The following is a 56024-nucleotide window of genomic DNA, read 5'->3' on the forward strand; positions in this document are numbered from 1 at the left end:
CGCCGAGGCGCTCCACAGGCCCACCACCACCATCGCGGCGAGGTGGTCGAGGCCGGTGAAGGGGTGCGCCAGGCCCTGCATGAAGCCGGCGTGGACGTGGGTGGCCGCGCCATCGGCGCCGACATGGGCCGACGCCGCCAGGGGCAGCAGGGCCAGCAAAGGCAGGGCGGTGGCCAGGGAAGAACGAATCCAGCGCATGAGAAGCTCCGCTCGAAAGGTGGAAAGGGACAGGGAGGAGGAAGGCAACGAAGGGGGAGGGGTGTGGCGGGATGCCGCGTCGGCCGTCGCGCCGCCTCAGACGATCGGCTGGTGCACGGTGACCAGCTTGGTGCCGTCGGGGAAGGTGGCCTCGACCTGGATGTCGGGAATCATCTCGGCGATGCCCTCCATGACATCGTCGCGCGTCAGGACCTCCCGGCCCTCGCTCATCAGGGCGGCGACGCTCTTGCCGTCGCGCGCGCCTTCCATGACCGCCGCCGAGATCAGGGCCACGGCCTCCGGGTAGTTGAGCTTCAGGCCACGGGCACGGCGGCGTTCGGCCAGCAGGGCCGCCGTGAAGATCAGCAGCTTGTCTTTTTCGCGGGGAGTGAGTTCCATGGGATCGGCAGCGGGTGGCTGAGGGAAGCAGCCATTATGGGCAGGCCCGCACCGATGCAACAGTCGTGCCGGGTTCGCCGGAAGGCGTATGCCGTCGACCGTCGTCCGCGCCTGCTCAGGCGTCGTAGGTGCTGCCGTCGCGGATGCGGTGGATCTCCTCGATGTCCACCACCCACACCAGGCCGTCGCCGATCTGCCCGGTGCTGCAGGCCTCGACGATGGCCCGTCGGATGGTCGGCACCATGGCGTCGTCGGCCAGCAGGCAGATCATCACCTTGCCGGAGAAGTCGGTCAGCTCCTCGCGCACCGTGCGCGTCTGGAGCGCCGCCGGGGCGGTGAAGCCCTCGGCCTTGAGCAGCGTCACGCCGGGGAAGTTGGGGATGGCGCGCAGCGCGGCACGCAATCGCTCGATGCGGCTGGGCCGCACGATGGCACGGATTTCCTTCATGAGATCTCCTGACGTTCAATCAAAAAAGAGGCGGCGCAGCCAGCCGATCCGCCGGGACACCGCGGAACCGGCTTCGCCGGCCCGCAGGTGTCGCCCCCTTGCAAAGGGGGTTGGCGAAGCGACACGAAGTGCGCGCAGCCTGGGGGATGTCCAAGCTTTATGCTTCGACCGGCTTCTCGTCGAACCAGCGATAGAGGGTCGGCAGCACCACCAGCGTCAGCAGCGTCGACGAGATCAGCCCGCCGATCACCACGATGGCCAGCGGCCGCTGCACCTCCGAGCCCGGTCCGGTCGCGAACAGGAACGGCACCAGGCCCAGCAGCGCCACGGTGGCGGTCATCATGACCGGCCGGAAACGCTGCACGCAGCCCTCGCGCACCGCCTCGGCCACGCCCAGGCCGTCCTCGCGCAGGCGCCGGATGGCGCTCACCAGCACCACGCCGTTGAGCACCGCGATGCCCCACAGCGCGATGAAGCCGACCGAGGCCGGCACGCTCAGGTACTCCCGCGTCACGAACAGCGCGACCAGCCCGCCGATCGAGGCGAAAGGCAGCACCAGGATGATCAGTCCGGCCAGGCGCACCGAGTTGAACAGCATGAACAGCAGGAAGAAGATGGCCGCGATGGTCAGGGGCACGATCACCGAGAGCGTGCTCATGGCGCGCTCCATGTTCTCGAACTGGCCGCCATAGACGAAGTAGTAGCCCTCGGGCACCTTGATCTCCTTGGCGATGCGGTCCTGCACCTCCTGCACGAAGCCGCCCAGGTCGCGGCCCTCGACGTTGGCGCCCACCACCACGCGGCGCTTGCCGGCCTCGCGGCTGATCTGCGCCGGGCCGTCGAGCAGCCGGATCTTGGCCACCGTCGACAGGGTCACCTGCGCGCCGCCGGCCGCCGTCAGCAGCGTGTTGCCGATCGCCTCGGGCGTGGCGCGCTCGTCCTCGGGGAAGCGCACCGCGACCGCGAAGCGCCGCTCGCCCTCGTAGAGCGTGGTCACCTGCTTGCCGCCGATGGCGGTCTCGATGATGTCCTGCACGTCCGACACGTTGATGCCGTAGCGCGCGATCACCGCACGATCGATCTCCACCATCAGCGCCTGCTGGCCGGAGAGCCGCTCGATGCGGATGTCGCGGCTGCCCTGCACGTCCTTGAGCACGCGCGCCACGCCCTCGGAGACCTCCTTGAGCTGGGTCAGGTCGTCGCCGAAGACCTTGATCGCGACCTGCGAGCGCACGCCCGTGACCATCTCGTCGACCCGCTCGGAGATCGGCTGCGACAGCACGATCTGCACGCCCGGGATGCTGGAGAGGCGCTGGCGGATCTCCTCGTCGATCTCGTCCTGCGAGCGGTCGCTCTTCGGATCGAGCAGCACGATCGGGTCGGACTCGTTGGGGCCGGCCGGGTCGGCCGGCGACTCGCCGCGCCCCAGCTTGGAGACCACCGAGCGCACGCCCTCGACCTCGGCGATGCTCTTCATGGCGGCCATCTCCATGCGGATCGACTCGTCCAGCGAGATGCTCGGCACGCGGTTGATCTGCGGCGTCAGGGCGCCCTCGCGCATGGTCGGCATGAAGGACTTGCCCAGCAGCGGGAACAGCGACATCGACAGCAGCAGCAGGCCCACGGCCGCCGCCAGCGTGACGCGGTTGCGACGCGTCGCGGCATCCAGCAGGCGCAGGTAGTGGCGCTTCATGAAGGCGATGACGCGGGTGTCCTCGCCCGAGCCGCCCTTGAGGAAGAACGAGCACAGCACCGGCGACAGCAGCAGCGACACCACCAGCGAGACGAACAGCGAGATGGCGATGGTCATCGCCAGCGGGCCGAACATCTTGCCTTCCTGGCCTTCGAGCGTCATCAGCGGCAGGAACACCAGGATGATGATCAGGATGCCGAAGATGGTGGGCGTGGCCACCTCGGTGGTGGCCTGCAGGATGGTGCGGATGCGCGATCCCTTGCCGGGCTCGGCATGGCCGAGCCGGTGGTAGACGTTCTCCACCACCACCACCGTGGCGTCCACCATCAGGCCGATGGCGATCGCCAGTCCTCCGAGCGACATCAGGTTGGCCGAGATGCCATAGCGGTTCATGACGATGAAGGTCGTCAGCGGCGTGATGATCAGCGTCGCGACCACGATCAGGCTGGAGCGCACGTCGCCCAGGAAGATGAACAGCACGATGACCACCAGCGCGATGCCCTCGAGCAGCACCTTGGCGACCGTCCACAGCGCGGCGTCGACCAGCTCGGTGCGGTCGTAGAAGGGCGTGATCTGCAGGCCGCCGGGCAGCATGCCCTGGGCGTTGATCTCGGCCACCCGGTCCTTGACGCGGCTGACCACCTCCTTGGCGTTGCCGCCGCGCATCATCAGCACGATGCCCGAGACCGACTCGGTGTAGCCGCCCTTGATGATGGCGCCCTGGCGCACCTCGCTGCCGATCTGCACCTCGGCGACGTCGCGCACGAACACCGGCACGCCGGCCTGTTCCTTGAGCACGATGTTGCCGATGTCCTCGAGCTTGCCGATCAGGCCCACGCCCTGGATCAGGTACTGCTCGGTGGCCAGGGGCAGCACGCCGCCGCTGGCGTTGGCGTTGTTCTGCGCGATCGACTGCACGACCTGCTGCACCGTCAGCCCGTAGTGGCGCAGCCGTCCGGGATCGACCAGCGCCTGGTACTGGCGCACATAGCCGCCCTGCGAGTTGATCTCGGCCACGCCGGGGATCGAGCGCAGCATCGGTCGCACCACCCAGTCCTGCACGGTGCGGCGTTCGGCCAGCTCCTCGGGCGTGAGGGCGCGCTGGCCGTCGTCGGGATGGTCGAGCGTGTACTGGTAGACCTCGCCCAGGCCGGTGGAGACCGGCCCCATCACGGGCACGATGCCCGCGGGCATGCGCGGCGTGACCTCGATCAGCCGCTCGGTCACCAGCTGCCGGGCGAAGTAGACATCGGTCGCGTCGGTGAAGACCAGCGTGATGATGGACAGCCCGCTCTTGTTGAGCGAGCGCATCTCCACCAGCCCCGGCAGGCCGGTGACGGCGATCTCCAGCGGCACGGTGACGAAGCGTTCGATCTCCTCGGGCGAGCGGCCCGGGGCCTCGGTGGCGATCTGCACCTGCACGTTGGTGACGTCCGGGAAGGCGTCCACCGACAGCTTGAGCGCGGCACGCACGCCGAAGCCGCACAGCACCAGCGCGAGCACGATCACCACGAGCCGCTGGGTCAGAGTGGCCCGGATCAGGGAAGCGATCATTCGCGCTTACTCCAGTTCGGCGCGCTTGCGCTCGTTGTTGAGGTGGAAGGCGCCGCCGGTCACGACCGGCTTGCCCTCCTCGATGCCCTTGAGCACCGGGCGCATGCCATCGCTCGGCGCGCCGAGCTCGACCGGCACCAGGCGGTAGACGTTGTCGGCGGTGCGGGTGTAGAGGTGGTCGCGGTCGTTGTCGCGCACCACGGCCGCCTCGGGCACCGCCAGCACGCGCTGGGTGCGGCCGGTGATGCGCATGGTCGCCAGCATCTGCGGCTTGAGCGCGCGATGCGGGTTGTCGACCTGGGTGCGGATGGCCACGGTGCGGGTGTCGGCGGCCACGGTGTCGCCGACGTGGACGATCTTGCCGGCGATGAGGTCGTTGCCCAGCGCGGGCACCTCGATCTCCACCGCCTGGCCGGCCTCCACCGTGCGCGCGGCCTGCTCGGGCAGGGCGCCCACGACCCAGACGTTGCGCAGGTCGGCGACCGTGAACAGCGCATCGCCGGGCTGGGCCACCTGGCCCTGGCTCAGCGTGCGTTCGAGCACCACGCCGCTCTGCGTGGCGACGATGGCGGCGGCCGACGCGATGGTGCCCTGGCGCTGCAGCTTCTGCAGCGCGTCGCCGGAGATGCCCATCAGGCGCAGCTGGTCGGTGGCGGCGCGCAGCTCGGCCTGGGCGATGGCCAGTTCGGCCTCGCGGCGTTGCACCTCGGCCGAGCCGATGACATCGGCCTGGATCAGCTGGCGCGCGCGCTCGACGGCGCTGGAGGCCAGCCGCAGGCTGGAATTGGCGCGCATCACGGCGAGCTGGGCGGTGGTCAGTTCGGGACTCGTCACATAGGCCAGCGTCTGGCCCTGGCGCACCGTGTCGCCGACCTCCACCAGCACCTCGGTCACGCGGCCGCTGACGGAGGCGCCGATGCGCGTCACCAGCCGCTCGTTGGCGGCCACGCGGCCGGGCACGCTCTGGGTCGTCGCGAGTTCGGCCATGGCCAGCGGGCGGACCTCGAAGTTGGAGGCCATCTCGGGCTTGATGGTGACCACCATCGGATCGGTCGGCGGCGCCGGCGCCGCCTCGGGCTCGGCGGACTTGCCGCAGCCCTGCAGGATCAGGAGGGACGCCAGGAGAACGGCGCTGGGAAGGAAATTGCGTGTGTGGGGCATGGGGTCCGCCTTCAGGGCTGCAGGGGGGCACCGGCGAAACGGCCGGCGAGGATGTCGATGTCGATGCGCGCGGCCTGCACCTGGAAGCGCGCGGCCAGCAGGTCGGAGCGCACGGTGCGCAGCACGCGCTGGGCGTCCAGCACGTCCAGGATGCCGCGTTCGCCATAGCGGTAGGCGGCCTCGGCCACGCGCACGGCGGCCTCGGCGTCGCGCACGGCGCCGGTGCTCAGCGCCTGCACCTTCAGGGCCGCGATGTCCTGCATCTGCACCGCCTGCAGGATCTGCTGGCGCAGCTCCAGCTGCAGGCCCTCGTAGCGGCCGCGCGCTCGCGTCAGCTCGGAGGAGGCCTCGGCGATCGGGCCGCTGCGCTGGTCGAACAGCGGGATCTGCACGCCCACGCTGACGCGGCCGGTGCGGACCTCGGGATCGCGACCCTGGTCGTAGCGCACCTCTAGCCCGGGCCAGCGGTTGGCGCGGGCGCCGGCGACCAGGGCCTGCGAGCGGTCGATCTCGGCGCGCAGCGCCAGCAGGTCGGGATTGCGCGCCAGGGCGTCCTCCACCAGCAGTTCGCGCGGCGGCAGCGGCGGCACGCCCGCCAGGGTCTCGGTGAGGGTCCAGCGCGCGGGCAGGTGGCCGGCGGCCAGCCGGTTGAGCGTGAAGAGCGACTGCTCGACCATCAGCGCCGAGGTGTCGCGCACCTGGCGGGCATTGATGATCTCGGCCTCGGCCTTGATGAGCTCGTAGCGCGGCGCCTCGCCGCTGGAGACGCGGGCGTTGACGCGCGTCTGCACCTGCTCCAGCAGCGCCAGCGAGTCGGCGGCGGCGGCGGCCTCGGCCTGGCGCAGCAGGTACTCGTAGGCGCGCAGCCGGATCTCCCCGACCAGCGCATTGCGCACCGCGGCGGCCGACTGTCCGGTGCCCTCGACGGCGAAGCGCGCCGCGTCGACGCGGGCGCGGCGCAGCGCCGGGTTCTCGATCAGCTGCGAGACGCCCCAGGTCTGGGTGCTGCCGCTGGCGGTCGTCGGCAGGATGGCGCGCTGGCGCCCGGTGCCGTATTCCAGCCGCGGATTGGGGATCGCGCCGGCCGAGATCACGGCGGCGGCGGCGGTCACCCGCGACTGCTCGGCCGAGAGCAGCGCGGGGTTGTAGGTCAGGATGGTCCGGACCAGTTCGTCCAGGGCGAAGGCCGGGGCCGGCAGGCCGCCGACCCGCGTCGGCGCGACCTCGCCGGTCGCCAGCGAGGGCGAGCGCGAGTCGCCGGTCGGTGCCGGCGCGCCCGCGCGTTCGCCGACCGGCGTCTGCGCCAGCGCGGGGCTGAGCGCCGCGCCGGTCGTGAGGAGGGCGGCCGCCAACGCGCGGCGCGCGGCCTTGTTCAGGGGAAAGTGCATGGTTGTCGCTGCCTTCTTGCGGACAGTGATCGGATGGGAGGGAACGGAGGGCACGCCGGCCGGCCACGGTCGGCGCGAAAAGGGACGGATCGATTCCGGCGCTGCCGGAGACGACCGCGCGCGCGGGGATCAGGCGCGGGTCGGGGGGCGCAGCAGGCGCTCGTGCCGCTCGGGCAGGGCGCCGCTGGCGGGCAGGATGGGGCGGGTGGGGCGCGGCAGGGGCGCGAGGGCGAGCGCGGAGACCGACGGCAGGGTCTCGCCGTGGTCGTCGAGCGAGAAGGCGGCGTCGATCATCGGACTGCAGAGCGGCGCGCTGGCGATGTCGTCCCAGAGCTCCTCGACCACGTCCACGACATCCACGACTTCCGCGAGATCCACGCCGTCGAAGGCCTCGACGCCGGTGACGTCCTGGAGCGCGATCGCCTGCGCCATGCGCTGCGAACCGACGGGCGGCGTGCACGACTTCGTGGCGACCAGACCCATCGTCAGGGACGTCACCAGAAGGAGGAGGAAGCACGCGAATGCGGAACGCATAGGCGAAAGATTGTGCACGACGGAAAAGGGTAAACCCTGGGACGACGACGTCACGTCCTTGTGGAAGGACGGGAAATTCGCTCCGCGCCACCTCGACGCGGACCCGGGCGGGCGAGGTGGAACGGCCGCTTGGCATGGATGCTGCACCCGGCGCAGCCGTGCCGCATCCACCTTCCTCCACGTCCACCGCCGAGGCGACCTCCGCCCACGACGCGCCGCAGCGCATCGTCAAGGTCCGGCGCGACTACAACAGCTGGGTGGCGCGCGAGACGCTGGAGGACTATGCGCTGCGCTACACGCCGCAGCGCTTTCGCCGCATGTCCGAGTGGCGCGTCGCCAGCACGGCCTTCGGCGGCGCGGCCTCGTTCCTGATCCTGGAGGCCGTGGGCGCCACCTTGCTGGTGCAGTACGGCTTCTCCAACGCCTTCTGGGCCATCCTGGCGACCGGGCTGATCATCTTCCTGACCGGGCTGCCGATCAGCATCTATGCCGCGCGTTTCGGCATCGACATGGACCTGCTGACGCGCGGCGCGGGCTTCGGCTACATCGGCTCGACCCTGACGTCGCTGATCTACGCCTCCTTCACCTTCATCTTCTTCGCGCTGGAGGCGGCGGTGATGGCCTATGCGCTGGAACTCGCATTGGGCGTGCCGCCGGCCTGGGGCTACCTGGTGTGCGCGCTGGTGGTGATCCCGCTGGTCACGCACGGGGTCTCGGCCATCAGCCGGCTGCAGGTCTGGACGCAGCCGATCTGGCTGGTGATGCTGGTGGTGCCGTTCGGCTATGTGCTGGCGCGCAATCCCGGTGCGTTTTCCGGCATCACGCACTATGGTGGGGTGAAGGGGGCCACGGCCGGCTTCGACATGCACCTCTTCGGTGCCGCGTTGACGGTCGGCATCGCGCTCATCACGCAGATGGGCGAGCAGGCCGACTACCTGCGCTTCATGCCGGCGCGCACGCCGCGCAATCGCGTTCGCTGGTGGGCCGGCGTGCTGGCCGGCGGCCCGGGCTGGGTGCTGCTGGGCGTGCTGAAGATGCTGGGCGGCGCGGCGCTGGCCTATCTGGCGATCACGCACATGGTGCCGCCCGAGCGCGCGGTCGATCCCAACCAGATGTACCTCGCGGCCTACGAATATGTCTTCGACGACTATGGCTGGGCGGTGGCGGCCACGGCGCTGTTCGTGGTGATCTCGCAGCTGAAGATCAATGTCACCAACGCCTATGCCGGCTCGCTGGCCTGGAGCAACTTCTTCTCGCGCGTCACCCACAGCCATCCCGGGCGCGTGGTGTGGGTGGCCTTCAACGCGCTGATCGCCTTCATGCTGATGGAGATGAACGTCTTCGAGGCGCTGGGCGACGTGCTGGGCGTCTACGCCAACATCGCCATCGCCTGGATGACGGCGGTGGTGGCCGACCTGGTGATCAACAAGCCGCTCGGGCTGTCGCCGCCGGGCATCGAATTCAAGCGCGCGCACCTGTGGGACGTGAATCCGGTCGGCGTCGGCGCGATGGCGCTGGCTTCGGCGCTGTCGATCACGGCGCACCTGGGTGCCTTCGGGCCGCTGGCGCAGGCCTTCTCGGCCCTGATCGCCCTGGGCGCGGCACTCGTGACGGCACCCCTGATCGCCTGGGCCACGGGCGGGCGCTACTACCTCGCGCGCGGACCGGAGCACGCCGCGCGCGCCGCCGGCACGGCGGGGCGGGCGGTGCGCTGGGCCCGCGTGCAGCGCGATCCGGTCGCGGCGCAGCGGCTGGCGCTGCAGCGCCTGCAGGTGCAGCGCTGCGTCATCTGCGAGCGCGACTACGAGGCGCCCGACATGGCCCATTGCCCGGCCTACCAGGGCGCGATCTGCTCGCTGTGCTGCACCCTCGACGCCCGCTGCGGCGACCTGTGCAAGCCGCAGGCGAGCCTGTCGCGGCAGTGGTCGGGGGTGCTGCGCTGGCTGCTGCCGCGGCGCGTCTGGCCCTATCTCGACACCGGCCTCGGCCACTTCCTGCTCATCACCGGGGTCGTGGTGCCATTGCTGGCGGCGGTCTTCGGCGTGCTCTACCAGCAGGAGCTGCGCGCGCTGCAGGACGGCGCGCTGGGCGTCATGCCCTCCGGCGAGGTGGCCGGCGCGGTGATGCGGGCGCAGGTCGCGTCGCTGCGCTCGGGCTTCCTGAAGTCGTACATGGCGCTGTTGCTGATCGCCGGCATCGTCGCCTGGTGGCTGGTGCTGGCGCACCAGAGCCGCAAGGTGGCGCAGGAGGAGTCGAACCGCCAGACCCGCCTGCTGCAGCGCGAGATCGAGCTGCACCGCGAGACCGACCTGGCGCTGCAGGCCGCCAAGCAGCATGCCGACGAGGCCCGCCACGTCGCCGAGCAGGCCAAGCACGCCGCCGACGAGGCCCGGCGCGCGGCCGATCACGCCAACCAGGCCAAGAGCCGCTACATCAGCGCTATCAGCCACGAGCTGCGCACGCCGCTCAACAGCATCCTGGGCTACGCGCAGCTGATGGGCGACGACGCCGCCGTGCCGCCGCACCGCCGGCAGGCCGTGGCCGTGATCCAGCGCGGCGGCGAGCACCTGCTCTCCCTGATCGAGGGCACGCTCGACATCGCCCACATCGAGGCCGGCAAGCTCACGCTGCAGGCACGGCCGATGCGCTTCGCCGAGACGATGCGCGAACTGGCCGACATGTTCGAGCTGGAGGCGGCCGAGAAGGGCCTGGCCTTCAGCTACCAGCCCGCCGGCGAATTGCCGGAGGCGGTGCGCGCCGACGAGAAGCGCGTGCGCCAGATCCTGATCAACCTGCTGGGCAACGCCATCAAGTTCACGGCCGCCGGCCGCGTCGTGCTGCGACTGCGCTATGCGCGCGAGTTCGCGGTGCTGGAGATCGAGGACACCGGACCGGGCATGTCGGCGCGCGAGATCGAGCGCATCTTCGAGCCCTTCGCGCGCGGCGACGCGACCGGCGGCGGTGGTGGCGGCCCGCGCGCGCCGGGCGCCGGCCTGGGCCTGACCATCGCCAAGATGCTGACCGACCTGATGGGTGGCGAGATGTCGGTGCGCAGCACGCCGGGCGCGGGCTCGGTGTTCCGGGTCCGGCTGTTCCTGCCGCGCATCCACGCCGAGGCCACGTCCGCCACGCCGGTGGCGGCGCCGGCCGCCGCGCGCCGGCCCCGGCGCGGCTATGCCGGAGCGCGCCGCCGCGTGCTGGTGGTCGACAACGAGGAGGCCGACCGCGAATTGCTGGTGCGGGTGCTGGAGCCGCTCGGCTTCGAGTTGCGCACGGCCGCCAGCGGGCACGATGCGCTCGATCTGCTCGCCGCCGGCTTCCGGCCCGACGCCATGTTCGTCGACCTGGCCATGCCCGGCATCGACGGCTGGGAGACGCTGCGCCGGGCGCATCGCTTCGCGCCCGGCCTGGCGCCGGCGCATGTCGCGGTGGTCTCGGCCAACGCCTTCGACAAGCGGCTGGACAACGACGTCGGCATCGCGCCGGAGGACTTCTTCGTCAAGCCGGTGCGCCACAGCGAACTGGTCGACTGGCTGGGCCGCCGGCTCGCCCTGCAATGGAGCGAGACCCCGGTGGAGGCGGCGGATGCCACCGTCCCGGCGCCGGTGGCGGCGCGACTCGTGCGGCCGGCGCCGGCGCAGCTCGCCGCGTTGCGCGAGGCCGTTGGACTGGGTTACTTTCGAGGCGTGATGAACCAGCTCGACGCCATCGACCTCGCCATGCCCGAATGCGCCGCCTGGACGGCCACCCAGCGCGTGCTCGCGCGCCAGTTCCGCTTCGAGGCGATGGACACGTGAACGACGCCCCGCCCCTGCCGGTCCCGCCAGCTCCCGCCCGCGCGCTCGCCGCCCAGGGCGACCTGGTGCTGATCGTCGACGACGTGCCCGACAACCTCGCGGTGCTGCACGACGCGCTGGACGAATCCGGCTACACCGTGCTGATCGCCACCAGCGGCGCGGCGGCGCTGGCGCGCGCGGCGCAGGCGCGGCCGGACATCGTGCTGCTCGACGCGCTGATGCCCGGCATGGATGGCTTCGAGGTCGCGCGCCGCCTGAAGGCCGATGCCGCCACCGCGCACATCCCCATCGTCTTCATGACCGGGCTGACCGAGACCGAGCACCTGGTCGCGGCTCTGGAGGCGGGCGGCGTCGACTACGTCACCAAGCCGATCAAGCCCAAGGAGGTGCTGGCGCGCATGAACGTGCACCTGCAGGGCGCGCGGCGCGCGCGGCAGGAGGCGCAGCAGGCCGGTCAGGCGCGCAACGCGCTCGATGCCTTCGGCTATGCCAGCGCCACGGTGCGCCTGCCCGAAGGCCGGATCATCTGGCAGACCGTGCTGGCGCGCGACCTGCTGCTGCGCTATTGCGGCACCCACGCGCCGCAGGCGCCGGCCGTGCTGCTGGACTGGCTGCGGCGCCACCTGCCGGCGGCGCAGGAACGCGGCATCGAACCGCCGGCGCTCGACATCGCGCTCGGCGCGCGCACCCTGACCCTGCGCCTGCACCAGCAGACCGGGCACGACGACGCGGGCGACGACTGGCTGGTCATCATGCGGGAGACCTCGGACACCGGTGTCATCGAGGCCATGAGCCTGAGCCTGAAGCTGACCGCGCGCGAGGCCGAGGTGCTCTACTGGGTCGTCAAGGGCAAGACCAACCGCGACATCGGCGAGATCGTCGGCAGCAGCCCGGCGACCGTGAAGAAGCACCTGGAGCGCGTCTACGTGAAGCTGGGCGTGGAGACACGCACGGCCGCCGCGGGCGTGGCGATGCAGCGCATCCGCGCCCTGCAGACGCGCTGAAGTCCGCGGCGGACCGGAGTCCGCGCGGGCGGGTGAATCCTCGACGGCGCCTCGCGGCGCCGATCGATCAGGACGTCACGGGCGAGGCGGCGACCAGGTGCTCGGTCAGGAACCAGACCTGCAGCTCGTTGGTGCGCAGCACGTTGCTCACGAACACGTCGTTGCTGCCCGGATCACCCACCTCGTCGACCTTGTCGGCGGCTTCGCGGGCCTGCTTGATGATCAGCTCGTGCGCTTCGGCCAGACGGCGGATCTGCACGGCGGCCGGTTCGCGACCGCGCGGGGGGCGCGGGATGCGGGTGGTCTCGGCGATGTCGGCGGCCATGGCCAGCGCGATGCCGCCCAGCAGCTGGATGCGCTCGGCCAGGATGTCGACCAGCAGCACCTGTCCTTCGAAGTGCTGGTCGTACATCAGGTGCAGCTGGTTGAACGTCGGGCCGACGACCTGCCAGTGGTGCTTCTTGTACATGTCGCGCAGCGTGATGGTGTCGGCCAGGCACTGGTTGAGCAACGCCACGCTGGTCTTGCAGGCCTGCTCGGACAGGCCGTTGGGCAGCTTGACGATCTCGCCGTACTTTTGCGTCTCGTGGCTGGGCTGGTCCAGATCGGGCTTGACCGCATTGGGGTCGCCGGCGGTGAGACCTTCGGTCGTCTTCTTGGTGTCTTTGTTCGAACCTGGGGTAGCCATGGGAAAAACTCCGTAGTTGGGATGGATGGAAGACTTTGTAGGCCCACTCCCGGGAGTCGCGCGTAGTCCATTCGGCTGACCCGGCGCCCTCAGTTCCGAACCCCCCGCCTGTCGGTGTCCGTCCGACGACCTGTCAGTCGGATTGCATGCCTTCGATCAGGAAACGCACCCGCCGCACGCCCTGCCACTCGTCGGCATCGAGCCGGAAGGCCAGCGTCGCGCGTGGCGGCAATGGCTCGGTGTGGCCGAACCAGATGCCGTCGACCGGCCGGCCGCGATGGCGCAACTTGACCGCCAGGTGCTTCTCGCCCACCAGCCGCTGCGACAGCACCTCGACCTCGTCGCTGAAGGTCGGTGGCGCGAAGCCCTGGCCCCAGACCTCGCGATGCAAGGTGTCGACCAGGTCGACCCGCATGTATTCCGGCGCGATCGGGCCGTCGGTGTCGAGCTGGCGCGTCAGGGTCGCGGCATCGAGCCATTCGCGCGCGACCTGCGCCAATGCGCGCTCGAAGGTCCCGAAGTGCTCGCGCGCGACCGTGCAGCCGGCCGCCATGGCATGGCCGCCGAAGCGCAGCAGCACGCCCGGGTGGCGCTTGGCCACCAGGTCGAGCGCGTCGCGCAGGTGGAAGCCCGGGATCGAGCGGCCCGAGCCCTTGATCTCGTGCGACTTGCCCGGCGCCGCGCTGGCCGCGAAGACGAAGGTCGGACGGTGGAAGCGCTCCTTGATGCGCGAGGCGACGATGCCCACCACGCCCTCGTGGAAGGCCGGATCGAAGACGCTGATCGCCGCCGGGGTGCCCCCGTGCGGATCGGGCCCGGCGCCGCTCGCCCGCGGTTCGGCGACCGGGTCCGTGGCCGCGCCGTCGCCGTCGCCGTCGCCCGCCACCGCCGGGGCGAACAGCGATTCCGCCAGCAGCAGCGCCTGCTCGCGCATGCCGCCCTCGATGCTGCGGCGCTCGCGGTTGATGCCGTCGAGCAGGCGGGCGAGTTCGTCGGCGCGCGCCGGATCGTCGGTCAGCAGGCACTCGATGCCCAACGTCATGTCGGCCAGCCGGCCGGCGGCATTGATGCGCGGGCCGAGCGCGAAGCCGAAGTCGAAGGTGGTGGCGCTGGCCGCCTGGCGCCCGGCGACGCGGAACAGCGCCGACAGCCCGACCGGCAGGGCGCCGGCGCGGATGCGGCGCAGGCCCTGCGCCACCAGGCGGCGGTTGTTGGCATCGAGCTTCACCACGTCGGCCACCGTGCCCAGCGCCACCAGCGGCAGCAGCGCGTCGAGCCGGGGCTGGCTGGCGGTGTCGAAGACGCCGCGCGCGCGCAGCTCGGAGCGCAGCGCCAGCAGCACGTAGAACATGACGCCGACGCCGGCGATGCTCTTGCTCGGGAAATCGCAGTCCGGCTGGTTCGGGTTCACCAGCACGTCGGCCTCGGGCAGCACCGGGCCGGGCAGGTGGTGGTCGGTCACCAGCACCTGCAGGCCGCGCGCGCGCGCCGTCGCCACGCCCTCGACGCTGGCGATGCCGTTGTCCACCGTGACCAGCATGTCGGCGCCGCCATCGGCCACGCGCTCGGAGATCGGCGGCGTCAGGCCATAGCCGTCGACCACGCGGTCGGGCACCAGGTAGGTGACGTGCTTCGCGCCCAGCAGCCGCAGGCCGCGCACGGCGACGGCGCAGGCGGTGGCGCCGTCGCAGTCGTAGTCGGCCACCACGCACAGTCGCCGGTCGGCGGCGATGGCATCGGCCAGCAGCATGGCGGCGGCGCCGGTGCCGCGCAGCGCGGCGGGCGGCAGCAGCAAGGCCAGGCCGTCGTCGAGCTCGTCCTTGCCCAGGACGCCGCGCGCCGCGTACAGGCGCGCCAGCAGGGGATGCACGCCGGCCTGTTCGAGCGCCCACACGCTGCGCGGCGGGGCGTCGCGTTCGACGATCCTCATGTCACAGGTCCTGCAGCACGACGGCGGCCTGGGGCCGGCGCAGCAGCCCGCGCAGGAAGGTGCCGGCGCCGCGCCGCTGCGGCACGAAGCGCCGCGCCGCGCGATCGCCGCACAGGGTCAGGGCGACCGCCGCGCCGCGCGCGTCCTCGGCGCGCAGGGCGGCGATCGGGCCGGCGTCCAGCGCCTGCCAGCTGGCGGCCCAGCCGGCGGCATCGTCGGCCAGCGCGGGCGCGCGCAGGGTGTCGATCACGGTCGGCGCCGGCAGCTCGGTCACCAGGGCCGACTTGGGCAGGGCGCCGGTGCCGCTGAGCCAGAAGGCATTGATCGAGCGCGCGCCGCGCAGGGCGCGCTCGTCGTTCACGCGCTGGGTGTAGAGCAGCATCTGCATCTCGTTCTGCAGCTTGCGCACCGGGCGCAACGCGTCCGACAGCGGCGCCCACTCGGAGATGGCCTGCCCGGCGACGCGGTCGAGCGAGGCGGTCGGCAGGGCGCGGAAGAGCTCGCTGCGGGCCAGCCAGCGCCCCGGCACGGCCGAGCCACGCAAGGCGATGCCCTCGCTCTGGAACAGCGGCCGCGCCGCCTCGAGCAGGGCCTGCGACTCGCCCTCGTCGATCTCGATGCCGGCCGGATCCTCCAGCAGCACCTCGTCGATCGCCACTTCCCAGTGGCACAGCGTGAGCAGGCCCCAGGGCTCGGCGGCGCCGGCGCGGGTCAGGCCGTTCTTCTGCGCCTCGCTGGCGGCCCAGGGGATCAGGCCGTCGTGGGCCTCGATGCCCAGCGAGCGGGCCAGGGCGCGCTCGTGCGGTGGCGACAGCGTGGTCGCGGCCTGCGTGTCGTCGTAGGCCAGCGACAGGCGGGCCAGCAGGGCGTCCAGGTTGGGCAGCCGCAGTCCGGAGAGCGCGGCGAGGCAGGCCGGCGAGGAGCGGCCGGCGAAGGGGATCAGGAGATGTCGGGAGGGGGTGGGTTCGGCCATCGGGGCATTGTCGTTGCGCGGCGAGGGGCAGCGGGGGCGATGCCACAATTCGGACCCTATGCCCCTTCCCTACGAACTGCAGCTCGGCTGGCGCTACACGCGGGCCGGCCGGGCCACGCGGCGCAACGGTTTCATCTCCTTCATCTCTGGCGTCTCGATGCTCGGCATCGGGCTCGGCGTGGCCGCGCTCATCATCGTCCTGAGCGTCATGAACGGCTTCCAGAAGGAAGTGCGCGACCGCATGCTGGGCGTGGTCTCGCACATCGAGATCTTCTCGCGCGACGGCCAGTCGCTGGCCGATCTCGACGCCATCATGGCCGGCGCGCGTCGCAACCCGGAGGTGACCGGCGTGGCGCCCTTCATCGCCACCCAGGCCCTGATCGCGCGCGGCGAGGACATGAAGGGCACGCTGGTGCGCGGCATCGACCCGGTGCTGGAGCCGCAGGTGACCGACTTCGCCAGCACCGCGCAGCAGGGCGTGCTGGCCAAGCTGGTGCCGGGCGAGTTCGGCATCGTGCTGGGCGGGGAACTGGCGCGCTCGCTGTTCGTGCGCGCCGGCGACCAGGTCACGCTGGTGGCGCCGGGCGGGCAGGTGACGCCGGCCGGCGTGGTGCCGCGCCTGAAGCAGTTCACGGTGGTGGGCACCTTCGATTCGGGCCACTACGAGTACGACTCGGCGCTGGCGATGGTGCATGTGGAGGATGCCGCGCGCGTCTTCCGGCTCGACGGGCCGAGCGGCATCCGCATCAAGCTCAAGGACCTCAACCGCGCCCGCGAGGTCGCCGACGAACTGGCCACCACGCTGCCGGGCTCCTTCCTCATCCGCGACTGGACGCGCCAGAACAAGACCTGGTTCGCGGCCGTGCAGGTCGAGAAACGCATGATGTTCATCATCCTGACCCTGATCGTGGCGGTGGCCGCCTTCAACCTGGTCTCGACCCTGGTGATGACCGTGACCGACAAGCGCGCCGACATCGCCATCCTGCGCACGCTCGGCGCCAGCCCGAAGAGCATCATGGGCATCTTCGTGGTCCAGGGCGCGATGGTGGGCGTCATCGGCACCCTGGGCGGGCTGCTGCTGGGCCTGGGCATCGCCTACAACATCGACGTCATCGTGCCGGCGCTGGAGCGCCTGTTCCACGCCAACTTCCTGCCCAAGGACATCTACCTCATCAGCCGCATGCCGAGCGATCCGCAGCGCTCCGACATCATGCCCATCACCCTGATCTCGCTCGCGCTGGCCTTCGCCGCCACGCTGTATCCGAGCTGGCGCGCCAGCCGCGTCAATCCGGCGGAGGCGCTGCGCTATGAGTGACGTGGCCCCCGCATCCGGCGCCGCTGGCGTTGCCCCCGAGGTCGTGCTGCGCGTGCGCGGCCTGACCAAGCGCTTCAGCGAGGGCCGCATCGACCTCACGGTGCTGCATGGCGTCGACCTCGACGTGCGCGCGGGCGAGACGCTGGCCATCGTCGGCTCGTCGGGCTCGGGCAAGAGCACGCTGCTGCACCTGATGGGTGGCCTGGACGCGCCGAGCGCCGGCAGCGTCGAGCTGCACGGGCGCAACATCGCGCATGCCGATGCCGCCGAGCAGGGCCGGCTGCGCAACCGGCACCTGGGTTTCGTCTACCAGTTCCACCACCTGCTGCCCGAATTCAGCGCGCTCGACAACGTCGCCATGCCATTGAAGATCCGGCGCGCGCCGCCGGCCGAGGCCGTTGACACCGCCACCCGCATGCTGACGGCGGTCGGCCTGGGCGAGCGCCTGCACCACCGGCCGGCCGAGCTGTCGGGCGGCGAGCGCCAGCGCGTGGCCATCGCGCGCGCGCTGGTCACCCAGCCCGACTGCGTGCTGGCCGACGAGCCCACCGGCAACCTCGACCGCAAGACCGCCGATGGCGTCTTCGCGCTGATGATCGACCTGGCCCGCCGCCACGGCACCGCCTTCGTCATGGTCACGCACGACGAGATGCTGGCCCGGCGCTGCGACCGGGTGCTGCGGCTGGTGACGGGGCGGTTGGCGGACGAGGGCGCGACTCCGGCGTCCTGAGGCGGCGCGGTGTGGCGCGGCGAGGGGCCGCGCCGGCCATGAGCCTCATACGGTTTCGCGCATCGGCCCTGGCACGCCTTGCGCTAGGCTCTCCGCACGATGAAAAAAGCCTACCGCGCCTCCCTCCTGCGCTTCGACGGCGACGGCCGTGCCCTGTTCGACGAGGACGGCCTGCTGGTCGTCGCGCCCGATCCCGAGGGCCGCTGGCGCGTCGTCGACGCCGGTGACCACGCCAGCCTCGCGCCGCGCCATGCCGATGCCCATGTCACGCACTGGCCGGGCCGCATCCTGGCGCCCGGCTTCATCGACATGCACATCCATTTCCCACAGACCGACATCATCGGCGCGCCCTCCGAGGGCCTGCTGCCCTGGCTGGAGAACTACACCTTCCCGGCCGAGAGCCGCTTCGCCGACCCGGCGCACGCCGCCGAGGTGGCCGAGGTGTTCTTCGACGAGCTGATGCGAAACGGCGTCACCACCGCGCTGACCTTCGCGACCTCGCACGTGGCCTCGGTCGATGCCTTCTTCGCCTCGGCGCGGCGCCGGGGCCTGCGCATGATCAGCGGCAAGGTGCTGCAGGACCGCCACTCGCCCGATGGCGTGCGCGACGAGACCGTGCGCAGCCTGAGCGACACCGAGGACCTGATCCGCCGCTGGCACGACGTCGACCGCCTGGGCTATGCCATCACGCCGCGTTTCGCCCCGACCAGCACCGAGGCGCAGCTGCAGGGCGCCGGCGAACTGGCGGCGAAGTACCCCGACACCTGGATCCACTCCCACGTCTCCGAGAACAAGGACGAGGTGAAGTGGGCGCGCGAGCTGTTCCCGCAGGCCCGCTCCTACCTCGACGTCTACCGCGGCTTCGGGCTGATGCGCGAGCGCGCCGTGTATGCCCACTGCATCCACTTCGACGACGACGACCGCCGCCTGATGCGCGAGACCGGCACCGCCGCCGCCGTCAGCCCGACGAGCAACCTGTTCCTGGGCAGCGGCTTCTTCGACGTCGAGGGCGCCGACCGCATCGGCATGCGCTACGGCCTGGCCAGCGACGTCGGCGGCGGCACCAGCTTCAGTCCCTTCACCACCATGATGGCGGCCTACTACGTCGGCCGCGAGGGGCAGACCAAGCCGGGCGTGAGCATCCCGCCGTCGCAGCTCTGGTGGCGCCACACCGGCGGCGCGGCACGGGCGCTGGGCCTCGAAGGCGTCGTCGGCAACCTGCAGCCCGGCTGCGAGGCCGACTTCCTCGTCATCGACCCCCGGGCCACGCCGCTGCTCGCGCGCAAGACCGCGCTGGCGCAGAACCTGGAGGAGCTGCTGTTCTCCATGATCGTGCTGGGCGACGACCGCCTGATCGAACGCACCGTGATTTCGCAGGCCGGCTGAGCCTCGGCCACGGGCAGGGCAACGGCTCGCCCATGCAACAATCCCCGCCCCAGCGCGCGGCGGATTCCTTTCGAGGAACACCGCGGAACCGGCTCCGCCGGGCCGCTGGTGTTGCCCCCGGCAGGGGGTTGGCGAAGCGACACGCAGTGCGCGAAGACTGGGGGCGAGATGAGCATTAAGAGCGACAAATGGATCCGGCGCATGGCCGAGCAGCACGGCATGATCGAGCCCTTCGAGCCCGGCCAGGTGCGCGAGCAGGACGGCCACAAGATCATCAGCTACGGCACGTCGAGCTATGGCTACGACATCCGCTGCGCGCCCGAATTCAAGGTCTTCACCAACATCCACAGCACGGTGGTCGATCCCAAGAACTTCGACGAGAAGAGCTTCGTCGACTTCCATGGCGACAGCTGCATCATCCCGCCCAACAGCTTCGCGCTGGCCCGCACGGTCGAGTACTTCCGCATCCCGCGCAACGTGCTGACCATCTGCCTGGGCAAGAGCACCTATGCCCGCTGCGGCATCATCGTCAACGTCACCCCGTTCGAGCCCGAGTGGGAAGGCTACGTGACGCTGGAGTTCAGCAACACCACGCCACTGCCGGCCAAGATCTATGCCGGCGAGGGCTGCGCGCAGGTGCTGTTCTTCGAGAGCGACGAGGTCTGCGAGGTCAGCTACAAGGACCGCGGCGGCAAGTACCAGGGCCAGCGCGGCGTCACGCTGCCGCGGGCCTGAGCCGTTCGGTGCAGGGTCGCCGCAATCGGCCCCTTCCTACACGGGCTGGCGCCACGGGCAGCCGCCGCGCCGGAGGTTCTGGCGCATCATCGGGCGCCGCGCTCCTGACGAGCGACAAGGAGATTCGGGCATGAAATGGGAAGGCAACGAGCAGTCGGACAACGTCGAGGACCGGCGCAGCGGCGGTGGTGGCGGGGGTTTCCCGATCGGCGGGCGCAGCGTGGGCATCGGCACCGTGGCGGTGGCGCTGGTCGCCGGCTGGATCTTCGGCATCAATCCCCTGACCATGCTCGGCCTGCTGAGCGGCGGCGGTGGCGAGCAGGCCCAGGTCCAGCAGCAGGGCCCGGCGCCCAAGCCGCCGGCCAATGACCGCGAGGCGGCCTTCGTCTCGACCGTGCTGAAGAACACCGAGGTGGTCTGGAGCGACATCTTCAGGCGCAACGGCGGCACCTACCAGGCACCCCGGCTGGTGCTGTTCCGTGGCATGACGCCCACCGCCTGCGGCACCGGCGAGGCCGCCATGGGACCGTTCTACTGCCCGGGCGACAAGAAGGTCTACATCGACCTCGGCTTCTACGACACCCTGAAGAACCAGCTCGGCGCGCCGGGCGAGTTCGCGCAGGCCTACGTGATCGCGCACGAGGTCGGCCACCACGTGCAGGACGAGCTCGGCATCACCGGCAAGGTCGATGCCGCGCGCTCGCGCATGAGCCAGACCCAGAACAACGCCATGAGCGTGCGCGTCGAGCTGCAGGCCGACTGCTTCGCCGGCGTCTGGGCGCACCACTCGCAGCAATCCAAGCAGTGGCTCGACCCGGGCGACATCGAGGCCGCCATGAACGCGGCCCGCAAGATCGGCGACGACGCCCTGCAGCGCTCGGCCGGCCGGGCGGTGGTGCCCGACAGCTTCACGCATGGCTCCAGCGCCCAGCGGCAGCGCTGGTTCGGCAACGGCTACCAGAGCGGCGACATCAAATCCTGCGACACGTTTTCCACCCAAAGCCTCTGAAACTGCGTTGCGATGAGGGTCGGCATCGACGGATGCCACAATAGAGGGCTTCATGACAAGCTCTTTTTCCAATCTCTCGCTGGCCGAACCGCTGGCGCGCGCCGTGGCCGAAATGGGCTACGAAACCATGACTCCCATCCAGGAGCAGGCCATCCCGGTGGTGCTGTCCGGGCAGGACGTGATGGGCGCCGCGCAGACCGGCACCGGCAAGACGGCGGCCTTCTCGCTGCCATTGCTGCAGCGGATGCTCAAGCACGAGAACGCCTCGATGTCGCCGGCCCGCCATCCGGTGCGGGCCCTGGTGCTGCTGCCGACGCGTGAACTCGCCGACCAGGTCGCGCAACAGGTCAAGCTCTATGCCAAGTACACCAACCTGCGCAGCGCGGTGGTGTTCGGCGGCATGGACATGAAGCCCCAGACCCTGGAGCTCAAGAAGGGCGTCGAGGTGCTGGTCGCCACGCCCGGCCGGCTGCTCGACCACATCGAGGCCAAGAACGCGGTGCTCAACCAGGTCGAGTACGTGGTGCTCGACGAGGCCGACCGCATGCTCGACATCGGTTTCCTGCCCGACCTGCAGCGCATCCTGAGCTACCTGCCCAAGCAGCGCACGACCCTGCTGTTCTCGGCCACCTTCTCGCCCGAGATCAAGCGCCTGGCCGGCAGCTACCTGCAGAACCCGGTCACCATCGAGGTGGCGCGGCCCAACGAGACCGCCTCCACCGTCGAGCAGCGCTTCTTCAGCGTCGGCGACGACGACAAGCGCCGCGCGCTCAAGCAGATCGTGCGCCAGCGCGGCATCACGCAGGCCTTCGTCTTCGTCAACAGCAAGCTCGGCTGCGCGCGCCTGGCGCGCTCGCTCGAACGCGAGGGCATGAAGACCACGGCGCTGCATGGCGACAAGAGTCAGGACGAGCGCCTGAAGGCGCTGGACGCCTTCAAGAAGGGCGAGGTCGACCTGCTGGTGTGTACCGACGTCGCGGCGCGCGGCCTGGACATCAAGGACGTGCCGGCGGTGTTCAACTTCGACATCCCGTTCAACGCCGAGGACTATGTGCACCGCATCGGCCGCACCGGTCGCGCCGGCGCGTCGGGCCTGGCGGTGAGCTTCGCGAGCGGCGGCAACGACGCCCGCCTGGTGGCCGACATCGAGAAGCTGATCAAGAAGCCGATCGAGCTCGAGGCGATGGAGTTCGAGGAGGATCGTCCGCGCGGCCGCATCAACGACGGCCGCCGCCACTGGCGCGAGGAGGGCGAGACCGGCGACGGGCGCGACGTGCTCGACACATTGACCGAGGCCCCGCCGCCGCGCGAGCGCGAGCGCGCCGCGCCGCGCACCGGTGGTGGGCGGTCGTTCCGGGGCGGCTCGTCGGCCTCGCGCGATCCGTTCTTCGAGAAGCCCTACGAGCCGCCGCCGCTCGATGCGCAGCCGGCCTGGGAGGCCTCGGCCAAGGCGGCGCCGGCCGCGCGCGGGATCTCCGCCAACATCAAGCCGCGCCGCAAGGTCGCGGCGCTGTTCAAGGCCGCCGAGCCCCGCGCGCCCGAGCCGCAGGCGGCGCCTCCGGCCACGGAAGCCGACAGCAGCCAGACGAACTGAGGTCGCGCGGCCGGCGGCGCGGAGCGCTCGCCGGCGCCATCGCCGCGTTCCTCAGCCGCCCGGCGTCTGGGATTGCGCGCAGCGCACCTCGATGTGCTCGCACGCGTCCAGCGTCGCGCCGATGCGCGCGGTGCTGAGGCAGCCGCCCCAGACGCAACCGGTGTCGGTGGACAGCAGGTCGGGACGCGCGATCCAGCCCAATGTCGACCAGTGACCGAAGGCCACGGTGGCCCCGGCCGTTAGGCGCCCGGGCACGTCGAACCACGGCATGAAGCCCGCCGGCGGCTCGGCGGCGCCATCCTTGGCATCGAAATCCATCACGCCGTCGGCCGTGCAGAAGCGCAGTCGCGTGAGGCCGTTGACGATGGCGCGCAGGCGCGCGTCGCCGGTCAGCGCCTCGCTCCAGCGGTCCGGCTGGTTGCCATACATGCCGCGCACGAAAGCGCCCGGGTCCGGGCCGCGCAGCACGGCCTCGACCTCGGCCGCCAGCGCCAGCGCGAGACCGACGTCCCATTGCGGCAGCACGCCGGCATGCACCATCAGCAGATCGCGTCCGCCGATGACCTGGTGCAATGCCAGGTGCTGGTGGCGCAGCCAGTCGAGCAGGGCCGCGCGGTCGGGGGCCTCGAGGATCCCGTCGAGGGTGTCCTTGCGGCCGGACTTGCGGGCGCCGTGGGCCACGCCCAGCAGGTGCAGGTCGTGATTGCCCAGCAGGCTGCGCGCCGCAGCGCCCAGGCGCTGCACGCGGCGCAGCACGGCGGCCGATGCCGGGCCCCGGTTGACGAGGTCGCCCAGCAGCACCAGGTTGTCGCGGCTGGGGGAGAAGTCGATGTGGTCCAGCAGGCGGCCCAGGGCATCGTCGCAGCCCTGCACGTCGCCGATCAAGTAAAGTGCCATGTTCCCATTCTCCCCTTCGTTCATGGATGTTTTCCTGCTGGCCTTGCTGACGACGCTCAATGCGTTGTTCGCGATGTCCGAAATGGCCCTTTCCACCAGCCGGCGCGCGCGGCTCGCGGCACTGGCCGAGACCGGGGACACCGGCGCGCAGGCCGCCCTGAAGCTGATGGAGGACCCGACCCAGTTCCTCTCGACCGTGCAGATCGGCATCACGTCGATCGGCATGCTCAGCGGCATCGTGGGCGAGGCGGCCTTCGCGACGCCGCTGGCGGTGTGGATGGAGCACAGCCTCGGCCTGGGAGCGGGCACGGCCAGCATCGCTTCCACGGCCCTGGTGGTGACGTGCATCACCTTCTTCACGATCATCTTCGGTGAGCTGGTGCCCAAGCGCATCGGCCAGCTCTATCCCGAGCCGGTGGCGCGCTTCGTCTCGCGCCCGATGCGCGGGCTGGCCACCGGCGCCAAGCCCTTCGTGCTGCTGCTGTCGGGCGCCACGGCGGCCATGCTCAAGCTGCTGCGCATCGATGCCAACGCGGCGCGCACCGTGACCGAGGAGGAGATCTCGGCCAGCCTGGAGGAGGGCGTCGATGCCGGCGTCATCGAGATGCACGAGCACCAGATGGTGCGCAACGTGTTCCACCTCGACGACCGGCGGCTGAGCTCGCTGATGGTGCCGCGCGCCGACATCGAATGGCTCGACGCCGCCGGCACCGTGGCCACCAGCCTGCAGAAGGTGGCCGATGCCGGCGCGCTCGACCTGGTGCACTCCTGGTATCCGGTCTGCCGCGGTTCGCTCGACGACGTGGTCGGCGTGATCAGCGTCGCGCACCTGCTGCGCCTGGGGCCGCAGCACGAGGGCACCATCGAGGCCGTCGCCGAGCCGGCGTTCTTCGTGCCGGAGACACTGACCGGCATGGAACTGCTCGAACAGTTCCGCACCCGGGCCGGTCGCCTGGTGTTCGTGGTCGACGAATATGGCGTCGTGCAGGGGCTGATGGCGCCGCGCGACCTGCTCGAGGCCATCACCGGCGAGCTGCAGCCGCATGCCGTCACCGATGCCTGGGCGCGCCAGCGCGAGACCGATGGCGCCTGGGAGCTCGATGGCCTGATGCCGGTGTCGGAGCTGCGCGCGCGGCTGGCGATCCGCGAACTGCCCGACGAGGAGCGCGGGCGCTACAACACGCTGGCCGGCCTGCTGATGGCGGTGTCGGGCGAGTTGCCCGTCGTGGGCGAACGCGTGGAATGCGCCGGCTGGACCTTCGAGGTCGTGGCGCTCGACGGCCGCCGCATCGATCGCGTGCTGGCCCATCCCGGCGCCGAGCCCGAGCAGTCCGCCCGCCGCGCGAGTTGACGCACCGGCGGCGCCGCCTGCCGCCCGGGACGCGTCGCCGCCGTCATGGCGGCATCCCACCATCGCGCCGCCAAATCCCTGCCAATGCCCGGGGGGCATGTCGCATGTCGCCGGTTGGCCCATAGAATGCGAATCTTTCTCATTAAGCGGGTCGACGACGGTGGACCGGGCATGGCCCTGCCGGAGGTGCGGGCCGAGGCGGCGGCGGCGCCGGCGGTGCGCGCGAGCAGCGGCTCCCCGGCCGCGAGCGCGGCCTGCCGCCTCCGTCATGCCCTTCCTTCCTCGATGCCTGCGGGACGACAACGATGACTCCGATGAACAGCAAGACGATCAAGACCTGGGCCTGGGTCCACAAGTGGAGCAGCCTGGTCTGCACCGTGTTCATGCTGCTGCTGTGCCTGACCGGCCTGCCGCTGATCTTCCACCACGAGATCGGGCACCTGCTGGGCACCGAGGTCGAGGCGCCGACGATGCCGGCGGACACGCCGCGCGCGAGCCTCGACCGGGTGCTGGAAGTGGCCAAGGCCAGGCATCCCGACCGCGTGGTGCAGTTCGCCTCGCATTCCGAGGAAGACGACAACCTGTGGTTCGTCACCCTCACGCCCACGCCCGCGCCGACCGACGACTTCAAGTCGGTGGTGGTCGACGCGCGCACGGGCGAGGTGCTCGGGCAGCCGAAGTTCGACGAGGGCTTCATGTACGTGATGTTCAAGCTGCATGTCGACCTGTTCGCCGGACTGCCGGGCAAGCTGTTCCTCGGCTTCATGGGATTGCTGCTGCTGGTGGCGATCGTCTCGGGCACGGTGCTCTACGCGCCTTTCATGCGCAAGCTCGACTTCGGCACGGTGCGGCGCGAGAAGCGTCCACGCCTGAAGTGGCTCGACCTGCACAACCTGCTGGGCATCGTCACGCTGGTGTGGGCCTTCGTGGTGGGCGGCACCGGCATGATCAACACCTGGGCCGACCTGGTCATCAAGTACTGGCAGCACGACCAGCTGACGGCATTGCTGGCGCCCTACCAGGGCCAGACGCCGGTGCCAGTGACCGAGCGCGGATCGCTGCAGCGTTCGCTCGAGGCGGCGCAGGCGCGCGCCCCGGACACCAAGCTGTCGTTCATCGCCTTCCCGGGCACGGCCTTCTCCAGCCCGCACCACAACACCTTCTTCCTGCGTGGCAACGAGCCGTTCACGTCCAAGCTGCTGCAGCCGGTGCTCGTCGATGCCCGCACGGCGGAGGTGACGGCGGCGCCGGAGCTGCCCTGGTACCTGACGGCGCTGCTGGTGTCGCAGCCGCTGCACTTCGGCGACTATGGCGGCCTGCCGATGCAGATCCTGTGGGCGCTGCTCGACATCGCGACCATCATCGTGCTGGGCAGCGGCCTGTACCTGTGGCTCAAGCGCGGCAGCGGCGTGCCGGCGGCACGCGCCGCGCGGGCATCGGGGACGTCGGCTGGGTCCATCGAGGCGGCAGCGCCCTCGGCGCGGCCGGCTGCGGCCCTGAAGGTGCGCACGTGAAGCGGACATCGTCGACGCCCGACTTCCACCACACGCCGTCGTCGTTCCGGCGGCTGTGGGGCTGGCCCCTGCTGCTGGGCGTGTCGACCACGCTCGGCCTGATCTCGGCGCTGTTCAGCGATGGCGGACTGGGTGACGTGGTGGCCTGGGTGGCGCTGGGCGCCCCCGTGGCCGTGGGCGCCTGGTTCGGCTGGCGCCGGTCCGCGTCGGACCGTGCGCCTACCTCACCACCATGAACATGCTGGGCAGCCAGGTGGAGAAGGCCGGCACGAAGGTGACCAGGCCGAGGGCGAAGATCAGCGCGCCATAGAAGGGCCAGATGGTGCGCATGACGGTGCCCACGGAGACCCCGCCGATGGCGCAGCCGACGAACTGCGTGGTGCCCACGGGGGGCGTGTTCAGGCCGAGCGCGCAGTTGATCAGCAGCACGATGCCGAACTGCACGGAGGTCATGCCGTACTGCTGGGCGATGGGCAGGAAGATGGGCGTGCACAGCAGGATGGTGGCGGCCATGTCCAGGAAGGTGCCCAGCACGAACAGGATGACGTTGATCATCAGGAAGATCAGCCACGGGGTGGTGGTGATCTGCGAGAGCATCTGCCCGGTGAGCTCGGCCACGCCATAGAGGCTGATGAGGTAGCCGAAGGTGCTGGAGATGCCGATGAGCAGCAAAATGACCCCGGTGGTGCGCACGGCCTTGGAGGCCGCCTTGATGAAGTGCTCCCACTTGATGCTGCGGTAGACGAACACCGTGAGCGCGAGCGCGTAGAGCACGGCCACGGCGGCCGACTCGGTGGCCGTGAAGATGCCCGAGAGGATGCCCCCCAGGATCAGCACGACGATGAACAGCCCGGGCAGGGCGGCGGCGAAGGACCGCGCGACGATGGCCCAGCCGGGGAAGGTGCCCGCGGGGTAGCCGCGCTTGACGGCCACCAGGTAGGCCGCGGCGAGGTTGCTGATGGTGAGGATGGCCGCGGGCAGCAGCGCCGCCAGGATCAGCGCGGCGATCGAGACCTTCCCGCCGGCGGCCAGCGAATAGATGATCAGGTTGTGGCTGGTGGGCATGAGCGCGCCGACGAGCGCCGCGTGGGTGGTGACGTTGACGGCGTAGTCGGCGTGGTAGCCCTCCTTCTTCATCATCGGGATCATCACCGCGCCCATGGCCGAGACGTCGGCCACGGGTGAGCCCGAGACGCCGCCGAAGAGCGTGCAGGCCACCACGTTGGACATGCCCAGGCCGCCGCGCACGTGGCCCACGGCCGAGCGCGCGAAGTCCACGATGCGATCGGCGATGCCGCCGTAGAGCATGAGCTCGCCGGCGAAGATGAAGAACGGGATGGCCAGGAAGGAGAAGATGCCCATGCCCGAGGTCATCTGCTGGAAGCCCACGGCCAGCGGCAGGCCCTCGTAGGCGAGCGTGGCGAGCGCCGACAGCCCGATGGAGAACGCCACCGGCACGCCCAGCAGCAGGAACAGCGTGAACGACACGCACAGGATCAACAATGGGATGGTCATGATGGTTCGTTCAAGCCCAGGCGGGCTCGACTTCCTTGCCCTTGGCGAGCGCGATGATGTGTTCGAGGGAGAACATGACGATGAGCACGCCGGAGATCGTGGCGGGCACGTACTTCCAGCCCTCGGAGATCCACAGGGTGGGCAGCCGGTAGCTCCACACCGACTCGGCCAGCAGGGCGCAGTTCCAGGCCATGGTGGCGCCGAACACCAGCACCAGGGCGTGGATGAGGTACTCCATCTTCAGGCGCAGCCAGTCCGGCGCGAGCACCAGCAGCGACTCCAGCCCGATGTGGCCGGCGTCGCGCACGCCCACGGCCACGCCGAACATGGTCACGTAGATCACCAGCAGCAGCGCCAGGCTCTCCGCCCAGGTGGGGGTGTTGTTCAGGACGTAGCGGCCGAACACCTGCCAGCTCACCGCGCAGATCACCGCGACGAGCCCGAGGATGCCCAGCCACATGCAAAGCCGCGCGAGTCCGCGGCACAGGGTGGTGTACATGATGGATTGGTTGTTGACTGAGTGACGGAGTCCCTCTTCCCAGCCACAGAGCGGGGACGAAGGCAGCGGCCGAGGCCAGGATGGGGATGAGGCGGGGACGCCGATCGGCCCATCGCCCTCTTCGCCAGAGACACGGTGGATCCGGCTTCGCCGGTCCACCCGTGTCGCCCCCGGCAGGGGGTGGGCGCTGCTACGCGCAGCGAGCAAGCCTGGGGGCGAGCCTTATTTTGTGTCCTGCACCCGCTTGACCAGGCTCTTGAGCTTGTCGTCGGTGATGAACTTGTCGTACACCGGCTTCATCGCCGCCTGGAACGGCGCCTTGTCGATCTCGATGATCTCCGCGCCGCCGGCCTTCACCGTGGCGAGCGACTTCACCTCGCGCGCCTCCCACTGCTGGCGCATGTAGGGCACCGACTCCTTGGCCGCCTGGCGGATCCAGCCCTGTTCCTCGGGCGAGAGCCGGTCCCAGGCGCGCTTGGAGAACAAGAGCATCTCCGGGGCCATCGAGTGCTCGGTCTTGGTGTAGTACTTGGCCACCTCGAAGGCGCGCGCGCTCTCGTAGGTCGGGTAGTTGTTCTCCGCCGCGTCGATCAGCCCGGTCTTCAGGCCCGTGTAGACCTCCCCCATGGGCATGGGCGTCGCGTTGGCTCCCATGGCCTCGAGCATCGACACCCACAGGTCCGACTGCTGCACCCGCACCTTCAGGCCCTTCATGTCGGCGAAGCTGCGCACGGGCTTCTTGGCCGTGAACATCGACCTCGCGCCGCTGTCGTAGAACGCCAGCCCCACGAAGCCCTGCTTCTCGCAGCTCCTGAGGATCTCCTCGCCGATCGGGCCGTCGAGCACCTTGTGCAGGTGGTCCACCGAGCGGAACAGGAACGGCATCGTGGGCACCTGGGTCTCCGCGCAGATGTTGTTCATCGGCGCGATGTTCACCCGCACCATCTGCAGCGCGCCGATCTTGGTCTGCTCGATGGTGTCCTTCTCCTGGCCGAGCGAGGAGTTGTTGAACACCTTGATCGAGTGCTTGCCCCCGGAGAGCGCCTTCAACCGCTCGCCCATGAACTTCACCGCCGTCACCGTCGGGTAGTCGTCCGGGTGGATGTCCGCCGAGCGGAACTCGGTCGCCTGGGCGCCCAGGCTGGCGAACGCGGCGGCGGCGCAGGCGGCCAGCGCGATGAGGGTGCGTCGATAGGATTTCATTTGTCTTCCTCTACGGATGGTGGTTGGGTTTGTCTTCAGAAAACGCAGGCCGGCTCGGGCAGGCCCGCGACCCCGGGATGGAGGGCGAACACGCCGCCCGCGAGCGGCTGGTCGGACAGATCGCCGCCCGGGCGGATCGAGGTCACGAACAGCGTCTCGAGCCGGGGGCCGCCGAAGGCGCACATCGCCGGCTTCTTCACCGGCACGGAGAGCGAGCGGTCGAGCCGGCCGTCGGGCGTGAAGCGATGCACCAGGCCGGCGTCGTTGCCGCAGATCCAGTAGCAGCCCTCGGCATCGACGGCGGCGCCGTCGGGGCGGCCCGGCAGGGGCTTCATGTCGACGAACAGGCGCCGGTCGTGCGGCGTGCCGGTGTCGACGTCGTAGTCGAAGGCCCAGATCTTCTGCACCTCGGGATGCGAATCAGACAGGTACATGGTGGTGCCGTCGGGACTGAAGGCCAGGCCGTTGGGCACGATGAGCGCGTCCAGCTCGAGCTGCAGCGCGGCCTCGGCATTGACGTCGACGCGATAGCGGTAGACCCGGCCGACGTCCAGCCCGGCGGCCATGTCCAGGCACATGGTGCCGGCGCGGAAGCGCCCCTGGCGGTCGCAGCGGCCGTCGTTGAAGCGCATGCCGGGCCGGGCGTGCGGGGCGCTGGCCAGCAGCGTGCTCGCGAGCGTGCCGTCGTCGCGCGGCGCGATGGCGAACAGGCCGCTCTCCTGGCCGGCGATCCACTGGCCCGGCCGGTCCGCGCGCGGCGCGATGCAGGCCAGCATCTCGTCGCCGGTCCAGACCGCGTGGGCGCCGGTGGCGGGGTCGAGCCGGTGCAGCTGCCGCGCCGGGATGTCGACCCAGTAGAGCGCCTGTTCGGCCACATGCCAGACCGGGCTCTCGCCCGTGGCGCAGCGGGCATCGAGCACCAGTTCGGCCATGGAGCCGGTCGCGTGCGCCATGATCAGAACGGGCCCTGCGCCGTGAACGCGCCGCCCTGGTAGATGGCGTTCGGATCGTCCGGCGCCACGGGCGGCTGGGCCTCGACCTTGGCGCGGAAGGGCTCCGAGCTGTCCTGGGCGACGAAGCCCAGGTGGGCCGCCCGCGAGTTGTCCCACCAGACGTCGCGGTTGGCCGACATGCCATAGACCACCGTGTGCTTCACGTCCGGCGTGAACAGCGCCCGCTCGATCAGCGCGGTCAGGTCGTCGTAGCTCAGCCAGGTGCTCATCATGCGGCGGTTGAGCGGCTCCGGGAACGAGGAGCCGATGCGGATGCTGACCGTCTCGATGCCCCAGCGGTCGAAGTAGAACTGGGCCATGTCCTCGCCGAAGGACTTCGACAGGCCGTAGTAGCCATCGGGCCGGCGCCGGACGTCGGCGTCGATGGTCTGGTCCTGCCGGTAGAAGCCGATGGTGTGGTTGGAACTGGCGAACACCACGCGCCGGACGCCATGGCGCCGCGCCGCCTCGTAGACGTTGAAGACGCCCCGGATGTTGGCTTCGATGATCTCCTCGAACGGCCGCTCGACCGAGATGCCGCCCAGGTGGACGATGGCCTCGCAGCCGGCCACCAGCGCGTCGACGGCCTGCTTGTCCGAGAGGTCGCAGGTCACGACCTCCTCGTGCGCGTGCGTCGCCGGCGCCATCGCCGCGATGTCCGACAGGCGCAGGGTGGTGGCGAAGGGCCGCAGCCGTTCCCGCAGCACCTTGCCGAGTCCGCCGGCGGCGCCGGTCAGCAGCAGGCGCGGGAAACGGCTGGCGCGGGAGGCCTCCGTGGCCGGGGAATCCTGGGAGGCCTGGGAGGAAGCGGGGGTGCCGGCATCGGTCATCTGCGTCGTCTTTTGTTAGTTATCGGTTGTCATACAACTGTTCGGACGATTATCATGAGCCGATGGCGAGCGTGTCAACAGAACTTCCCAGCATCCCGGCAGCCGCGGCGCCGGTCGCTCCGGCGGTCGCGTCGGTCCCCCAGCGGCGGCCACGCGGACGTGGTCTGGCGCACAGCCTGGTCGACGATTTCAGCGTCCGCATCCGCGACGCCGTGCTGCGTCCGGGCGACAAGCTGCCGACCGAATCGGAGATCATGCAGGCCTTCGGCGTCAGCCGGACCGTGGTGCGGGAGGCGCTGTCGAAGCTGCAGGCCGGTGGCCTGGTCGAGACGCGCCACGGCATCGGCACCTTCGTGTTGCACCAGCGCGCGGGCAACGTGTTCCGGCTCGACGCCGGCGACATCGCGACCTCGGTCGACGTGCTGGCGGTGCTGGAATTGCGCATCAGCCTGGAGACCGAGGCAGCCGGGCTGGCCGCCGCGCGCCGCAGCGCCGAGCAGCTCCAGGCCCTGCGCGCGGCGCTCGACGAATTCGAGCGCAACGTCGCGCTCGGGCACGACACGGTGGAGGCCGACTTCCGCTTCCACCTGCAGATCGCCCAGTCGACCGGCAACCCGTATTTCGCCGACATCCTGTCGCACCTCGGCCGCACGATCATCCCGCGCACGCGCATCAAGGCCATCCGCGACCACGCGAGCGGCCAGGCCTACCTGAGCCGCGTGAACCGCGAGCACGAGGAGATCCACGCCGCCATCGCGCGCCGCGATGCCGAGTCGGCGCGGGCGGCGATGCGCATCCATCTGACCAACAGCCGCGAGCGGTTGCGGCTGTCGCAGCAGGCGGCGCGCACCGGCGAGGCGGGCGATGCGGCCACCGGGCCGGTCGCGGCCGCCCGGTCGTCCATGCCGGAGGTCTGAGTGCTCAGGGAAAGTCCTGTTGCGCTGCCATTCCGGTTAAGTCATACGATGACTGATCACTCAAGCGATCCGTCGATTTTCGGCCCCCGAGCCTCATCAGGAGACCCACCCATGACCGTGAAACTTTCCCGCCGCCATCTCGGCGCCGGCTGCCTCGCCGCCGCCTGCCTGGCGACACCGTTCGCCACGCTGGCCCAGCCCGCGCCCTGGCCCTCGAAGCCGCTGCGCATCGTGGTGCCCTATCCGCCGGGCGGCTCGTCCGACATCATCGCGCGCGCCATCTCGCAGCCCCTGGCCGAGGCATTGAAGACGACGGTGCTGGTGGAGAACAAGCCCGGCGCCAACGGCAACCTCGGCGCCGACTATGTCGCCAAGTCGGCGCCCGACGGCTACACCATCCTGCTGTGCGATGTCGGCGCGCTGGCGATCAGTCCGTCGGTCTACACGCGGCTGTCCTTCGACCCGTCCAAGGACCTGCGCGGCGTGACCATGCTGGCCTATTCGCCCCACCTGCTGGTGGTGCATCCCTCGGTCAAGGCCAGCAACCTCAAGGAGCTGGTGGCGCTGTCGAAGACCAGCGACCTGAACTTCGCCGTCACGGCATCGGGCAGCGCCCCGCACCTGGCTGGCGTGGCGCTGGAGCGCGCCAGCGGCGCCAAGTGGACCTACGTGCCCTACAAGGGCGGCGTGCAGGCGATCCAGGACACGGTCTCCGGCCAAACCCAGGTGCTCATGAACGGCATGCTCGCCACGCTGCCGCAGGTGCAGGCCGGCCGGCTCAAGGTGCTGGGCGTCTCCAAGGCCACGCGCATGCCACTGATCGGCGACGTGCCCACGCTGGCCGAGCAGGGCGTCACCGGCTTCGAGTCGGGCACCTGGCAGGGCGTCGTGATGGCGCGCGGCACGCCCGATGCCATCGTCAACCGGCTCAACAAGGAACTCGTGGCCGTCATCCGCTCGGCCGACATCCGCTCGCGGCTGGCCGGACAGGGCGCCGAGGTCGTGACCATGACGCCGCAGGAGGAGGAGCAGTTCATCAACAAGGAACGCGCGCGCTGGGCGGCGGTGGTCAAGCAGGCCGACATCCGGCTCGACTGATCCTGATCCACATCCGGACCCGGACCGCATCCAAAGCCGGGTCCGCCCGGCCGATCCGCCGGGGCGGTCGCGCCAGCCACGTGCCACGCACTGCGTGCCCCAAGAATCCATAACGACAGGAGACGACCACCATGCCCAAGAAGATCATCCTCATCGCCGCCACCGCGCTGGCGCTCGCCGCCGCGGGCGGTTGCGCCCAGATGCCGCGCCTCTCGATGGCGGCAGCGCCGATGGCCGGCGCGCCATCGACCGCGACGGCCACGGCCGCGACGGCCGCCGTCACCGCCGCCGCCGAGCGGCTGCGCCTCGCCATGATCGATCCGACCCCCGCCGCGCTCGGCGCGTTGGTGGCCGACGACCTGAGCTATGGCCATTCGGGCGGCCGGGTCGACACCAAGACCAGCTTCATCGCCGACCTGATGGATGGCAAGTCCGACTTCGTCACCCTGGTCATCAGCGACCAGACCGTCCGGGTGACCGGCGACGTCGCCGTGGTGCGCCACACCCTGACGGCCGACACCAACGACGCGGGCAAGCCCGGCAAGGTCGCGATCAAGGTCCTCGGCGTCTGGCAGCGGCAGTCCGATGGCGCCTGGCGGCTGCTGGCGCGCCAGGCGGTGCGGCCACCGGTCTGACGACGCCATGGCGGCGGCCGTCGCGGCCGCGCCGGCTTCAGGCGCTCGCCACCGGCCCGCGCCGGCGCCGCGCCACGAGCCACGCGCCGGCCTCGAACAGCAATTCGCTCGCCAGCGCCAGCGCCGCCGCCGGCAATGCGCCGGCCATCAGCAGCTGGCGGTCGTTGAGCGCCAGGCCCGTGACGATGCGCTCGCCGAAGCCGCCGGCGCCGATGAAGGCGGCGATGGTCGCCGTGCCGATGGCGATCGCCGTCGCCGTGCGCACGCCGGCCACCAGCGTGGGCAGCGCGATCGGCAGCAGCACATGGCGCAGGTTCTGCAGGCGCGTCAGGCCCAGCGCGGTGCCGGCCTGCCGCACGCCAGCAGGCACCTCGTCCAAGCCGGTGACGGTGTTGCGCATGATGGGCAGCAGGGCATAGAGCGTCAGCGCGATCAGCGCCGGCAGCGTGCCGATGGCGCCCAGCGCCGAGATCAGCACCGCCAGCAGCGCCAGCGAGGGCACGGTCTGCAGCAGGCTCGCCAGGCCCAGCGCCAGCGCCCGCCAGCGCGCGTGCGCGAACACCGCCACCGCCACCGGCACGCCGATCAGGATCGCCAGGCCGACCGCCACCGCCACCAGCAGCAGGTGCTCGCGCGCCAGCCGCCCGAGGTCGGCGCCGAAGAGCTTCGCCGTGAAGCCGCGGCGCGCGTCCGGCGCCACGCCACCGGCGAGGAAGTCGCGCGCGATGGTGTCGAAGGCCACGCCCTCCAGTTCGGCGCGCGCGTTCATGGCGATCATGGCGCGCTCGTCGATGCGGCCCTCGAGCGTGCGCAGCGCGGCCCAGGCGGCCGGCTGGCGCGCGGGCAGGTCCAGCCGGTGCAGCAGCACGGCGTCGTAGCGCGGGAAGTAGGCCCGGTCGTCTTGCAGCACGCGCAGGCCGAGGTGCTCGATGCGGGCATCGGTGGTGTAGATGTCGATGACGTCGATGCGGCCGGCGGCGATGGCGTCGTAGGCCAGGCCGTGGTCGATGCCGGTGGGCCGCTGCGCGAGCCCGTAGCGCGCGGCCAGGCCGCGCCAGCCATCGGCGCGGCCGATGAACTCGTTCGACAGGCCCAGCCGCAGCCCCGGATGGGCCGCCAGGTCCGACAGCGTGCGCACGCCCAGGCGGTCGGCATCGGCCGCGCGCATCGCCAGCGCATAGCCGTCGTTGAAGCCCAGCGGCACCGCGACGCCCAGGCCGAGCGGCGCCAGCGCGGCATTCAATGCCGCCGGGGCGAGCGCGGCGGCATCCGCCGCGCCGCCCTTCAGGATCTCCAGCGCGATGGTGCCGGTGTATTCGGCATAGACATCGATGGCGCCGGAGCGCAGCGCCTCGTAGACGATGGCCGTGTTGCCCAGGCCCTGGCGCAGCACCGGCGGCACGGGCGTGCTGGCGGCGGCCGTCCGGGCCAGCACCTCGGCCAGGATGTACGACTCGGTGAAGCGCTTGGAGCCGATGCGCAGGGCCTCGGACGCCGCCGCGGCCGGTGGTGAGGCCATTGGTGAAGCCGCCGTCTGCGCCAGCCCGGCGCGGCCCGGCGCGACCAGCAGCACGAGGACCACCAGCAGCGCGCGCGCCATGTTTCCTGCCCAGGCGCGCGGCCCGCCACCAGGCGCCGGTGCGGTCGAAGGGGAGGGCGGCGCGGGCATCGCGGCAGTTTAGGGGCTGCCGCCGGGGCCGCCGGCGCGGTCAGGCCGACTTCCTACAGGCTGTCGTGCGCGGGACCGATGCGGCCCGCAGGCGTGCATCATGACAGTCGAGGCATGGTCGCGTGACCACCTTGCCCATCGAAACCCCCACGACGAAAGACCCCCCGCCATGGCATCCAGCCCCCCCGACCACGCCACCCTCGTCGACGTCCACGGCGCGCGCGAACTCCCCCTGGTGACGGTCGAGGGCTACAGCCTCCAGCTGCGCGACAAGGACGGCTTCCTGGGCGACGGCGCCAGCCAGACGGCCTTCCGCGAGATGCTGCAGCTGTGGCGCAAGGAGCGTCCGAAGGACGGCCCCGATCCCTTCGGACGCCGCCACTCGCGCAACTTCAGCAAGAAGGAGCTCGATGCCATCCTGGCCGACGGCAAGCCCCCGGAGGCGGCCGAGATCCTGCACGGCGTGATCGAGGCCTTCGCCATCGAACTCGCGCACGTGACGCGGCGCTTCCTGCGCGAGCCGTCCTGGAAGGGCGTCGAGCGGGTGGTGATCGGCGGCGGCTTCCCGGAGAGCGACGTCGGCGAGCGCGCGATCCTGCAGGCCTCGGTGATCCTGGAGGCCCAGCGCATCCACGTGCCGCTCGGCCGCCTGTCGCACGAGGTGGACGACGGCGGCCTGATCGGCTGGGTGCACCTGGTGCCGCCGGCGATGCTGCGCCACCACGATGCCATCCTGGCCGTCGACATCGGCGGCACCAACCTGCGCTGCGGCATCGTCAAGCTGCGTCGCAAGCGCGCCGAGGACCTCTCCAAGGCCAAGGTGCTGGAGCGCCGCAAGTGGCGGCACGCCGACGACAAGCCGACCCGCAGCGCGCTGGTCGACCGGCTGGCGACGATGCTGCAGGAGCTCATCGAGCATTGCGACGCCGAGGGCCTGAGCCTGGCGCCCTTCATCGGCATCGCCTGCCCGGGCCAGATCCGCAAGGACGGCTCCATCGCGCGCGGCACGCAGAACCTGCCGGGCAACTGGGAGAGCGACACCTTCCACCTGCCCAGCGAGCTGCAGAAGAAGCTGCCGACCGTCGGCGGCATCCCGACCATGGTGCGCATGCACAACGACGCCGTGGTGCAGGGCCTGAGCGAGCTGCCGTTCATGCGCGACGTCAAGCGCTGGGCGATCCTGACCATCGGCACCGGGCTGGGCAACGTCAGCTATGCCAACAAGCCCGAGCCGGCCGACCCGAACCGGGATGGCAAACCGGGCGTGAAGGCCAGGAAGAAGGACAAGGAAAGGAAGAAGAAGGAGACGAAGGGCAAGGACGGGAAGGACGGGAAGGACGGGAAGAAGTCCCCCAGGCGCTGACTCACAACTGGAACGCGATGGTCAGCAGCAGGCCCTCGGCCAGATCGCGCATGACCCCCGGCCGGCGCGCGCGGAAGGTCTCGCCGGCCGAGGCGGTGGTCTCGATCCACTGGGCCAGCCAGTCGATGTCGCGGGCGCCATAGAACACGACGGCGGCCTCGTGGTTGAGCAGCAGGCTGCGCAGGTCGAGGTTGATCGAGCCGCACAGCGCCAGCGTGTCGTCGACCACCACCGCCTTGGCATGGGCCATGAAGGGCAGCAGCCGGAAGATCACGCCCGCCGCCGCCAGGTCGCGCATGGCGCGGGCCCGCACGAAATCCGCCAGCCGGTGGTTCGACTGCCGGGGCATGGCGATGGTCACCTGCACGCCGCGCCGCGCCGCCAGCCGCAGGGCATTGCGCAGGCCGTCGTCGGGCACGAAATAGGGCGTGATCGCCAGCACGCGATGCTCGGCGCGGAAGCAAGCGTCGATGAGCAGCGAGTTGGCGGTGTCCTCGGTCTGGTCCGGTCCGCTGGGCAGGAACTGCGCGAGCGGCAGCGTGGTGTCGCCATCCGGCGCCGAGGGCGCCACCGGGATGTCGCGCGGGACGTCGTGGCGCACCGAGCGCCAGTCGTGGTCGAACTGCTGGGCCGCCGCGTGCGCCACGCCGCCCTCGAGGTCGAACGACAGGTCGCGCCATGGCTGCGGGTAGGCCTCGTTGCCGGTGAAATACTCGCCCGCCAGATTGCGTCCGCCCGACCACAGGCGGCCGTCGTCGGCGATGAGCATCTTGCGGTGGTTGCGCAGGTTGCGCGGGCCGCTGCGCCGCAGGCTCAGCAAGGGGCGGAAGACGGTCACCTCGGCGCCGGCCGCGCGCAGGGCGTCGAGGCGGTCACGCGGCAGCATGAGGGCGCCGAAGCCGTCGAGCAGCAGGCGCACGCGCACGCCCTCGCGCGCGCGCCGCGCCAGGCGTTCGACGGCCTCGGCGCCCAGCGCGTCGTCGCCGATGATGAAGGTGCAGACATCGATGCGGCTGCGCGCGCCGTCGATCACGCGCCACAAGGCGTCGCGCGCGGCGGCGCCATCGGCATGGAAGCGGGTGCGGCAGGGCGAGGGCGCCGCCAGCCCGAAGCTCTCGATCAGCTCGGCCGCCCAGTGCACAGCGACGCGGGCGCGCGGCGGGCGCGGCAGCCCGACCGGACGCAGCTTGCGCTGTCCGAACAGCAGATAGCCCGGCAATGCGACATAGGGCATCAGCACCAGACCCATGACCCAGGCGATGGCCGTCGTCGGCGGACGCTGTTCGCGGCGGACCCGCGTCGTGACGACGTAGACCAGCAGCGCGATCGCCACGACGAGGAAGTGCTGCGACGGGGAGGGCAGCCAGGCCAGGAACAGAGGGGTCATCGGCCGCGAGGTTAACGCGCGCGCCGCAGCGCTTACGCTCGGGTCCTCCGATGCGTCGTTTTCCGATCGCGCCGGGCGAACGCGGCCTTCCATCGCTTCCGTCCTCCACCGTTTTGATCCTCCCGTTCCCATGCTGACCCTGCTCTTCGACGGTGTCGCCTACGGCATGCTGCTGTTCGTCATGGCCCTGGGCCTGGTCGTCACGCTCGGCCTGATGAACTTCATCCATCTGGCGCATGGCGCGTTCGCCATGGCCGGTGGCTATGTCGCGGTGGCCGCCATGCGCTCGGCGGGGCTGCCGTTCCTGGTGGTGCTGCCGCTGGCCTTCGCGGTCGCCGCCCTGGCCGGCCTGCTGCTGGAACGCACGCTCTACCGGCCGATGCGACGGCGCCCGCACCTCGACCAGGTGCTGTTCTCGATCGGCCTGGTGTTCATGGCCGTGGCGCTGGCCGACCGCTTCGCCGGCTCGATGCCGCGCCACCTCGACCTGCCGGCCTGGCTGGCCGGCCGCACCGAATGGGGCGAGGGCGCCTGGCGGCTGTCGATGGGCCACTACCGCCTGTTCGTGATCGGGGTGTGCGCGGTGCTGGCGGCGATGCTCCAGTGGGGCTGGATGCGCACGCGCTTCGGCAGCCGCCTGCGCGCCGCCGTCGACGACCCGCGCGTGGCGGCCGGGCTGGGCATCGACGTCGGCCGCCTGTTCTCCGTCACCTTCGCCCTGGGCGCGGGACTGGCCGGCCTGGGCGGCGCCCTGGGCGCCGAGATCGTCGGCATCGACCCGACGTTCCCGCTGCGCTGCATGGTGCCGTTCCTGATCGTGGTGGCGCTGGGCGGCACGGCATCGGTCACCGGCCCGCTGCGCGCCGCGCTGCTGCTGGGCATCGCCGACGTGGCGGGCAAGTACTTCATTCCGGCACTGGGTGGCGCGCCGGTCTACCTGCTGATGATCGCGCTGCTGATGTGGCGCCCGCGCGGCCTGTTCGCCGCCGGAGGCCGGCCATGAGCGCCCGGCGACGGCCGGCGCGCCGGTGGTGGGCCTGGGAGATCGCGGCCGGGGCCCTGGCCCTGGCGTTGCCCGCCGTGCTGCCCCTGCAGGCGCCGCTGGTGGGCGAGATCGCCATCGTCGCGCTGTTCGCGCTCTCGCTCGATCTCGTCCTCGGGTATGCCGGCATCGTGTCGCTGGGCCACGCGGCGTTCTTCGGCATCGGCGCCTACGCGGCGGGACTGTGCGCCAAGCACCTGACGCCCGACCCGCTGGCCGGCCTGGCGCTGGCGACGGCGCTGGCGACCGGCTGCGGCGCCCTCGCCAGCCCGAGCGTGCTGCGCGGCAGCGACCTGACGCGCCTGATGGTGACGCTGGGCACCGCCGCGCTGCTGCTCGAACTCGCCAACGCCCTGGCCGGCGTGACCGGCGGCGCCGACGGCCTGCAGGGCGTGGCGATGGGCGCGCTGCCCGGTGGCTTCACCTTCGATCTCGATGGCCGCACGGCGGCCTGGTATGCGCTGACGGTCGCGCTGCTGCTGTTCGTGGCGCTGCGCCGGCTGGTGCGTTCGTCCTTCGGCGTCGCGCTGCGGGCGATCCGCGACAACCGGCGGCGCGCCGAGGCCATCGGCATTCCGACGGCGCGCCATCTCGCCATCGCCTACACCGTCGCCGCCGGGGTGGCCGGCGCGGCCGGCGCGCTGCTGACCCAGACCACCGGCTTCGCCTCGCTCGACGTCCTGTCCTTCGAGCGTTCGGCCGACGTGCTGCTGATGCTGGTGATCGGCGGCGCGGGCTGGCTCCATGGCGGCATCGCGGGCGCCATCGTCTTCAAGCTGCTGCAGGACGCGCTGGCGTCGGTGGCGCCGCAGGACGGCATGTTCTGGACCGGCCTGGCGCTGGTGCTGCTGGCGCTGGGCCTGCGCGACCGGCTGCTGCGGCTGCGCGGGTGCTTCCGGCGCGCGGCACCCCCGCCAGCCGGGCCATCCCGATCGCCCGAGCCGTCCGACCCGCCCGAGACCGGCGGGACGGGCTCGCCGACCATGACCCGTTCCTCGCATGCGCCCCACGCGCCTCCTGCGCCCGGCATGGCGGTCCCGGCCGACGACATCGTGCTGGCCTGCCACGGGCTGGGCGTGCGGCTGGGCGGCGTCATGGCGGCGAGCGCTGTCGCGCTCGAACTGCGCCGGGGCGCGCGGCATGCCCTCATCGGCCCGAACGGCGCCGGCAAGACCACGCTGATGAACCTGCTGGGTGGCGAACTGGCGCCCGACGCCGGGCGCATCGTGCTCGGTGGCGCGGACATCACGCGCCTGCCGCCGCACGCGCGCGTCGCCCGGGGCCTGGTGCGCTCGTTCCAGATCGGCTCGCTGTTCGACGGTCTCACGGCGCGCGAGACGCTGGAACTCGCCGCGACGCGCGCGCGCGGTCCGGGCCCGGGCGTGGGCCCGGGCGCGAGGAAGGAGGCGCGATCGGACGCGGGGCGGCCTCCGGCGGCGGCGGACCGCGCGGCACTGCTGCTCGACCGCCTGGGCCTGCGCGACGATGCCGACCGGCCGGTGCGCGAACTGGCCTATGGCCGGCGCCGCCTGCTGGAGATCGCGCTGGCGCTGGCCTGCGAGCCTGGCGTGCTGCTGCTCGACGAGCCCATGGCCGGCGTGCCGGCGGCCGAGCGCGAGCTGCTGCTGGACACGCTCGCGGCCCTGCCGCCTGACGTGGCGGTGCTGCTGGTGGAGCACGACATGGATCTGGTGTTCCGTTTCGCGCATCGCATCACGGTGATGGCCGAGGGGCGGGTGCTCGCCGAAGGCGATCCGGCCTCGATCGCGGCGGATCCCCGGGTCCGGGCGGTGTACCTGGGTCCGGGCGGCGCTGGCGCCACCGGCGCCGGCACGGCTGCCCTCGTCGCGCCGCCGGCGCGGGCGCGATCGGCATCGGCATCGGCAACAACGTCGGCATCCGTGCCCGTCCCCGCGCTCCTGCCCACGCCCGCGCCGTCCGCGCGGGCCGGCGCCGCGCCGCTGCCACCGCTGTTGCGCGTGGAGGCGCTCGCCGCCGGCCATGGCGACGCGATCGTGCTGCACGCCATCGACTTCACGCTGGAGGCCGGCCGCACGCTGGCGCTGCTCGGGCGCAATGGCGCCGGCAAGACGACGCTGGTCGACACGCTCGCCGGCGCCGCCCGCCAGCGCGGCGGCCGCATCCTGTGGCACGACGCCGCCCGCGACGCCGCGCCCGTCGCGCTGCATGCGCTCGCCTCGCACCGGCGCGCGGCGCTGGGCCTCGGCTGGGTGCCGCAGGAGCGCGGCATCTTCGCCTCGCTGACGGTGCAGGAGCACCTGACGGCGGTCGCGCGGCCGGTGTCCGGCAGGCGCGGTGGCGCCCCGGCCTGGACGCCCGCGCGCGTCTATGCGCTGTTCCCGCGCCTGGCCGAGCGCCGCGACCACCTCGGCGGCCAGCTCTCCGGCGGCGAGCAGCAGATGCTGGCGGTGGGCCGGGCACTGATGCTCGAGCCCCGCCTGCTGCTGCTCGACGAGCCGCTCGAGGGCCTGGCGCCGGTCCTGGCGGCGGAATTGCTGGCGGCCATCGCGCGACTCACGCGCGACGAGGGACTGGCGGCCATCGTGGTCGAGCAGCATCCGCAGGCGGTGCTCGCCATCGCCGACCAGGCCCTGGTGCTCGATCGCGGCCGGGTCGTCCATGCCTCGACGGCGGCGGCGCTGGCGGCGCGGCCCGACCTGCTGGCGCGCTGGCTGGGCGTGGCCGGCGGCGGTTGAGGCGCGCGCGCCGGCGCGGGCGACGCCCCCGGCTGTTCAGATCGGCAGCGCGGTGGTCGTCTTCACGCGGTCGAGCACGAAGCTGGTCTTGCAGTCCTGCACGCTGGGATGCTTGAGCAGCGTGTCCATCACGAAGCGCGAGTAGTGGGCCATGTCGGCCACCACCACGCGCAGCAGATAGTCCATGTCGCCGGTCAGCGAGGCGCATTCGACCACCTCGGGCCAGGCCTGGATCGAGGCGCGGAACGCATCCATCGGATTGCGCTTGTGGCTCTCGGTGTGCTTTTCCAGCCGCACGTTGATGTAGGCCATCAGCGGCAGGCCGACGCGCTCGGGCCGCAGCAGGGCGACATAGCCCTGGATCACGCCGGCTTCCTCCAGCCGCTTGACGCGCCGCAGGGTGGCCGAGGCCGACAGGCTGATCTGCGCGGCGAGTTCGTCGTAGGTCGCGCGACCGTGACTCTGCAGCGCGCGAAGCACGCGCAGATCGATGGCATCGAGTTCGACCGGAGCGTTCATGACTCCGATTTTGCAGGAATCCTGTGATCATCGAAGCGCCAGCGCCGAAAGTTGCAGGAATCGTGTGCCGCGAGCGCCTAGCATTCGAAGACAACCCCCCACCCGCACCCGCGCACAATTTCTGGAGACGACGATGGCCGATCTGTTCGACAACCCCATGGGCCTGCAAGGCTTCGAATTCGTCGAGTTTGCCTCGCCCACGCCCGGCCTGCTGGAGCCGGTGTTCGAGAAGCTCGGCTTCACGCTCGTGGCCAAGCACCGTTCCAAGGACGTCGTGCTCTACCGCCAGGGCGACATCAACTTCATCCTCAACCGCGAACCCCGCAGCCCGGCGGCCTACTTCGCGGCCGAGCACGGTCCGTCGGCCTGCGGCCTGGCGTTCCGCGTCAAGGACTCGCACAAGGCCTACGAGCGCGCGCTGGAGCTCGGCGCCCAGCCCCTCGAGGTCGCCACCGGACCCATGGAGCTGCGCCTGCCGGCGATCAAGGGCATCGGCGGCGCGCCGCTCTACCTCATCGACCGCTTCGAGGACGGCAAGTCGATCTACGACATCGACTTCGAATTCATCGACGGCGTCGAGCGCCATCCGGTCGGCCATGGCCTCAAGCTCATCGATCACCTGACGCACAACGTCTATCGCGGCCGCATGACCTTCTGGGCCGACTTCTACGAGCGGCTCTTCAACTTCCGCGAGATCCGCTACTTCGACATCTCCGGCGAATACACCGGCCTGACCTCCAAGGCCATGACGGCGCCCGACGGCCAGATCCGCATCCCGCTGAACGAGGAGTCGAAGAAGGGCGGCGGCCAGATCGAGGAATTCCTGATGCAGTTCAACGGCGAGGGCATCCAGCACATCGCGCTGATCTGCGACAACCTCAAGGACGCGGTCGACAGTCTGGCCCTGGCCGGTGTGCAGACCGCCACCGCGCCCAACGACATCTACTACGAGATGCTGGAGAGCCGCCTGCCGGGCCATGGCCAGGACGTGCCGGCGCTGCAGGCGCGCGGCATCCTGATGGATGGCACCACCGAAGGCGGCCAGCCCCGGCTGCTGCTGCAGATCTTCTCGACGCCGATGCTGGGGCCGGTGTTCTTCGAGTTCATCGAACGCCGGGGCGACTATCGCGAGGGCTTCGGCGAGGGCAACTTCAAGGCCCTGTTCGAATCCCTCGAGCGCGACCAGATCCGCCGCGGCGTCCTCGAGACCGACCCCGCCTGACGGCCCGGCCCGGCAAGGAGCGCGTCATGGACACACGGGTGATCGACAAGGGCGCGGATTCGCCTAAGCACGGACTGGCCGCCGGCACCGCCATCGCGCCGCAGCGGCCGGACTGGACCATCGACCAGGGCTGGGAGCGCTACACCGACGCCGACCACGCGGTCTGGCGGACCCTGTTCGAGCGCCAGACGAAACTGCTGCCGGGCCGCGCCTGCGACGAGTTCGTCGCCGGCATGGAGCAGCTGCCGATCGGCGCCGACTGCATCCCCGACTTCGTCGAGCTCAGCGCGGTGCTCATGCAGCGCACCGGCTGGCAGGTGGTGGCGGTGCCGGGGCTGGTGCCCGACGAGGTCTTCTTCGAGCATCTGGCGAACCGGCGCTTCCCGGCCGGCAACTTCATCCGCGGCGCGCATCAGCTCGACTACCTGGAGGAGCCCGATGTCTTCCACGATGTCTTCGGCCATGTGCCGATGCTGATGGACCCGTCGATCGCCGACTACATCCAGGCCTATGGCGTCGGTGGCCTGCGGGCCCGGGAACTGGGCGTGCTCGACAAGCTGGCGCGGGCCTACTGGTACACGGTGGAGTTCGGGCTCGTGCGGCAGGCCGGCGGCCTGCGCATCTACGGCGCGGGCATCGCCTCGTCGTATGCCGAGAGCGTCTTCGCGCTCGACGATCCCTCGCCCAACCGCATCGCCTTCGACCTCGAACGCGTCCTGCGCACCCGCTACCGCATCGACGACTTCCAGGAAACCTATTTCGTCATCGACGGCCTGCCGCAGCTGCTCGATCTCGCCCGCATCGACTTCGGCCCGCTCTACGACCGCATCGCCGGCCAGCCCGAGCACGCGCCCGGCGACGTGCTTGCGCAGGACCACGTCATCGGCCGCGGCACCGGCCGCCATCACGCCATCAGGCGCCAGGCTTCCTGACGCGCCGCGACCGGCGCGAGGCCGAGCAGGAGCTCATCTGCCGATGGCCGGCCAGCGCCGGTGCAGCCACGACCACGACACCAGGCCGACGCCGAGCATCAGGGCCGACGTCAGCGCCAGCCCGATCGCCGAATGCATCACCAGCGGCGCCACGGCGCCGGCGACCAGGCCATTGGCGGTCGAGCCGATCACGGCCTGCAGCGACGAGGCCATGCCGCGACGCTCGGGATGCAGGTCGAGCACCAGCAGCGTGACGGCCGGCACCATCATGGCCCAGCCGAAGGCGAAGATCGCCACCGGCGGCAGCGACCACACCGGATGCGGCGGGAAGACGGCATGCACCGCGATGTTGACGACCGACACGACGGCCATGATCAGGAAGCCATGGCGGATCTGCCGCTTGGGCGGCACCTTGCCGGCCATGCGCCCGCTGACCCAGGCACCGCCCATGATGCCGCCGATGGTGAGCAGGAAGAACCAGAAGAAGCGTGTCGGCGGCAGGCCCAGCAGATCGCCCAGGAAGGCCGGCGCCGAGAGCACGTAGAGGAACATGCCGTTGAACGGCACGCCACTGGCGAGCGCCAGCAGCAGGAAGCGGGGATCCGAGCACAGCTCGCGATAGCCGCGCATCAGCGGGCGCGGCGCGAACGGCTGGCGCTGGTCGAGGTGCAGGGTCTCCGGCAGCAGCTTCCAGTTGGCGACGAACAGCACCACCCCGACCGCCACCAGGAACCAGAACACCGCGTGCCAGCCGGCATGCACGAACAGGAAGCCACCGACGATCGGCGCGATGGCCGGCGCAACGCCGAAGTAGATCGTGACCTGGCTCATCACCTTCTGCGCCTCGGCCGGCGGGAACATGTCGCGGATCACGGCGCGCGAGACCACGATGCCGGCCCCGGTCGACAGGCCCTGCATGGCGCGGAAGAACACCAGCTGGCCGATGGTCTGGGACAGCGCGCAGCCGAGCGAGGCCAGGGTGAAGACGGCGAGCCCGGCGAGCACCACCGGCCGGCGCCCGAAGCTGTCCGAGAGCGCGCCATGGAACAGGTTCATGAACGCGAAGCCGAACAGGTAGGCCGAGAGCGTCTGCTGCATCTCCACCGGCGTCGCGCCGATCGAGGTCGCGATGCCCGAGAACGCCGGGATGTAGGTGTCGATCGAGAACGGCCCCAGCATGCCCAGCACCGCCAGCAGTACCGCCAACGCCCAGCGCGGCGCCTTCCAAAGGGTCTGGGCATCGGGATTCATGAAGTCGTCTTCCTGTCTGTTCTCGTCGGTGGACCGGCAAGGTCGTACCCTGCCTCAAAAGCAGCAAAGCGCCCGTAGGCGCTTTGCTGCATGTCCGGGGACACCGCGGAACGGGCGATGCCCGGCCGCTGGTGTCGCCCCCGGCTGAGGGGGGTGGCGCTGCCACACGAAGTGGGCAAGCCTGGGGGAGGGCTCAAAGTGTATCGATGAAGCTGCGCAGCTTGTCCGAACGCGACGGATGCTTGAGCTTGCGCAGGGCCTTGGCCTCGATCTGGCGGATGCGCTCGCGCGTGACGTCGAACTGCTTGCCGACTTCCTCCAGCGTGTGGTCGGTCGACATCTCGATGCCGAAGCGCATGCGCAGCACCTTGGCCTCGCGCGGCGTAAGCGAGTCGAGGATGTCCTTGACCACGTCGCGCAGGCCGGCCTGCATCGCCGCCTCGATGGGCGCCGTGTTGCTGCTGTCCTCGATGAAGTCGCCCAGGTGCGAATCGTCGTCGTCGCCGATCGGGGTCTCCATGGAGATCGGCTCCTTGGCGATCTTCATGATCTTGCGGATCTTGTCTTCCGGGATCTCCATCTTGGCGGCCAGGATGCCGGCGTCGGGCTCGAAGCCGAACTCCTGCAGATGCTGACGCGAGATGCGGTTCATCTTGTTGATGGTCTCGATCATGTGCACCGGGATGCGGATGGTGCGCGCCTGGTCGGCGATCGAGCGGGTGATGGCCTGGCGGATCCACCACGTCGCATAGGTCGAGAACTTGTAGCCGCGACGGTATTCGAACTTGTCGACCGCCTTCATCAGGCCGATGTTGCCTTCCTGGATCAGGTCGAGGAACTGCAGGCCGCGGTTGGTGTACTTCTTGGCGATCGAGATCACGAGGCGCAGGTTGGCCTCGATCATCTCCTTCTTGGCATCGCGCGACGAGCGCTCGCCGTCGTTCATGCGCTTGTTGATGTCCTTCAGCTGCGTCAGCGGCACCACCACGCTCGACTGGATGTCGGCGAGCTTCTGCTGCAGTTCCTGCACCGGCGGGATGTTGCGCGCCAGTACCGTGCTCCATGGCTTGCCGGCGGCGGCCTGCTTCTCGACCCACTTCAGGTTGAGCAGGTTCGAAGCGACACGATTGCCGTTCTTGTCGAAACCGCTGAAGTCGCGGATGAAGTCCTCCTGCGGGAAGCCGCACTTGTCCACGATGATGCGGCGCAGCTCGCGCTCCTTCTTGCGCACGTCGTCGACCTGGGCGCGCACCAGGTCGCACAGCTTCTCGATGGTCTTGGCGGTGAAGCGGATGGTCATCAGCTCGTCCGACATCGCCTGCTGGGCCTTCAGGTACGCCGGCGTGCCATAGCCTTCCTTCTCGTAGATCTGGTGGATCTTCTCGAACATGGAGGCGATGCGGTCGAAGCGCTCGAGCGCGTCGCGCTTGAGTTCCTCGAGCTTCTTGGTCAGCGCCTTGGAGCCGCCCTTGCCATCGTCGTCGTCCTCCTCGTCGAACTCGTCGAAGTCCTCCTCGGCCACGTAGTCGTCGGCTTCGTTGGGATTGGAGAAGCCATCGACGATGGTGGAGATGACGACCTTGCCGTCGCGGATCGTGGCGGCCATCTCCAGGATGGCGGCGATGGTGGAGGGCGAGGCGGAAATCGCCTCCATCATGGCCATCAGGCCGCCCTCGATGCGCTTGGCGATCTCGATCTCGCCTTCGCGGGTGAGCAGCTCGACCGTGCCCATCTCGCGCATGTACATGCGCACCGGGTCGGTCGTGCGGCCGAATTCGCTGTCGACGGTGGACAGCGCCGCTTCGGCTTCCTCCTCGGCCTCCTCGACGGTGGTCGCGGTGGGAGCGGTGTTGTTGAGCAGCAGCGTCTCGGCATCGGGCGTCTGCTCGTAGACGGCCACGCCCAGGTCGTTGAGCATGGTGACCACGACTTCCATGGTCTCGGCGTCGACCAGCTTGTCGGGCAGGTGGTCGGAGATCTCGCCCTGCGTCAGGTAGCCACGGGTCTTGCCCAGGGTGATCAGGGTCTTCAGGCGCGAGCGGCGCTTGGCCATGTCCTCTTCAGACAGCACGGTCTCGTCGAGACCGAATTCCTTCATCAGCGCGCGTTCCTTCGCCTTGCTGATCTTCATGCGCAGCGGCTTGACCTTCTCCTCGGTCGAGCCGGCGGTGCCCGTGGCCGCGGGCTCGTCGCCGACGAGCTCGTCCTCGATGTCCGACAGGTCGACATCGCTCGACGGTTCGGAGGCGCCCTTGGGCTTGCGGCCGCGCTTGGCGCCGGTGGTGGGCGCATCGGCGGCGGCGGCCTTGGGCGGACGGCCGACCTTCTTGGCAGGCACTGCGGCGGTGGCAGTGTCGGCGGCGACGGGGGCGGCCTTGACGGCGGATTTCGAGAGATCGGCGGACGGGGTTTTGGTGGGCACGGTTTTCACTTGGGTTGTCGCATTCGCCTTCTTTGCGGAGGCACCCTTCACAGGTGCTGCCGTTGCGGCTGCTTTCAACGTTGGGTCCGCGACGGGTGCGGGGACGGCGGACACGGCAGGCTTCTTTGGACTGGTCATGGAACCTCGTACGACAAGAATGGACAAGCGGAATCAGGCGCCACTCACCCGGCGCGGGGACGGACACGGAGAGCGAGGAAACACGAGAGAACGCGGAGCACCGCGTTCCTCGAGCCATCGACGGCCAACGGCAAGATGTCGGGCGAACATTTGGAGTGCAGTCCTTGCGGTGTATTGGCCCGTTTCCCTGTGGGAAATGCATTGCGCATGGGGCCGGCCCGGAGGTGCTGCTGTCGCTCTTGCCTGGTTTCGCGATCAGCGAAGCCACAAATTATAGCGGTGTGCACAATTTCAAGGCACCCGGGGGGTGCCTGCTACGCATCGTTACATTCCGCCGGTGGCGGGTTTCAGGCGTTGGCGCAGTTCGAGACGGCGCTTCTCCAGCGCCCGGTAGCGGTCGAGCGCCAGCGGATCGGTCTCCGCCGCCGCGATGGCTTCACTCTGCTGGGCCTTGAGGAGGTCGTCGAGCATGAAGTCGAGCACGTTGCGCAGTTCGCGCGCGGCGTCGACGGCCGGCTCGCCCTCCGCCTCGCGCACCGGATCGCCATCGGGATGGGTCATCAGGCGCTCGGCCAGGGCTTCGAAGGACTGGCCGCGCAGGCCCTCGCGCAAGGCCGCCCAGGCCTGCACGCCATGCTCGTGCAACTGGCTGTCGAGCCAGCGGAACAGCAGGCCGTGCTCGCCGCGCAGGCCGCACAGCAGGTCGTGCAGTTCGTGCGACAGGGCTTCCCATTCGGCCATGTTCGACAGCAGCAATCGCGCCGCGACGTCGTGCCGGCTCGGCGGCAGGGCCCGGGCGCGCGCCGGCGCCCGGGAGGACGACCCGGACCGCCCGCCGCCCCGGCGCGGCGCGGCGCGATGGTCGGTCGTGTCCTCCCAGCCGGGACCGCTGTCGTGGCGCAGGTCGGGGTCGGAGCCGCCATAGCCCCCATGGCCGCCCTGGTCGTCGGGGCCATCGTCGCGGCGCGTCGCCTGCCGGGCTGGCGCCGCGCCCCGGCGCGATGTCGCGACGGCGCCCCACAGCTCGGTCAGTTCGGCGGCGCCGAGCTGCACCGTCTCGGCGATCTCCCCGAGCAACTGCCGTTTGAGCGCGCCCTCCGGCAGCGCGCTCCACAGGGGCCGCGCATTGCTCGCCATGCGGGCGCGGCCCTCGGCGCTGCCGAGGTCGCAGCCCTCGCGCGCCGCCTCCAGCATGAAGCGGCTCAGGGGCGTCGCCTCGGCGATGCAGCGGGCGAAGCCCTCGGCGCCGAACTCCCGGATGTAGCTGTCGGGATCGTGCTCGGCCGGCAGGAACAGGAACTTGATGCTGCGCACGTCGCTGGCATAGGGCAGGGCGCCGTCGAGCGCCTTGCGCGCGGCACGCCGGCCGGCGGCGTCGCCATCGAAGCCGAAGACCACCGATTCGGTGAAGCGGAAGAGCTTCTGCACGTGCTCGGCCGTGCAGGCGGTGCCCAGCGTGGCCACGGCGTTCGGGAAACCCAGCTGCGCCAGGGCCACGACGTCCATGTAGCCTTCGGTGACCAGCGCGTAGCCGAGCTGGCGGAAGGCGGTGCGGGCCTCGAACAGGCCGTAGAGCTCGCGCCCCTTGCTGAAGACCGGGGTCTCGGGCGAGTTCAGGTACTTGGGTTTCTCGTCGCCCAGCACGCGACCGCCGAAGCCGATGGTCTCGCCCTTGACGTTGCGGATCGGGAACATCACGCGATCGCGGAAGCGGTCGTAGCGCTTGCCCTCGTCGTCCTCGCCGACGATCACCAGTCCGCTCTCGGCGAGCAGGGGATCGTCGTAGCTCGGGAACACGCTCGCCAGGCTGCGCCAGCCGGCGGGGGCATAACCGATGCCGAACTGCCTGGCGATCTCGCCGGACACGCCGCGTCCCTTGAGGTAGTCGATGGCGCCGGGCGACTGGCGCAGGTGGCGGCGATAGGCGTCGCCGGCCTTCTCCAGCACATCGGTGAGCGTGGCCTGCTTCTCGCGCTGGCCGGCGGCGCGGGCCCGTTCCTCGGGCGAGGCATCGTCCTCGGGCACCTGCAGGCCGTACTGCCCGGCCAGGTCGTGCACCGCCTCGACGAAGCCCATTCCGGCATGCTCCATCAGGAAGCCGATGGCGTTGCCATGCACGCCGCAGCCGAAGCAGTGATAGAACTGCTTGGTCGGGCTGACCGAGAACGAGGGCGACTTCTCGCCATGGAACGGGCACAGGCCCATGAAATTGGCGCCGGCCTTGCGCAGCTGCACGTAGCGCCCGACGATCTCCACGACGTCGGCGCGTGCGATCAGTTCCTGGATGAATGATTGAGGGATGGACATGTAGGCGCGGAGCGGCAAATCATACGCAAGCCATCGCGCCGACACACCCGGGCGGCATACTCGTCGGGCCCGCCACCGTTCCCAATCCGTCCGCCCGCGCACTGCATGATCCGCAGATTCCTCCGTCTCGACGACCCGCTGCTGCGCCACCCGCTGCGATTCCTCTGGGAATCCCTCAAGAGCTTCCGCGCCAACCAGGGCCTGCTGCTGGCCGGCGCGGTGGCCTACTACGCGCTGCTGTCGATGGTGCCGCTGCTCATCGTCAGCGTGATCGCGCTGTCGCACTTCATCGACCAGCGCGAGCTGCTGGCCACCATCGGGCGTTATCTCGAATGGCTGCTGCCGGGCCAGTCGCGCGCCATCATCGTCGAGCTGTCGAACTTCCTGGCGCATCGCGACGTGCTCGGTCCGGTGCTGCTGGTGACGATGATCTTCTTCAGTTCGCTCGCCTTCACGGTGCTGGAGAGCGCCATGTCGGTGATCTTCAAGCATCGCAAGGCCGACCGGTCCAGGCATTTCCTGATCTCGGCGGTGATGCCGTACCTCTACATCCTGAGCCTGTGCTTCGGCCTGCTGCTGGTCACGCTGGTGTCGGGGGCGCTGCAGATCATCGGCCAGGAACGCGTGGAGCTGCTGGGGTACAGCTGGTCGATGTCCGGCGTCTCGGGCCTGCTGCTCTACCTGCTGGGCCTGGGCGGGGAGATCTTCCTGCTGACCTCGCTCTACATGGTGATGCCGGTGGGGCGCCTGTCGCTGCGCCACGCGCTGGTCGGCGGCATCACGGCGACCCTGCTGTGGGAAATCACGCGCCGGGTGCTGGTCTGGTATTTCTCGACGCTGTCGCAGGTCAACGTGGTGTACGGCTCCCTCACCACCGCAATCGTGGTGCTGCTGAGCCTGGAGATCGCCGCCACGCTGGTGCTGTTCGGCGCCCAGGTCATCGCGCACTACGAGAGGCTGGATCGCCAGCGGGCGGCCGCCGTGCCGGACGCCGCGACGGCCTGAGACGCGGCGCCATGCCGATGGCGTCCGGTCGCCGCGCCGCCTCAGCGCGGCGCCAGGCGGATCGCGCCGTCGAGGCGGATCACTTCGCCGTTGAGCATGTCGTTCTCGATGATGTGGAGGGCGAGCTTCGCGTAGTCGTCGGGCGTGCCCAGGCGCGACGGAAACGGCACGCTGGCGGCCAGGGCGTCCTGCACCTCCTGCGGCATGCCGAAGAGCATCGGCGTGCCGAAGATGCCCGGTGCGATCGTCATGTTGCGGATGCCGCTGCGAGCCAGGTCGCGGGCGATCGGCAGCGTCATGCCCACGATCCCGCCCTTGGAGGCGCTGTAGGCCGCCTGGCCGATCTGGCCGTCGTAGGCCGCCACCGAGGCGGTGGAGATCAGGACGCCGCGCTCGCCGGTGGACTCGGGCTCGTTCCTCGCCATCGCATCGGCGGCGAGGCGGATCATGTTGAAGCTGCCGATGAGGTTGATGGTCACGGCCCGGCTGAACGAGGCCAGGGCATGCGGTCCGTTCTTGCCGACCACCTTCTCGGCCGGCGCGATGCCGGCGCAGTTGACGAGGCCGACCAGCTTGCCCTGCTGCCGCGCCGTCTCCACGGCGGCCTGTCCGTCGGCCTCCTGGGTCACGTCGCAACGCACGAAGACGCCGCCGATGTCGCGCGCCACGGCTTCGCCCTTGTCCACCTGCATGTCGGCGATCACCACCCTGGCGCCCTTCGCGGCCAGCAGACGCGCCGTGCCTTCGCCCAGGCCCGAGGCCCCGCCCGTGATCAGAAATACCCGGTCTTCGATCTGCATCTGTCTGTCTCCTGAGGTGTTGGTCGGAGCGGCGATTATCGAAGCGGCCCCGTCGGGGAACTGCCGCGCATGCGCCTTGCGTGACCCCAGAACGACAAAGGCCCCGACCGGAGTCGGGGCCCGGACCGCATCCCCCAGGGACGTGCGGTCAGTGTGCGCAGACGTGACGGGAAGAACCCGTCGCGTTCGCTCAGCGCTTGCGCGAAGCGGTCTGCGAGGTCGTCTTGGCGGCGTTGACGGCCGTGTTCTGGACGGCCTGGAAGTTGGCTTCGGCGACGTCGGAAGCCTGCTTGACGGCCTTCTGGACCGATTCGAAGGCGTTGTTGGCGGCGGCCACGGCGCTCTTCATCACGGCGACGGCGGTCTCCGAACCGGCGGGTGCGTTCTTGGCGGCGCTGTCGACCAGGCCAGCGAAGTTCTGCTGGGCTTCGACAGCCTTCGATTCGAACGCCTTGCCGAATTCGGCGCCGGTGCCCTGGGCGATGTCGTACAGGTGACGGCTGTAGGCGGCGGTCTTCTCGGCCAGGGGCTGGAACAGGCTGGCTTGCAGCGTCAGCAGTTCCTGGGCGTCCTTGACGCTGAGCATGGCCTGCGTGGTGCTGGCGGCTTCGCTCAGGGCAGCCTTGGACGCCGTGACGTTCAGCTCGACAAGCTTCTCGACGCCTTCGAATGCCTTGGTCGTCAGGCCGAACAGCGTTTCGAGGTTGGCTTTTTGTGCAGCGAGGATTTGGTCAGCGGTCAGTGCCATGGTGAGACTCCAGTAGTTGATTGATTGATCAGCGTGCGCCGCGTCCACATGGTTATGTTGCGCTGCAGCATGGAATGGAAGTATAGGCGGATGTCAGACGACAGCAAGCGTTTCGACCTACGTCCACTGCTTTTAGAAAGTACTTACTAAAAAGCGTTTTTTGAGGGATCGTCATTCGAGAAAGGCAAAATTTTGAACCATGAGCAACTTCCGCAACCCTCCCAGCCAACGCGGTGAATTCCGCGCTTTTAAGCGCATTCCCACGCGTTGGGCCGACAACGATCTGTACGGCCACGTCAACAACGTCGTCTATTACGCATGGTTCGATACCGCGATCAATTCGCTGCTGATCGAGGAGGGCGTGCTGGACCTCCAGAATGGCTCGACCGTCGGTTTCGTCGTCGAGACGCACTGCAATTACCTGGCACCGGTGTCGTATCCCGAGGTCGTCGACGTCGGCATCCGCGTGGGCCGCATCGGCACCTCCAGCGTCCGGTACGAACTGGCGGTCTTTCCGGAAGGCGAGGACCAGGCCCGGGCCCAGGGCCATTTCGTGCACGTGTATGTTGACCGGGCGACCCAGCGTCCGGTGCCGATCGCGGGCGACCTGGCGCAACTGCTGCAGCGGCTCGTCTGGCCATGAAAAATGGCGCCCTCGGGCGCCATTTCTCTGCGGCTGGAAGCCAGCCTTACATCTTCATCTTCTTGACGTCGGCCTTGCCCTTGGCTTCATCGGCCTTGGCCTGCTTCACGCAGGCGTCCTTGGCGGCGCCCGACTGGTCGTCGCACTTCTCCTTGGCCACTTCGTAGGCCATGTCGACCTTCTCTTCAGCGACCTTGCGGGCATGCGATGCGCTCGGCTTGTACTGGTTCTCCAGATCGGCCTTGGCGACCTTCTCCGTGCCCGATGCCTCCTTCATGCAGACATCCTTGGCGTTGTCCTTCATGGTGTCGCACTGGGCCTTGGCGACCTTGTAGTCGGCTTCGATCTTTTCCTTGGCCACGTTGTACTCGTCCTTGGTCAGGGCCTGCGCGCCGCTGGCGACGAAGAACGAGGAGACGATGGCGAGTGCGAGAAGTTGCTTTTTCATGATGAGTTCCTTGGTGCTTCTGTTATTTGTTGGTTATGTGTTCGTCGGTCTGCGGACCCCGTCGCGGAACGGACGGTGGTCGGGGGTCGGAAGGGACTAGATCTTTTCCATCCACAGCGCGGCCGGCGTGCGGCCATCGCGGTTTTCCCAATCGGCGACCTGGGTTTCCGCCTCGTCGCGGCTGATGCCGTGGCGTTCCTGGATGCGGCCCAGCAATTGATCGCGCTTGCCCGCAATGACGTCGAAGTCGTCATCGGTCAGCTTGCCCCATTGCTCCTTGACCTTGCCCTTGAACTGCTTCCAGTTGCCTTCGAAAGTGTCCTTGTTCATTGCGAACTCCTTATTCATTCATGCGGATGGAAACGCCTCGCACGGCATGACGACATGTCGTCATGAGCGGCTTCGGCACGCCGTTTGCCAGCGTGAAAGAAATATAGGAGCAACGTTATTCAGACCATGGTAGGACTCGCGTCGCGCCAATCGTAGGCACAGGCCGACGGGGGTCGTGATAATCGGGCGCATGCCACGCAGGAGACGGCAGCCAGTGCCTTTTGCGGCTTAATACGAGACAAGAAGACCCGGCGAGACATCCGCGACCCCACCACGCCAGCGCACCGCACCATGATCATTCAGAGCCTGCTCGACACCGACCTCTACAAGTTCACGATGATGCAGGTCGTGCTGCATCACTTCCCCGGGGCGCGTGTCGAGTACCGCTTCAAGTGCCGCAATCCGGGCGTCGACCTGGCGCGCTTCGCCGACGAAATCCGCGAGGAGGTGCGGCATCTCTGCTCGCTGCAGTTCAAGGAACCCGAACTCGCCTACCTGAGTTCGATGCGCTTCATCAAGAGCGACTTCGTCGATTTCCTCGGCCTGTTCCAGCTCAACGAGAAGTACATCCGGATCGTCCCGCAGCCCTCGGGCGAGCTGGAGATCGGCATCGAGGGACCCTGGCTGCACACCATCCTGTTCGAGATCCCCGTGCTGGCCATCGTCAACGAGGTCTATTTCCGCAACACGCAGCCGCGCCCGGACTTCGACGAGGGACGGCGGCGTCTGGACACCAAGATCGGGCAATTGCAGATCGCCGGACTGTCGGATCTGAAGATCGCCGACTACGGCACGCGCCGCCGCTTCGCCAAGGGCTGGCACGAGGAGGTGCTGCAGACGCTCACCACGCGACTGGGCGCGGTCGCGGCGCCGGCGCCACCACCCACGCCGGCGCAGCTGCAGGCGACAGCGCTGTTGCCGGGTACCGCGCCGGCGACCGGCCGCACGGCGCAACTCGCCGGCACCAGCAACGTGCTCTTCGCGATGAAGCTCGGTCTGATCCCGCTGGGCACCATGGCGCACGAGTACCTGCAGGCCTGCCAGGCGCTCGGTCCGCGCCTGCGCGACAGCCAGATCTTCGGCTTCGAATCGTG

Annotated in this window: 48 protein-coding genes (2 of these 48 cut by a window edge); 22 read left to right on the top strand and 26 right to left on the bottom strand. The window is 70.0% G+C overall.

Annotated elements, in window-relative coordinates; all coding sequences use genetic code 11:
- The 7 genes from AC1MLT_RS00320 to AC1MLT_RS00350 all read right to left on the bottom strand — a co-directional run.
- Positions 1 to 198, bottom strand: partial view of a HupE/UreJ family protein gene (locus AC1MLT_RS00320; RefSeq protein ID WP_481033316.1) — the start only. Its footprint begins 414 nt before the window's first position; the window shows 198 of its 612 coding nt (coding positions 1–198); the start codon lies at positions 196 to 198; its stop codon lies beyond the left edge, outside the window.
- 96 nt (positions 199 to 294) lie between these two features.
- Positions 295 to 597: an urease subunit gamma gene (locus AC1MLT_RS00325; RefSeq protein WP_481033317.1), complete on the bottom strand. Its 303-nt coding sequence runs from the start codon at positions 595 to 597 to the stop codon at positions 295 to 297.
- 115 nt (positions 598 to 712) lie between these two features.
- The gene (locus AC1MLT_RS00330) at positions 713 to 1045 is read right to left on the bottom strand and encodes a P-II family nitrogen regulator (protein WP_481033318.1); all 333 of its coding nucleotides are present in this window, start codon (positions 1043 to 1045) and stop codon (positions 713 to 715) included.
- 157 nt (positions 1046 to 1202) lie between these two features.
- On the bottom strand, positions 1203 to 4292 hold the full coding sequence (locus AC1MLT_RS00335; protein ID WP_481033319.1) for an efflux RND transporter permease subunit: 3090 nt from the start codon (positions 4290 to 4292) through the stop codon (positions 1203 to 1205).
- 6 nt (positions 4293 to 4298) lie between these two features.
- Positions 4299 to 5453 (bottom strand): efflux RND transporter periplasmic adaptor subunit, encoded by a 1155-nt coding sequence (locus tag AC1MLT_RS00340; protein ID WP_481033320.1) that lies wholly within the window; start codon positions 5451 to 5453, stop codon positions 4299 to 4301.
- An 11-nt stretch (positions 5454 to 5464) separates the two neighbouring features.
- Positions 5465 to 6841, bottom strand: coding sequence for a TolC family protein (locus AC1MLT_RS00345; protein ID WP_481033321.1), 1377 nt, complete (start codon positions 6839 to 6841; stop codon positions 5465 to 5467).
- A gap of 129 nt (positions 6842 to 6970) precedes the next feature.
- The gene (locus tag AC1MLT_RS00350; RefSeq protein WP_481033322.1) at positions 6971 to 7339 is read right to left on the bottom strand and encodes a hypothetical protein; all 369 of its coding nucleotides are present in this window, start codon (positions 7337 to 7339) and stop codon (positions 6971 to 6973) included.
- Between the two features lie 170 nt (positions 7340 to 7509).
- Here AC1MLT_RS00350 and AC1MLT_RS00355 point away from each other — a divergent pair, with 170 nt between their 5' ends.
- Positions 7510 to 11172, top strand: coding sequence for a hybrid sensor histidine kinase/response regulator (locus AC1MLT_RS00355; RefSeq protein WP_481033323.1), 3663 nt, complete (start codon positions 7510 to 7512; stop codon positions 11170 to 11172).
- Positions 11169 to 12176 (top strand): response regulator, encoded by a 1008-nt coding sequence (locus tag AC1MLT_RS00360; RefSeq protein ID WP_481033324.1) that lies wholly within the window; start codon positions 11169 to 11171, stop codon positions 12174 to 12176. Before AC1MLT_RS00355 ends, AC1MLT_RS00360 begins: the two co-directional genes overlap by 4 nt.
- 67 nt (positions 12177 to 12243) lie before the next feature.
- Here AC1MLT_RS00360 and AC1MLT_RS00365 read toward each other — a convergent pair whose 3' ends face one another.
- From AC1MLT_RS00365 to AC1MLT_RS00375, 3 genes are all read right to left on the bottom strand, one after another.
- Positions 12244 to 12864, bottom strand: coding sequence for a Dps family protein (locus tag AC1MLT_RS00365; RefSeq protein WP_481033325.1), 621 nt, complete (start codon positions 12862 to 12864; stop codon positions 12244 to 12246).
- Positions 12865 to 12997: 133 nt separating this feature from the next.
- Positions 12998 to 14794, bottom strand: a complete 1797-nt coding sequence (gene recJ / locus AC1MLT_RS00370) for a single-stranded-DNA-specific exonuclease RecJ (protein ID WP_481033326.1) — start codon at positions 14792 to 14794, stop codon at positions 12998 to 13000.
- 1 nt (position 14795) lies between these two features.
- Positions 14796 to 15767: a hypothetical protein gene (locus AC1MLT_RS00375; protein ID WP_481033327.1), complete on the bottom strand. Its 972-nt coding sequence runs from the start codon at positions 15765 to 15767 to the stop codon at positions 14796 to 14798.
- A 58-nt stretch (positions 15768 to 15825) separates the two neighbouring features.
- On the opposite strand from AC1MLT_RS00375, the gene AC1MLT_RS00380 reads away from it, so the two are divergent.
- The 6 genes from AC1MLT_RS00380 (at position 15826) to AC1MLT_RS00405 (ending at position 22536) form a co-directional block, all read left to right on the top strand.
- A complete protein-coding gene (locus AC1MLT_RS00380; protein WP_481033328.1) occupies positions 15826 to 17082 on the top strand; it encodes a lipoprotein-releasing ABC transporter permease subunit in 1257 nt (418 codons plus the stop codon).
- On the top strand, positions 17075 to 17812 hold the full coding sequence (gene lolD, locus AC1MLT_RS00385) for a lipoprotein-releasing ABC transporter ATP-binding protein LolD (RefSeq protein ID WP_481033329.1): 738 nt from the start codon (positions 17075 to 17077) through the stop codon (positions 17810 to 17812). The genes AC1MLT_RS00380 and lolD overlap by 8 nt, the downstream gene beginning before the upstream one ends.
- Positions 17813 to 17911: 99 nt before the next feature.
- Positions 17912 to 19198: a guanine deaminase gene (gene guaD / locus AC1MLT_RS00390; RefSeq protein ID WP_481033330.1), complete on the top strand. Its 1287-nt coding sequence runs from the start codon at positions 17912 to 17914 to the stop codon at positions 19196 to 19198.
- 168 nt (positions 19199 to 19366) lie between these two features.
- Positions 19367 to 19933, top strand: a complete 567-nt coding sequence (gene dcd, locus AC1MLT_RS00395) for a dCTP deaminase (protein ID WP_481033331.1) — start codon at positions 19367 to 19369, stop codon at positions 19931 to 19933.
- A gap of 130 nt (positions 19934 to 20063) precedes the next feature.
- A complete protein-coding gene (gene ypfJ, locus AC1MLT_RS00400) occupies positions 20064 to 20942 on the top strand; it encodes a KPN_02809 family neutral zinc metallopeptidase (RefSeq protein ID WP_481033332.1) in 879 nt (292 codons plus the stop codon).
- 52 nt (positions 20943 to 20994) lie between these two features.
- The gene (locus AC1MLT_RS00405; protein ID WP_481033333.1) at positions 20995 to 22536 is read left to right on the top strand and encodes a DEAD/DEAH box helicase; all 1542 of its coding nucleotides are present in this window, start codon (positions 20995 to 20997) and stop codon (positions 22534 to 22536) included.
- A gap of 51 nt (positions 22537 to 22587) precedes the next feature.
- Here the strand turns inward: AC1MLT_RS00405 and AC1MLT_RS00410 are convergent, their stop codons facing one another.
- Positions 22588 to 23433 carry a symmetrical bis(5'-nucleosyl)-tetraphosphatase gene (locus AC1MLT_RS00410; RefSeq protein ID WP_481033334.1) on the bottom strand — a complete coding sequence of 282 codons (846 nt, stop codon included), beginning with the start codon at positions 23431 to 23433 and terminating at the stop codon, positions 22588 to 22590.
- Positions 23434 to 23455: 22 nt separating this feature from the next.
- Here AC1MLT_RS00410 and AC1MLT_RS00415 point away from each other — a divergent pair, with 22 nt between their 5' ends.
- The 3 genes from AC1MLT_RS00415 (at position 23456) to AC1MLT_RS00425 (ending at position 26534) form a co-directional block, all read left to right on the top strand.
- Positions 23456 to 24784: a hemolysin family protein gene (locus AC1MLT_RS00415; RefSeq protein WP_481033335.1), complete on the top strand. Its 1329-nt coding sequence runs from the start codon at positions 23456 to 23458 to the stop codon at positions 24782 to 24784.
- A 314-nt stretch (positions 24785 to 25098) separates the two neighbouring features.
- On the top strand, positions 25099 to 26298 hold the full coding sequence (locus tag AC1MLT_RS00420; protein ID WP_481033336.1) for a PepSY-associated TM helix domain-containing protein: 1200 nt from the start codon (positions 25099 to 25101) through the stop codon (positions 26296 to 26298).
- Positions 26295 to 26534, top strand: coding sequence for a hypothetical protein (locus AC1MLT_RS00425; RefSeq protein ID WP_481033337.1), 240 nt, complete (start codon positions 26295 to 26297; stop codon positions 26532 to 26534). Before AC1MLT_RS00420 ends, AC1MLT_RS00425 begins: the two co-directional genes overlap by 4 nt.
- On the opposite strand, the gene AC1MLT_RS00430 is transcribed toward AC1MLT_RS00425, so the two are convergent.
- The 5 genes from AC1MLT_RS00430 to AC1MLT_RS00450 all read right to left on the bottom strand — a co-directional run bounded on the left by AC1MLT_RS00430 (position 26518) and on the right by AC1MLT_RS00450 (position 31337).
- Positions 26518 to 27813: a TRAP transporter large permease gene (locus AC1MLT_RS00430; protein ID WP_481033338.1), complete on the bottom strand. Its 1296-nt coding sequence runs from the start codon at positions 27811 to 27813 to the stop codon at positions 26518 to 26520. The two genes, AC1MLT_RS00425 and AC1MLT_RS00430, sit on opposite strands and share 17 nt — an antisense overlap.
- Positions 27814 to 27823: 10 nt before the next feature.
- On the bottom strand, positions 27824 to 28312 hold the full coding sequence (locus AC1MLT_RS00435; protein ID WP_481033339.1) for a TRAP transporter small permease: 489 nt from the start codon (positions 28310 to 28312) through the stop codon (positions 27824 to 27826).
- 222 nt (positions 28313 to 28534) lie between these two features.
- Complete coding sequence (locus tag AC1MLT_RS00440) at positions 28535 to 29515, bottom strand: TRAP transporter substrate-binding protein (protein WP_481033340.1); 981 nt, start codon at positions 29513 to 29515, stop codon at positions 28535 to 28537.
- A 35-nt stretch (positions 29516 to 29550) separates the two neighbouring features.
- Complete coding sequence (locus AC1MLT_RS00445; protein WP_481035060.1) at positions 29551 to 30447, bottom strand: SMP-30/gluconolactonase/LRE family protein; 897 nt, start codon at positions 30445 to 30447, stop codon at positions 29551 to 29553.
- 23 nt (positions 30448 to 30470) lie between these two features.
- Entirely contained in the window at positions 30471 to 31337 is an 867-nt protein-coding gene (locus AC1MLT_RS00450; protein ID WP_481033341.1) for an NAD-dependent epimerase/dehydratase family protein, read from the bottom strand.
- 62 nt (positions 31338 to 31399) lie between these two features.
- On the opposite strand from AC1MLT_RS00450, the gene AC1MLT_RS00455 reads away from it, so the two are divergent.
- From AC1MLT_RS00455 to AC1MLT_RS00465, 3 genes are all read left to right on the top strand, one after another.
- Positions 31400 to 32254: a FadR/GntR family transcriptional regulator gene (locus tag AC1MLT_RS00455; RefSeq protein ID WP_481033342.1), complete on the top strand. Its 855-nt coding sequence runs from the start codon at positions 31400 to 31402 to the stop codon at positions 32252 to 32254.
- 117 nt (positions 32255 to 32371) lie between these two features.
- On the top strand, positions 32372 to 33352 hold the full coding sequence (locus AC1MLT_RS00460; protein WP_481035062.1) for a Bug family tripartite tricarboxylate transporter substrate binding protein: 981 nt from the start codon (positions 32372 to 32374) through the stop codon (positions 33350 to 33352).
- A gap of 131 nt (positions 33353 to 33483) precedes the next feature.
- On the top strand, positions 33484 to 33987 hold the full coding sequence (locus AC1MLT_RS00465) for a nuclear transport factor 2 family protein (protein WP_481033343.1): 504 nt from the start codon (positions 33484 to 33486) through the stop codon (positions 33985 to 33987).
- Positions 33988 to 34024: 37 nt separating this feature from the next.
- On the opposite strand, the gene AC1MLT_RS00470 is transcribed toward AC1MLT_RS00465, so the two are convergent.
- Positions 34025 to 35506, bottom strand: coding sequence for a glycine betaine ABC transporter substrate-binding protein (locus AC1MLT_RS00470; RefSeq protein WP_481035064.1), 1482 nt, complete (start codon positions 35504 to 35506; stop codon positions 34025 to 34027).
- A 319-nt stretch (positions 35507 to 35825) separates the two neighbouring features.
- On the opposite strand from AC1MLT_RS00470, the gene AC1MLT_RS00475 reads away from it, so the two are divergent.
- Entirely contained in the window at positions 35826 to 37019 is a 1194-nt protein-coding gene (locus AC1MLT_RS00475; RefSeq protein WP_481033344.1) for an ROK family protein, read from the top strand.
- 1 nt (position 37020) lies between these two features.
- Here AC1MLT_RS00475 and AC1MLT_RS00480 read toward each other — a convergent pair whose 3' ends face one another.
- Positions 37021 to 38406 carry a phospholipase D-like domain-containing protein gene (locus AC1MLT_RS00480; protein ID WP_481033345.1) on the bottom strand — a complete coding sequence of 462 codons (1386 nt, stop codon included), beginning with the start codon at positions 38404 to 38406 and terminating at the stop codon, positions 37021 to 37023.
- Between the two features lie 130 nt (positions 38407 to 38536).
- Here AC1MLT_RS00480 and AC1MLT_RS00485 point away from each other — a divergent pair, with 130 nt between their 5' ends.
- Both AC1MLT_RS00485 and AC1MLT_RS00490 read left to right on the top strand, forming a co-directional pair.
- Positions 38537 to 39409 (top strand): branched-chain amino acid ABC transporter permease, encoded by an 873-nt coding sequence (locus tag AC1MLT_RS00485; protein WP_481033346.1) that lies wholly within the window; start codon positions 38537 to 38539, stop codon positions 39407 to 39409.
- Positions 39406 to 42165, top strand: coding sequence for a branched-chain amino acid ABC transporter ATP-binding protein/permease (locus AC1MLT_RS00490; protein ID WP_481033347.1), 2760 nt, complete (start codon positions 39406 to 39408; stop codon positions 42163 to 42165). Before AC1MLT_RS00485 ends, AC1MLT_RS00490 begins: the two co-directional genes overlap by 4 nt.
- 36 nt (positions 42166 to 42201) lie before the next feature.
- On the opposite strand, the gene AC1MLT_RS00495 is transcribed toward AC1MLT_RS00490, so the two are convergent.
- Positions 42202 to 42684, bottom strand: coding sequence for an Lrp/AsnC family transcriptional regulator (locus AC1MLT_RS00495; RefSeq protein WP_481033348.1), 483 nt, complete (start codon positions 42682 to 42684; stop codon positions 42202 to 42204).
- Between the two features lie 133 nt (positions 42685 to 42817).
- On the opposite strand from AC1MLT_RS00495, the gene hppD reads away from it, so the two are divergent.
- Both hppD and phhA read left to right on the top strand, forming a co-directional pair.
- Positions 42818 to 43906 (top strand): 4-hydroxyphenylpyruvate dioxygenase, encoded by a 1089-nt coding sequence (hppD, locus tag AC1MLT_RS00500; RefSeq protein WP_481033349.1) that lies wholly within the window; start codon positions 42818 to 42820, stop codon positions 43904 to 43906.
- Between the two features lie 26 nt (positions 43907 to 43932).
- Entirely contained in the window at positions 43933 to 44838 is a 906-nt protein-coding gene (gene phhA / locus AC1MLT_RS00505; RefSeq protein ID WP_481033350.1) for a phenylalanine 4-monooxygenase, read from the top strand.
- Between the two features lie 33 nt (positions 44839 to 44871).
- On the opposite strand, the gene AC1MLT_RS00510 is transcribed toward phhA, so the two are convergent.
- The 3 genes from AC1MLT_RS00510 to dnaG form a co-directional block, all read right to left on the bottom strand.
- The gene (locus tag AC1MLT_RS00510; RefSeq protein ID WP_481033351.1) at positions 44872 to 46089 is read right to left on the bottom strand and encodes a multidrug effflux MFS transporter; all 1218 of its coding nucleotides are present in this window, start codon (positions 46087 to 46089) and stop codon (positions 44872 to 44874) included.
- Positions 46090 to 46282: 193 nt separating this feature from the next.
- Positions 46283 to 48649 (bottom strand): RNA polymerase sigma factor RpoD, encoded by a 2367-nt coding sequence (gene rpoD / locus AC1MLT_RS00515; RefSeq protein WP_481033352.1) that lies wholly within the window; start codon positions 48647 to 48649, stop codon positions 46283 to 46285.
- A 324-nt stretch (positions 48650 to 48973) separates the two neighbouring features.
- Positions 48974 to 50956, bottom strand: a complete 1983-nt coding sequence (gene dnaG / locus AC1MLT_RS00520; RefSeq protein ID WP_481033353.1) for a DNA primase — start codon at positions 50954 to 50956, stop codon at positions 48974 to 48976.
- A 105-nt stretch (positions 50957 to 51061) separates the two neighbouring features.
- Between dnaG and AC1MLT_RS00525 the strand changes: the two genes are divergently transcribed.
- Positions 51062 to 51961, top strand: a complete 900-nt coding sequence (locus tag AC1MLT_RS00525; protein ID WP_481033354.1) for a YihY/virulence factor BrkB family protein — start codon at positions 51062 to 51064, stop codon at positions 51959 to 51961.
- A 41-nt stretch (positions 51962 to 52002) separates the two neighbouring features.
- Here the strand turns inward: AC1MLT_RS00525 and AC1MLT_RS00530 are convergent, their stop codons facing one another.
- Together AC1MLT_RS00530 and AC1MLT_RS00535 are read right to left on the bottom strand one after the other, a co-directional pair.
- Positions 52003 to 52761, bottom strand: coding sequence for a 3-hydroxyacyl-CoA dehydrogenase (locus AC1MLT_RS00530; RefSeq protein ID WP_481033355.1), 759 nt, complete (start codon positions 52759 to 52761; stop codon positions 52003 to 52005).
- Positions 52762 to 52951: 190 nt separating this feature from the next.
- On the bottom strand, positions 52952 to 53509 hold the full coding sequence (locus AC1MLT_RS00535) for a phasin family protein (RefSeq protein WP_481033356.1): 558 nt from the start codon (positions 53507 to 53509) through the stop codon (positions 52952 to 52954).
- Between the two features lie 199 nt (positions 53510 to 53708).
- Between AC1MLT_RS00535 and AC1MLT_RS00540 the strand changes: the two genes are divergently transcribed.
- The gene (locus tag AC1MLT_RS00540; protein WP_481033357.1) at positions 53709 to 54152 is read left to right on the top strand and encodes an acyl-CoA thioesterase; all 444 of its coding nucleotides are present in this window, start codon (positions 53709 to 53711) and stop codon (positions 54150 to 54152) included.
- 46 nt (positions 54153 to 54198) lie between these two features.
- On the opposite strand, the gene AC1MLT_RS00545 is transcribed toward AC1MLT_RS00540, so the two are convergent.
- Complete coding sequence (locus AC1MLT_RS00545; RefSeq protein ID WP_481033358.1) at positions 54199 to 54600, bottom strand: hypothetical protein; 402 nt, start codon at positions 54598 to 54600, stop codon at positions 54199 to 54201.
- 96 nt (positions 54601 to 54696) lie between these two features.
- Entirely contained in the window at positions 54697 to 54930 is a 234-nt protein-coding gene (locus AC1MLT_RS00550; protein WP_481035065.1) for a CsbD family protein, read from the bottom strand.
- 291 nt (positions 54931 to 55221) lie between these two features.
- On the opposite strand from AC1MLT_RS00550, the gene pncB reads away from it, so the two are divergent.
- Positions 55222 to 56024: the 5' portion of a nicotinate phosphoribosyltransferase gene (gene pncB, locus AC1MLT_RS00555; protein WP_481033359.1), read on the top strand. 460 nt of this gene lie beyond the right edge of the window; 803 of the gene's 1263 nt are visible here — the first part of the coding sequence; the start codon lies at positions 55222 to 55224; its stop codon lies beyond the right edge, outside the window.

The sequence above is a fragment of the Variovorax sp. PEI5 genome, assembly GCF_056679935.1.

What these genes read in the sequence shown, in the direction of transcription:
- AC1MLT_RS00325 (WP_481033317.1), bottom strand. Translation starts at nt 597, where the DNA reads ATGGAACTCACTCCCCGCGAAAAAGACAAGCTGCTGATCTTCACGGCG.
- AC1MLT_RS00330 (WP_481033318.1), bottom strand. Translation starts at nt 1,045, where the DNA reads ATGAAGGAAATCCGTGCCATCGTGCGGCCCAGCCGCATCGAGCGATTG.
- AC1MLT_RS00335 (WP_481033319.1), bottom strand. Translation starts at nt 4,292, where the DNA reads ATGATCGCTTCCCTGATCCGGGCCACTCTGACCCAGCGGCTCGTGGTG.
- AC1MLT_RS00340 (WP_481033320.1), bottom strand. Translation starts at nt 5,453, where the DNA reads ATGCCCCACACACGCAATTTCCTTCCCAGCGCCGTTCTCCTGGCGTCC.
- AC1MLT_RS00345 (WP_481033321.1), bottom strand. Translation starts at nt 6,841, where the DNA reads ATGCACTTTCCCCTGAACAAGGCCGCGCGCCGCGCGTTGGCGGCCGCC.
- AC1MLT_RS00355 (WP_481033323.1), top strand. Translation starts at nt 7,510, where the DNA reads ATGGATGCTGCACCCGGCGCAGCCGTGCCGCATCCACCTTCCTCCACG.
- AC1MLT_RS00365 (WP_481033325.1), bottom strand. Translation starts at nt 12,864, where the DNA reads ATGGCTACCCCAGGTTCGAACAAAGACACCAAGAAGACGACCGAAGGT.
- recJ (WP_481033326.1), bottom strand. Translation starts at nt 14,794, where the DNA reads ATGAGGATCGTCGAACGCGACGCCCCGCCGCGCAGCGTGTGGGCGCTC.
- AC1MLT_RS00375 (WP_481033327.1), bottom strand. Translation starts at nt 15,767, where the DNA reads ATGGCCGAACCCACCCCCTCCCGACATCTCCTGATCCCCTTCGCCGGC.
- AC1MLT_RS00380 (WP_481033328.1), top strand. Translation starts at nt 15,826, where the DNA reads ATGCCCCTTCCCTACGAACTGCAGCTCGGCTGGCGCTACACGCGGGCC.
- lolD (WP_481033329.1), top strand. Translation starts at nt 17,075, where the DNA reads ATGAGTGACGTGGCCCCCGCATCCGGCGCCGCTGGCGTTGCCCCCGAG.
- guaD (WP_481033330.1), top strand. Translation starts at nt 17,912, where the DNA reads ATGAAAAAAGCCTACCGCGCCTCCCTCCTGCGCTTCGACGGCGACGGC.
- dcd (WP_481033331.1), top strand. Translation starts at nt 19,367, where the DNA reads ATGAGCATTAAGAGCGACAAATGGATCCGGCGCATGGCCGAGCAGCAC.
- ypfJ (WP_481033332.1), top strand. Translation starts at nt 20,064, where the DNA reads ATGAAATGGGAAGGCAACGAGCAGTCGGACAACGTCGAGGACCGGCGC.
- AC1MLT_RS00405 (WP_481033333.1), top strand. Translation starts at nt 20,995, where the DNA reads ATGACAAGCTCTTTTTCCAATCTCTCGCTGGCCGAACCGCTGGCGCGC.
- AC1MLT_RS00410 (WP_481033334.1), bottom strand. Translation starts at nt 23,433, where the DNA reads ATGGCACTTTACTTGATCGGCGACGTGCAGGGCTGCGACGATGCCCTG.
- AC1MLT_RS00415 (WP_481033335.1), top strand. Translation starts at nt 23,456, where the DNA reads ATGGATGTTTTCCTGCTGGCCTTGCTGACGACGCTCAATGCGTTGTTC.
- AC1MLT_RS00420 (WP_481033336.1), top strand. Translation starts at nt 25,099, where the DNA reads ATGAACAGCAAGACGATCAAGACCTGGGCCTGGGTCCACAAGTGGAGC.
- AC1MLT_RS00430 (WP_481033338.1), bottom strand. Translation starts at nt 27,813, where the DNA reads ATGACCATCCCATTGTTGATCCTGTGCGTGTCGTTCACGCTGTTCCTG.
- AC1MLT_RS00435 (WP_481033339.1), bottom strand. Translation starts at nt 28,312, where the DNA reads ATGTACACCACCCTGTGCCGCGGACTCGCGCGGCTTTGCATGTGGCTG.
- AC1MLT_RS00440 (WP_481033340.1), bottom strand. Translation starts at nt 29,515, where the DNA reads ATGAAATCCTATCGACGCACCCTCATCGCGCTGGCCGCCTGCGCCGCC.
- AC1MLT_RS00445 (WP_481035060.1), bottom strand. Translation starts at nt 30,447, where the DNA reads ATGGCCGAACTGGTGCTCGATGCCCGCTGCGCCACGGGCGAGAGCCCG.
- AC1MLT_RS00450 (WP_481033341.1), bottom strand. Translation starts at nt 31,337, where the DNA reads ATGACCGATGCCGGCACCCCCGCTTCCTCCCAGGCCTCCCAGGATTCC.
- AC1MLT_RS00455 (WP_481033342.1), top strand. Translation starts at nt 31,400, where the DNA reads ATGGCGAGCGTGTCAACAGAACTTCCCAGCATCCCGGCAGCCGCGGCG.
- AC1MLT_RS00465 (WP_481033343.1), top strand. Translation starts at nt 33,484, where the DNA reads ATGCCCAAGAAGATCATCCTCATCGCCGCCACCGCGCTGGCGCTCGCC.
- AC1MLT_RS00470 (WP_481035064.1), bottom strand. Translation starts at nt 35,506, where the DNA reads ATGGCCTCACCACCGGCCGCGGCGGCGTCCGAGGCCCTGCGCATCGGC.
- AC1MLT_RS00475 (WP_481033344.1), top strand. Translation starts at nt 35,826, where the DNA reads ATGGCATCCAGCCCCCCCGACCACGCCACCCTCGTCGACGTCCACGGC.
- AC1MLT_RS00480 (WP_481033345.1), bottom strand. Translation starts at nt 38,406, where the DNA reads ATGACCCCTCTGTTCCTGGCCTGGCTGCCCTCCCCGTCGCAGCACTTC.
- AC1MLT_RS00485 (WP_481033346.1), top strand. Translation starts at nt 38,537, where the DNA reads ATGCTGACCCTGCTCTTCGACGGTGTCGCCTACGGCATGCTGCTGTTC.
- AC1MLT_RS00490 (WP_481033347.1), top strand. Translation starts at nt 39,406, where the DNA reads ATGAGCGCCCGGCGACGGCCGGCGCGCCGGTGGTGGGCCTGGGAGATC.
- AC1MLT_RS00495 (WP_481033348.1), bottom strand. Translation starts at nt 42,684, where the DNA reads ATGAACGCTCCGGTCGAACTCGATGCCATCGATCTGCGCGTGCTTCGC.
- hppD (WP_481033349.1), top strand. Translation starts at nt 42,818, where the DNA reads ATGGCCGATCTGTTCGACAACCCCATGGGCCTGCAAGGCTTCGAATTC.
- phhA (WP_481033350.1), top strand. Translation starts at nt 43,933, where the DNA reads ATGGACACACGGGTGATCGACAAGGGCGCGGATTCGCCTAAGCACGGA.
- AC1MLT_RS00510 (WP_481033351.1), bottom strand. Translation starts at nt 46,089, where the DNA reads ATGAATCCCGATGCCCAGACCCTTTGGAAGGCGCCGCGCTGGGCGTTG.
- rpoD (WP_481033352.1), bottom strand. Translation starts at nt 48,649, where the DNA reads ATGACCAGTCCAAAGAAGCCTGCCGTGTCCGCCGTCCCCGCACCCGTC.
- dnaG (WP_481033353.1), bottom strand. Translation starts at nt 50,956, where the DNA reads ATGTCCATCCCTCAATCATTCATCCAGGAACTGATCGCACGCGCCGAC.
- AC1MLT_RS00525 (WP_481033354.1), top strand. Translation starts at nt 51,062, where the DNA reads ATGATCCGCAGATTCCTCCGTCTCGACGACCCGCTGCTGCGCCACCCG.
- AC1MLT_RS00530 (WP_481033355.1), bottom strand. Translation starts at nt 52,761, where the DNA reads ATGCAGATCGAAGACCGGGTATTTCTGATCACGGGCGGGGCCTCGGGC.
- AC1MLT_RS00535 (WP_481033356.1), bottom strand. Translation starts at nt 53,509, where the DNA reads ATGGCACTGACCGCTGACCAAATCCTCGCTGCACAAAAAGCCAACCTC.
- AC1MLT_RS00540 (WP_481033357.1), top strand. Translation starts at nt 53,709, where the DNA reads ATGAGCAACTTCCGCAACCCTCCCAGCCAACGCGGTGAATTCCGCGCT.
- AC1MLT_RS00545 (WP_481033358.1), bottom strand. Translation starts at nt 54,600, where the DNA reads ATGAAAAAGCAACTTCTCGCACTCGCCATCGTCTCCTCGTTCTTCGTC.
- AC1MLT_RS00550 (WP_481035065.1), bottom strand. Translation starts at nt 54,930, where the DNA reads ATGAACAAGGACACTTTCGAAGGCAACTGGAAGCAGTTCAAGGGCAAG.